The organism is Pontibacter ruber (assembly GCF_023630205.1).
Lineage (GTDB): Bacteria > Bacteroidota > Bacteroidia > Cytophagales > Hymenobacteraceae > Pontibacter > Pontibacter ruber.
Map to the genome: position 1 here is coordinate 1 of NZ_JALPRR010000002.1, position 56,368 is coordinate 56,368.

A 56,368-nucleotide genomic window follows, 5' to 3' on the forward strand; every position below is an offset into this window, starting at 1 on the left:
AAGATATTTAAAATAAACTTTATCCATTTGTCACCTCTGACTATCTGTATCTCAATTACCTGTAACTCAGATTCAGGGGTTAATCTACATAGTTCATAGATGTAACCATGCAGACTGTCCCTGCCAAACCATGAAGTTGAAAATGGTGTTTTCTTAAAGCCTTTTTTCTCCAATAAAGGAATTCCTATTTCAAGAATAATTTGATTTCTAGCTTCGAGTAATTCCTTTGTTGTTGCTTTGTAAAAAAGACCCATTCGTTCTTCTATGTGCCAATTTGAGGCTTTATTTATTGAATTAGCGCTAACTACTGCATAGCAGGAGTACCTTCTCCTACTATCTGCACTATAACTAGAAGCTTTCAACTTCTAAAAGTATGTGAATACTCAAAAGTCTAGCAAGCTGAACGGAAGTGTATAGTGCAACTACAATATAAGTATTCAGATTCAGGGAAACAGGTATTTCCTAAACATGATATTTATACTTCCTCTTTAAACACCTTTACCTCCAACAGGTCAGGGCAGGCTTCCAGCAACTGAGCTATACTTCTGCCCAATACTGGATGTACCATATCAGGAGCCAGCTCGACAAGCGGCATCAGCGTGAAGCGGCGCAAATGCAGTTGCGGGTGGGGGATGGTGAGGCGCTGGGTTTGCTGCACGAGGTTGTCGTAAAACAGGATATCAATGTCGATGACACGGGCACCCCAGTGCTCCTGACGCACACGCCCCAACTCGTGCTCGATCTGGTTTATACTCTGAAGCACCTGTTCGGGGGCGAGTTCTGTTTGTACTTCCAGCACCTGGTTCAGGAAAGAAGGCTGGTCGGTTTTGCCCCAGGCGGCTGTTTCGTAAAGTCTGGAGTTGCGTAAAACAGTACCAACCTGTGCGGCTATACTTTCGCGCGCCTGTTGTAAGTATAACGTACGGTTGCCGAGGTTGCCGCCCAGCAGCAGGTATAGTTTAGGCATGTTTTCTAAAAAAGTCCACAGTAAGGTCAGCGGCTACTCGGGCAGCTTCGGGCAGTTCGTCGTGCTCGTACGGGTGCTTACCGCCAAACGAGTGATCGGTTTCGGGCAGGAGGTGTAGTTCGGCATCCGGTTTCCAGCTTTGCAGGTCATGTGCCATTTGGATGGGCAGCGTCTCGTCCTGCTCGCCATGAAGTATAAGCAGCGGCTGGCGCATTTTCCGGATCATCTGTTTTATCTCCAGGCGGTCTCTGTTCTGGACAAAGTTCTCAAAGATCTGGTAATACAGCGGCATCTGTTGCCCGGTGCGGGCGTTCGGCACCCACTGCACTCCTGTCTGTTTCCACTGCTCCATTACCTCCTCGGGCCAGCGCTGGTCAAAATCGCTTACGGCTGCCCAGGTAGCCACGGCTTTTACACGATCGTCTTCAGCAGCTTTCAGTATAACCGATCCTCCGCCGCGGCTGTGCCCGATCAGGTAGATGCGGGTAAGGTCGAGCTCCTGCTGCTGCACAGGCCCCTGCGCATCGTGCACCAGGTCTATCAACGCTTTCAGGTCGTCGAGCTCCAGGCTGAAATTGTTTTGCCCGAAAGCCTCCATGTCGTGCACGTCGGAGTAATCTTCCAGGGTGGTGCCGTTGTAGGAGAAGTTGAATTTGATGAACACAAAGCCACGCTCGGCAAAGTAACGGGCCAGCAGGTTAAAGTGCCCCCAATCTTTAAAGCCTTTAAACCCGTGGGTATAGATAACGATAGGTTTCGCTTCGCCATCCTGCCTGTAAGTGGCATCGGCAGTGAAAGGGCGGCCGTGCTCGGGATAGACTACAAAATCAACTTTCATACTTTTGAATTGTTTAATTGTTGATTGTTAAATGGTTACTTGCTTAATGTGCTTTGCCTGGTTAACCACTGCCAACGTTATTTCCGGTTGTTTAATTCTTCAACGAGGTAAGGAGCTCAACCTGGAAGCGTATGCTGTCGGATCAACTACGTATAGTTAGCGATCTGACAATTTAGAAATTGTGCAATTTAACAATTCAGGAGGCAGCAATATAACAATTTAGCCATTATACGCGAACGCCCGGTAACAGGCAGCAAATAAACACCGTTTTGCCACTACACGTTTGGAAACCACTCCGGAGCGTAGTAATATTGCGAACTTAACACATGAGCATCAGCCTAACGCAAATACAAGCGCCTATCGCGCAGGAAATGGAGCTGTTCGAGAAGAAGTTCAGGGCTTCCATGAAGTCCAAGGTGCTGCTTCTGGATAAGATCATGAGCTACATCGTAAAGCGCAAAGGCAAACAGATGCGCCCGATGTTCGTGTTCTTCACGGCCAACCTTTTTGGCAAAGGCATCGGCGAGGCCACGTACCGCGGCGCTGCCCTGATCGAGCTGCTGCACACGGCCACCCTCGTGCACGACGACGTAGTGGACGATGCCAATTACCGTCGTGGTTTCTTCTCTGTTAACGCCCTCTGGAAAAACAAAATAGCTGTACTTGTCGGCGATTACCTGCTCTCGAAAGGGTTGCTGCTGAGCCTGCACAACGACGATTACGACCTGTTAAAGATCGTGTCGAATGCCGTGCGTGAGATGAGCGAAGGGGAGTTGCTGCAGATCGAAAAAGCCCGTCGTCTCGACATTACCGAGGAAGTATACTTTGACATCATCCGCCAGAAAACTGCTTCGCTGATCGCATCCTGTTGCGCAGTGGGTGCGGCCTCGGCAGGCGCCTCTAAAGAAGACATTGAAAAGGCTCGCCTGTTCGGTGAGAAGGTGGGTATTGCCTTCCAGATAAAAGATGACCTGTTCGATTACGGTACGGCCGAAATCGGCAAACCTGTCGGCATTGACATTAAGGAAAAGAAAATGACCCTGCCGCTGATCCATGCGCTGAAGCAGGCCGACTGGCTAACCAAACGCCGCGTGATCTACAACGTGAAGAACAACAACGGCGATAACAAGCGTGTGCAGGAAGTGATCAGTTTCGTGAAAAACTCAGGTGGCATCGAGCACACCGTTAAGGTGATGAACAAGTACCACGCAGAGGCCCTGGAAATCCTTCATACTTTCCCGCCATCACCATCCCGCACCTCGCTGGAGCAGCTGATCGCTTATACCATCGAGCGGGAAAAATAGAAGTTCGTTGATCGTTTTTCGTTTATCGTTTTTCGTGATTCGCTTTTTATAGCGTAAGCATTTACTTGTACCATGATGGTTTTTGTATGGGCAGGTCGTGACCTGTCCGTGCGACTTGCGTGAACCATAATGTAAAGCCGCTGGAGAAGTATAAATCCTGTTCATCCTCTCATCCTAAAAATCCTGATTCTGACAAACAAGACGCTCGCAGGACCTTCGGACGCTGTGAGGTCATCGCACCAACCTTATACTTCTGTAAATCTCAACCGGAATTTTGTAACAGGTAGTATAGGTACCATAGGTAGCTTTGTTCGCGCAAAATAACCTATGAAAAAATGAGCCTGAACACCAACGCCTGGAACCGCCTGCGGTATACGTTGTACCTGCCCGTCTATGATCTCGTAGCTGACCGTATCTTCCGGAAGTATAGAAAGCGGTCGGTAGAGTTATTAGCTGCCAAGCCGGATAATGCCATACTTATACTTGGCGCCGGCACCGGCCTCGATTTACCGTACCTGCAAGGCTATACCAACCTCACTGCCATCGACATTACACCGGGTATGATCAGCAAGCTGAAGAAACGTGCCAACGAGTTAAATATACCGGTGCAGGCGCAGGTGATGAACGGGCAGGAGCTCGATTTTCCGGATGCGGCGTTTGATGCGGTTATACTTCATCTTATACTTGCCGTGATACCCGATCCGATGGTCTGTATCAAAGAAGTGGAGCGTGTACTGAAGCCGGGAGGCACAGTAATGGTTTTCGATAAATTTTTGTCGGAAGGGCATCGGCCTTCCATACTTCGACGGCTGCTTAACCAGGTAGCCGGCACCCTGTTTTCTGATATCAACCGCAGCATCGGCGCAATAGTCAGTCATACTTCGCTGCAAATGGAGCTAAACGAGCCGGCAGCCTTAAGAGGAACTTTCAGAATTGTTAGATTGAGGAAGCCGAAGCTATAAATATATCATGGCGCGAGCGTCCTCGCTCGTGACTAACTATAGTTGGGCCTCTGGCCCAGTTGAGTTACAAACTCAACCTCATTGTAAGGCACGAGTTACAAACTCGCGCCAGCATACTCTCTGTTCGTTTTTCGTCTATCGATACTATAGTTTAAAGCACAGAGGAAGTAGCTTGATTTAATTTTCAGAGCAGTATAAATAAACAAAGGCCGCTACTTCTGCAGTAGCGGCCTTTGCCATAGTTGCCGACCAAACAATCAGCAATTAACAAGCAACAATGTTACTTTTCAGCCAGCAACTGATCCATGGTCTTGTTGAAATCAGCTACCCATTCTTCGTAGTACTTGCCGGTACCCGGGCCGGAGAAGCCGGTGTGTATCTTGCGTACTTTGCCTTGCCTGTCGATAAAGATCGTGGTCGGGAAAGACATCACGTGGTTTAGGGCCGGAAGTGCTTTGGCAGCGGCTTCTTTGTCGGAGGTGCCGGCAACCAGCAGGTCGTAATCCACATCCAGGCGCTCCTGCATTTTCTTCAGGCGGTCGGCTGCTTTTTCAAACTCCGGGCTACGCTCAAAACCAAGCCCGATGATCTCCAGTCCGCGGTCTTTGTTTTTCTGGTAATAAGGCGCCAGGAACTTGGTCTCGTCCATACAGTTCGGGCACCAGGAACCGAGCAACTGTACCAGTACTACCTTGCCTTTATACTTCGGATCTGCCAGCGACACCTGCTTGCCTTCCAGGTTCGGGAATGTGAACTCCAGCGATTCGTAACCCTCTTTCAGGTAGGTGAGGGTGTCGGCGCTGGCCAGTTGGGCGTTCTCGTTGCGCTTGGCCGTCCAGCTTTCATAACCCACCATACCGGAGTAGAAGTCGCCTTTCAGGGTGTTCTCATCAGTAGGCGTGGCGGTGAACAGGTAGGCATGGTTGCCATCGAAGGTGGACAGGTTCAGTTCCTTACCATCCACTTGCCCCTCCAGGTAGCGGTAGTCGCCAGTTTCGGTCAGGAAGGTGCCGGTCAGGTAGTTGTCTTTCTGCTGGAACACGCCAACAGCCTTGTAGCTGTTGCCTTCTTTTGGTGTGAACACCACTTCCCACTTGCCATCGTAGTTAAAATCTGCAGGAGCCGGGTTCTCCTTAAAGCGGTTCTTCTTGCCATGTTCCGCTGTGAACGGTACAGAGTATGGAGTTGCCAGGTCGTTGCGTACAAAGCGGCCATTCATCTTATCGCCATCCACTTTGGCAATCAGGTCGGCATCGAAAATGTGCAGCCTGATCTTCAGGGAATCATTTTCCTGCTTGATATCATCCACCAGAATGCGCTCTTCGCCGTTGATGAGGTAGAGTACCGTTTTGCCATTCTCCTCTTTTGCCTCCATTACGAATGGGATTTCCTTGCCTTGCTGCGATTGCAGGCCTACGCGCCAGAAGCCGGGCTTCAGCGACTGCTCGCCGGATGTTGAAGAAGTACAGGAAGTTGTCATAAATGTAGCAGACAGGGTTAAAAACAAAATGAGCCTTGTCAGGGTATTAGAAATAATGTGTTTCATGTGGCAAAAATACATGATATTACGTCAAAAGCCACACTCGATTAGAACAGCATTGGCAGGCGGTAACTTACTGTTATATTCATTACGGCTAATGTTGTTCAAAAACAAGCTTATTTCGTACATTTGTAAACTTCATAATAGAAGCATTAAAAACATAACAATAGCAAAACTATGGCATTTGATTTAGAAATGATCAAGGCAGTTTATGCCGGTATGGCCGAGCGTATTGCTGCTGCCCGAAATGCAGTAGGCAGACCGCTTACCCAGACAGAAAAGATCCTGTATTCGCACCTGTACGATGGTGCTGCAAAGCAGGGTTTTGAGCGTGGCAAGTCTTACGTAGACTTTGCTCCGGACAGGGTGGCTATGCAGGATGCAACGGCACAGATGGCCTTGCTTCAGTTCATGCAGGCTGGTAAAGCACAGGCAGCGGTACCTTCAACCGTACACTGCGACCACCTGATACAGGCACGCGTTGGCGCTGACGAGGACTTAAGAGACGCTTACAGCGAGAACAAGGAAGTATACGATTTCCTTGCTTCTGTTTCAAATAAGTATGGCATCGGCTTCTGGAAGCCAGGTGCTGGTATCATCCACCAGGTAGTCTTGGAAAACTATGCTTTCCCGGGCGGTATGATGATCGGTACAGACTCGCACACACCTAACGCAGGTGGTCTGGGTATGATCGCGATCGGCGTGGGTGGTGCTGACGCCGTGGACGTGATGGCTGGTATGCCTTGGGAGCTGAAGTTCCCGAAAGTGATTGGCGTGAAGCTGACAGGCCGTCTGAACGGCTGGACTTCTCCGAAAGATGTTATCCTGAAAGTTGCCGGTATCCTGACCGTAAAAGGTGGTACAGGTGCTATCGTAGAGTATTTTGGCGAGGGTGCCAACAGCCTGTCTTGTACAGGTAAAGCTACCATCTGTAACATGGGTGCCGAGATCGGCGCGACTACTTCTGTGTTCGCTTACGACCAGAAGATGAAAGAGTATCTGAATATTACAGGCCGTGAGGAAATCGCTGAACTGGCTGATCAGGTGGCAGAGCACCTGCGTGCAGACGACGAAGTATACATGGATCCGGCTGCGTTCTACGATCAGCTGATCGAGATTGACCTTACTACACTGGAGCCACACGTAAACGGACCGTTCACGCCGGATGCGGCATGGCCAATTTCTCAGTTTGCTGCAGTGGTAAGAGAGCACAACTGGCCGGCTAAACTGGAAGTAGGTCTGATCGGATCGTGCACCAACTCTTCTTACGAAGACATCACACGTGCTGCTTCTATTGCAGAGCAGGCCGTTACGAAAAAGCTGGTAGCTCAGGCTGAATTTACCATTACGCCAGGTTCTGAGCTGGTACGTTACACAACTGCCCGCGACGGCTTGTTGGATACATTCGCTCAGATGGGCGGTGTGGTGCTGGCAAACGCCTGCGGTCCGTGCATCGGCCAGTGGGCCCGTCATACCGACGATCCAACTCGTAAGAACTCTATCATCACGTCGTTCAACCGTAACTTTGCCAAGCGTAACGACGGCAACCCGAACACACACGCGTTCGTGGCTTCGCCAGAAATCGTAACTGCTTTCGCAATTGCCGGCGACCTTACGTTCAACCCGCTTACGGATACCCTGACCAACGAAGAAGGCCAGGCTGTAAAACTGGATGAGCCGGTAGGTGTGGAGCTTCCGCCAAGAGGCTTTGCCGTGGAAGATGCTGGTTATGTAGCGCCTGCCGAAGATGGCAGCAGCGTACAGGTTGTGGTTGATCCGCAGTCTGACCGTCTGCAGTTGCTGGAAGGCTTTAAGCCATGGGAAGGCACTGACCTGAAAGGTCTGAAGTTGCTGATCAAAGCACAGGGTAAGTGTACTACTGACCACATCTCGATGGCTGGTCCGTGGTTGAAGTACCGTGGTCACCTGGACAACATTTCCAACAACATGCTGATCGGTGCGATCAACGCGTTTAACGGAGAGGCTAACAACGTGTACAACGACATGACCCGTGGTTATGACACCGTACCAGCAACAGCCCGTACCTACAAAGCTGCCGGCATCGGTACTGTAGTTGTAGGCGACGAGAACTATGGCGAAGGCTCTTCCCGTGAGCACGCTGCCATGGAGCCACGTCACCTGGGTGTTCGTGCCGTACTGGTGAAGTCTTTTGCGCGTATCCACGAAACCAACCTGAAGAAGCAGGGTATGCTGGCGCTTACGTTTGCCAACAAAGCTGATTATGACCTGATCGAGGAGAAAGATTCGATCGATATCCTTGGTCTGGAAAGCTTCGCTCCTGGTCAGCCACTGAAGGTTGTGTTAACGCACAAAGACGGTTCGCAGGATGTGATCGAGGTAAACCATACCTACAACGAAGGTCAGATCGAGTGGTTCAAAGCTGGTTCAGCACTGAACCTGATCCGTTTGCAACAGAAGACAGCTTAAGCATAAGCTGATCCTATTCTAATAAAAAGAGAGGGCTCCGCAGAATCTGCGGAGCCCTCTCTTTTTATGTTTATACTTTCAGGAAAGTATAGATCCACCTCGTGCAAAGTATAACCTGCTGTTTATACTTTGCTCTGGGTTGATGAGCCTTACTTTCTTAAAAGCACGATCTTCCTAGTGATACTTGCTTTGTCGAAGGTAATACGGGCCGTATACACGCCTTCCGGCAGAGCGGAAAGATCGTAGATAGCTTCTGTCTGATGATGCTGACGCAGTACCGGTTGGATGGTTTTGCCCATCATGTCTGTCAATATCATAACAGGGGCTTTCCCATCCTCAGGCAGGCTTACAGTCAACAGGCCGGTTGTAGGGTTCGGGTATACCTGAAAGCTTCCCTCGTTCGGTTCATTCACCGCAGTAGGTGCCGCCTGCAGCACTTCAATGGTCTGGCTGGTGGTATTGGTACAACCATACTTGTCTTTTATCACCAGTTGTACGTTATAGGTGCCGGGCTCCGTGTAGGTATACACCGGCTTCGGTTCGGTAGTGGTTTCTCCGTTGCCAAAGCTCCAGAGCCATTCTCTGATGTTCTTGCCTTGCGTCTGGAAGGTGATGGCGCGGTTGATTACGGGCTTTTCCTGGTCTATTGTGAAGCGGGCTTCTGGAGTTGCAATGGTATAAGCTACCGGCACCAGAGCACTTTCAAACACCGAATCGGCATTGGATACATACAGGGTGGTATTCTGGGTTAGCTCCGGTATACTATAGTTTGGACCTATGCCCAGCAGCGCATTCTTTGCATTGTCGGCATAAAACTTGAAAAGCTTGCCACCTTTCGGGGCTACCATAACGGGTGTGCCGGCACAAAGGGTGTCGTTAACAGCCAGTGGGGCAGGGCCAGACCGGATGAATTGATAACGCTCCTGTGCTGCTACAGCGTGCTTCTTCAGTTCAGTGAGGTTGTCTCCGGCAACAATGGCAAAGGCAATGGTCCTGGTTTCATTAGGTGCCAGCTTGGTTGCCGCAACGCCTACCACATGCGAAACGTCGTTGCCCGAACCATTCATCCCTGCTTTCTGGCGCGCCACTCCACCCGATAATGCTTTATACTTCTCTTCGGCACTGAAGCCGTCTGCAATAGAGAAGGTGTTGCGTCCTCCCGACAGGTTATCGATGGCATAGTACGAAGGCGATTCGGAGGTGAGCAGCTTTATGCCGGCATAAGGCATGGCCTCACCCACGTTGTAAACATAGCCCATCTTGTTAGCACTATCCCAATCGGCGGCGTTGATGTAAGGGTTGCCGATGTTCCAGTCTGCAAAAAGGCCCGCGTGTAGTGTCTTTATTGTGTCCGGGGTGATGTTTTTGACCGTGTATTCCAGCACCACGAAATCTTTGTTCTTATCGCCTGACCAAGCAAAAGAGCGTTGACTTACCTGCACACCAACCTGCTGTTCCGACGGATAGGTATCGTGCATGATGCTCCGTATTTCCTGGTCTGCCTGCCGGGTATTGTAGTGCATCCGGATGGGGCTGGACGTTGCAAAGTCCTCGTCTGTTTGCCAGTAAGCGTTGCGCACGTTGTCTGACACACGCTGCGCGTCTGAAGCAAGCAGCAGACCGCCTTCGAAAAGGAGCGAATTGCTGCCCTTGTAGGTTATGCCAACTCCCTGGTTAAAGTTGAAAGCATTGTAACCGATGTTACCCTTGCCGTTTACCGTCATTTGCAGGTCGCTGGCAGATAGGGTAATGTGGTCCGGGTTTACAGGAATCTGGAAGTACTGATAATCGCTGTAGGTGCCGTCTGTAAAGCCAAGCCGGAAGTTAATGACCATGTTGTGCGGTGCATTGGGCAGCACAACAAACCGGAAGGGACGGCTCCTGTTATCGGCCGTAGCCATGGTAGCCATACTTCCCAGGGTGAGCTCGTCGTCCAGGATCTTGACGTAAGGCGATGTTGTCGAAAGCTTTACCTGCAGGTTGGTGGCAGGGGAGAGGAAGTTGGTGAAAGAGCCCTCCAGTGCCAGCGTATCGTTCAGCTGTGCAATCCGGTTTCCGGCTACCCTGATCAAAGTGTTCCGTACCGATTTTACAGTGGTTTCCATCAGTGCGCGCTTCACGTTCAGGCGGCCTCTGCCCAGCATTTCCAGGTAAGGCTGGTTGCCCGGGAGGTTATAAATATCATCTGAAGTAACGCGTAAGCGCTCTATCACCTGCTGAGCATTCAGGTGCGGGAAACGGGAGCGCACCAGTGCGGCAGCTCCGGCTACGATTGGCGAAGCAGCGGACGTACCGTTAAAGCCACCGTAGGCATTATCGCCGCTGAAGCTGGTTGTATAGATGTTTATGCTGGGTGCGGTCAGGTCTATTTTGTAGCTGTAGGTATAATCCCTGAACTTAACGTCTTTGCCATCCGTGCCACCTACTGAAAGGACATTGTCGTAAGAGGCAGGGTAGATGTTCAGGTTGGCATTGGTGTTGCCGCCAGAGGCCACGATCACGACGTCGCGGTTCAGTACAGCGTAGTTGATGATGTCCTGCTCGTATTGCGAGTACCCTTCGCCACCCCAGGACAGGTTGATGATGCTGCAGCCTTTGTCGGCAGCGTACACGATGGCCTCGTATCCGCGAAAGCTTCCGTTTGCAGTTGAAGGAAATATCTTGAGGGGCAGGAATTTTGTCCGGAAGCCAAGGCTGGACATACCGTTGCCATTGTCGGAAGCGGCGGCGGCGGCGCCAGCTACACCTGTACCATGGCCTACATAATAAGAGTCGTCAAAAGTGTTGTTGTCCTTTTCGGCAAAGTCCCAGCCGCTGAAGTTATCGGTGTAACCATCACCGTCGTTGTCGATGCCATCTACCGGATCGTCGTAGTTGTGCTTTACCTGTGTTTTAAGGTCGGAGTGCGAAAGGCGGAAACCCGTATCAAGTATACCGATCACGATGTTGGAGTCACCTTTTTCCACGGCCCAGCCGCTGTAGGCGCCTATGAGCTTGAGATAGGATTGTGTGGTCCTGGTAGAGTCGGAAGCAGGGTCGTTGGGTTGGTAAAGCGGTTCGCGCTGGTAAAGCGGCTCCACATACTCCACCATACCTGTGGACATGAGTTTTCTCCTGATCTCCTCCAGCGTCTGGCCTTCTGAATACGTCATCTCGTAGATCAGCGACAGGTCAACGCCGCCGCCTTTCCTGGCATTGACAGGAGGGGCAGCTTTCGGAAACTTCTGGAGGACCTGTTTTGCACCTACCTGTTGCAACACAGCCTGCAAACCGGCAGTAGAACCCTGAGCAAGGCGTAGTTCTCCTGCTGGCTGAGATTTCAGTTTATATACTACTGTATGTGGCTTTGTGCGCACGCCAACACCAGCAGCTGGCTTGGGTTGTGCCTGGCCGTACAGAAAAGGAACGAAAAGAAAAGATACTAGAAAAGCCCGGAAAAAGCGTTTTAGCACCAACAGCGCGGTAATCATTTTATCATATAAGCAATAAGTGAGAAAAGGGTGATGTAACGGTACTAATGCTGTCCGGTAGAATGTAACGATTTAAGCATCAAAGATAAGCATGAAAAGAATGCCACCTGACCGGACGTTTCTAAAAAAATACGTAACTTTCCACCAAATGATTCTAATATAGGCGTTTAATTATATAAAAAAAAGACTATGAATTTAGATTTAGTAAATAAACATCAGTCTACATTAAATACAGCCGTAAAAGCGCTGCACGAGCGTACGTTCTTTGCGCACTACCCGGAGAACCCAACGCCGGAGATCTACGGCGAAACGGCCGACAAGGAAGGACGCGAGAAGTATAAAAACCACCTGAACCAGAATTTTACCGAACTGCTGCAGGAGAACCCGGAAGCTTGGGTAGGGCAGGAGGAGTCGCCTTACGAGCAGCAGTCGCTGGGCGTAAAGTATCCATACTTCTCGGTTGATACGCTGGTGTCGCGTGCCGAAGAAGCGTACCATGTATGGCGCAAGGTCAAACCTGCTGACCGTGCCGCCCTGCTGGTAGAAACGCTGGAGCGCGTAAAGAGCCGTTTCTTCGAGATTGCTTACGCTACCATGCATACGACCGGACAGGCGTACATGATGTCGTTCCAGGCATCCGGCCCGCACGCCGCTGACAGAGCACTGGAGGCGATTGCGTCTGGCTACGAGGAAATGAGCCGTTTCCCGGAGGCAACCGAGTGGGAAAAGCCGATGGGCAAGTATAACATCAAGCTGAGCAAGAGCTGGAGAGCGGTACCGAAAGGCGTTGCCCTTGTAATTGGCTGCTCTACCTTCCCGACCTGGAACACCGTGCCGGGCATGTATGCCAGCTTAGTTACAGGTAACCCGGTAATCGTGAAGCCGCACCCGAAAGCGGTATTGCCAATTGCCATTGTGGTAGCCGAAGTACAGAAAGTGCTGGTGGAAGCGGGTCTGCCGCCGTACATCTGCCAGCTGGCCGTGGATGCCGACGACCACCTGATCACAAAAGAACTGGCCGAGCATCCGAAAGTGAAGCTGATCGACTATACCGGCGGTACCGAGTTTGGTAACTACATCGAGAGCCTGAAAGGCAAAACCGTGTTCACGGAGAAAACCGGGGTTAACTCCATCATACTTGATTCGGTAGACGATCTGGACAAGGTGGCTAACAATCTGGCATTCTCGGTGAGTTTATACTCCGGCCAGATGTGCACGGCACCGCAAAACTTCTTTGTGCCGGAAACAGGCATCAAAGTAGGGGGCGAAACCGTGCCTTACGAGGAAGTAGTGCAGAAACTGGCCGATGCGGTATCTGGTTTGGTAAACAACCCGAAAGCAGGGCCGCATGTGCTGGGTGCCATCCAGAACCCGGCTACGCTGGAGCGTGTGAAGGAATCTTCTACCGTAAAAGGCAAAACCGTACTGAGCACCTGCGACTTCAGCAACCCGATGTTTGCCAATGCCCGTACCTGCGCCCCGGTTATCTATGAAGTGGACGCGACGGAAAAAGAAAGCTACAGCCGCGAACTGTTCGGCCCGATCATGCTCATCATCAAAACCCGGAACACCGACCAGTCGATCGAAATCGCCAAAGAGATGGCCATGAACTATGGCGCCATTTCCTGCGGCGCGTATACGACCGATCCGACGGTAAAAGAAAAGATCATGGATGAAATGAGTTTGGCTGGCACGCCGGTGAGCTTTAACCTGACAGGCGGTATTTATGTGAACCAGAACGCGAGCTTCTCCGATTTCCACGTAACAGGTGGTAACCCGGCGGGTAATGCCTCGTTCACCAACCCTGAGTTTGTGATCAAGCGCTTTACGTGGGTAGGCTTTAGAGAGCCTTCGCTGAGCTAAACGGTTGCTGATTAAAGTATAAGTATAAAGCCCCGGCACTTTCAGGTGCCGGGGCTTTTGTTTTTTAGCTGAACAGGTTGGTGATGTCGTTTTTAAGCTTATCCAGGCCTTCGCGCAGGTCGGTCCATTTGCTCTGGGTGTCTTCTTCGTCTCCCAGTTTTTGGGCGATCAGTTCGCGCTTTGCTTCCAGTGCCGCGATGTGCTCGTGGTAAGTATGGTTCGAGTCGGCAGTGGTGGCGTTTACCCGGCCTTTCAGTATCTTGATTTTTCCATCCAACTCATCCAGGCTCTTCTGGATCTCTTCGCGGGTAAGATGGTTTGGTGCCCGCATATGTTCAGGTTTGAGGTGATACGTATCCATAGTGTTTGTATTTAAGCTGTCAACACGAAAGCCTGCCATGGGCTTTCTTCCTCTCTAAATACTTGTTAAAGCTCAAAAAGGATATAGGCAGGCCTGTCTGGGCATCGCTGTACTTGTTTACTTAGGTTATTTAGAAAAAATCTAAATAGATGTTTTGTAATATAAAAATGGTGTTTACTTTTGCGCAGTCTTTAGAATCAATCTAAATAAAAGAAAATGCACCGTCTGCTTACCATTGTAATCACTTTACTATTCATAACACAAGTTGCGTTTGCTCAGAATGTGGGCCGCATCGAAGGGCGTGTTGTGTCTGAAAGAAACGAGCCCCTGATCGGGATCAGCGTAGCCCTGGAAGGTACCAGCCTGGGCACTACCACCGACGAGGAAGGAAAGTATGTTATCCGAACTGTTTCGCCGGGTACTTATACTTTGGTAGCCACCAGCCTTGGCTTTGCCACTATCAAAAACCAGGTCGAGGTAAAGGCTGGCTCTACAGCTACCGTGTATGTGCTGTTGCCTTCTTCTGCCACTGCCCTGAACGAGGTGGAAATTACCGCCAGCCACAGCGGTGAGTTTGTGCAGCCGATCGGTTCTACGGCTACCAAAATGGAGGCGCCGCTGAAGTCTGTGCCGCAGTCGGTACAGATCATTTCGCGCCGTGCCCTGGACCAGATGCAGGTGGTACGCCTGGATGACGCCATGCGCAACGTGAGCGGCGTAACCATGGAAACCGGCTTTGGCGGCCGAACAGACATTTTCCAGGTTCGTGGCTTCAGAACCAGCACCGAAAGTATCTTCAAGAACGGCTTCCGTAACAGCGTACGTACCTTCCGTGAAACAGCCAACATCCAGCAGATCGAGGTGATGAAAGGACCTGCTTCGGTACTGTATGGCGTGAGCGATCCAGGTGGTATGGTGAACATCACCACCAAGAAACCAACGGCTTATACGTTCCAGGACGTGCAGGTAACAGCCAACACCTTCGGCCAGATCCGTCCGGCCATTGACCTGGGTGGCGCCTTCAACAAGAGCAAGACCTTTAAGTATAGATTAAATGCGGTGTACGAGAAAGGCGATACCTACCGCGACTTCGTGAGCACCGAGCGTGTTTTTGTTGCACCAGCCTTCACGTATGATTTCTCTGACAAAACTTCGCTTACGTTAGAGGCCGAGTACCTGGATCATGACCAGGCCTCTGACCGCGGCATTGTGGCCTTCAACAAAGTGATAGCAGATGTACCTGCTAACTTCTCCATAGGCGAGCCGGACAACAGGGGCAAGCACCAGAACCGCTTGGTACAGTATAACCTGCAGCACCGCTTCAACGACATCTTCAGCCTGCGCCATGCGTCTAACTTCAACTACTCTTCCGAAGACCGCACCATCGTGGAGTTGGCTGGCATTCTGAAAGGCAGCGACTCCAAAGTAACGCGCCGTATACAGGACCAGTACAACTTCGAGCGCAACTTTGCCACGCAGACGGAGCTATACGCTACCTTCAATACGGGTACACTGCTCGAACACAAAACAGTAGCAGGTGTAGAAATTGCCCGCTCTATGTTCGACATCTGGTACAACCGTGCAGCCTACGATACGCTGGATGTATACAACCCACAGTACAGCCGCCTGCCAAAGCCTTATAATAAACTTGCCTTCGGGGATGATTACCGCGATAACACCAGCCTGTATGGCTTTTATGTGCAGGACTTCTTCTCGATAAAACAACGGTTTAAAGTTTTGATGGGCGTGCGCTACGATGTATGGGATCTGGAAAGAACCGGCTTGGTGAAAAACAAAGACAAAACCTTCTCTACGGAAGTAACCAAACAGCCAAACCGCGCCCTTAACCCAAGAATAGGCGTGCTGTACGAAGTATATGGTCCGCTCTCTGTCTACGGTAACTGGTCAAGGGGTTTTCAGCCGGAAGTGGGTAGTGTGCTGAATGCAGATGGCGTAACGACCCGCCCACTCGACCCGGTAACATCCAACCTATATGAAGGCGGTGCCAAATTAGGTCTGCTGAAAGACAAAGTGAACATCAAAGCAGCTTATTTCAACATCACGCGCAGCAACGTGCCGCTTACCAACCCGGACAATGCAAATTACCTGATCCAGGTAGGAGAGGTGCGTAGCGAAGGCGTTGAGACCGACATAACCGGTGAAGTGCTGCCCGGCCTTAACGTGATCGCCACGTACAGCTATACCGATGCCCGCATCACAGAAGATACAAACGAGAATAACATTGGCGTAGCCTTCCGGGGCGTGAGCAAGCACAGCGGCAGCCTCTGGACGACCTATGTGCTGCAGAGCGGGGTATTGAAAGGCCTTGGCTTTGGAGGCGGCTTTACCAGCTTCGGCGACCGTCCGGTAGATGCTGCTGACAGCTTCCGGCTGCCTGGCTACACCCGCTACGATGCCACCTTGTTCTACGACTCCAAGCGCTTCCACGCAGCCCTGAACCTGAAAAACCTGGCTGATATCAACTACTACGACGGCTCACAGTCTGCTACCGCCATTATGCCGGGTGCGCCGCGTAGCCTGCAGGGTACAGTTGGTGTAAGATTTTAAAAATAAACCTATAGTTTTGCTCCCTACTGGCGGCACAGTCTCTGGCTGTGTCGCCGGTGTTTGTTAAAGCCTATGCGAAAACTCATTCTGCAATTGCATCTCTGGATTGGCCTGACGGCAGGCGCCATACTTTCGGTAGTTGGTGTAACCGGGTCTGCCTATGTTTTTCAGCCCGAACTGACCCGCCTGCTTTATGCAGACCTATACCGGGCTAAAGATCCGGAGGCAGTTCCGGTAAATCCGGAGGTGGTGATACAGGCTGCGGAAGAAGCTTTTAGAGGCAAAGTAAGCAACGTGCACTTCCCGTTGCGCGAGCTGGAAAATTACATCCTGAAAGTAGAAGGTAAAAAAGAGTGGCTGTTTTATGATGCCTCTACGGGCAATTACCTCGGAGAAATGAAGGAGCGCCGCGGCGTGCTGGATAAGGTGCTGGAAGTGCACCGCGGGCTGGTAGTAGGAGAGATCGGCTCTGTGATTACTGGTATTTGTGCGCTGCTGATGGCCTTGGTTCTGCTTAGCTCCGGATTATACTTGTGGTGGCCACGCAAAAAGAAACAGTTTAAAGACGGGCTGCGCCTGAAACCAAATGCCTCGTTCAAGCGCCGCAGCTACGACCTGCACAATGTGTTTGGTTTTTACTTTAGCGTGCCGTTGTTCCTTGCCGCCATTACCGGAGCATACTTTGCCTTTTCCGTAGAAATGCACGCTGTTGTAGATTCGATCACCGGTGCCAAAGAACTAACACCCAATCCCAAAGCACTGCACTCAGTGTACCAACCCGGCGTACAACCCATGACCCTACAGCAGGCGATGGAACTGATGAACAGCAGCAAGTATAAGGGTTACCACAAGCGCAACCTTACGATGCCAAAAGACAGCGTAGGCCATGTATACTTTTCCCTGACCAATGCCAGCGACATCGATGCCGGTGCAGAACTCCGCCCCATGGTGTACCTCGATCAGTATACAGGAAAACCGTTGTATGCCTATGATCCGGTGGCGGCGCCTGCCGGACGCAGGTTGCTCCGGAACTGGTTTGTGCCTATCCACTTCGGTGAGGTAGGCGGTTATGTAACACGGGTGCTCTGGTTTATACTTGGGCTCTTGCCGGCTACGCTCTGGGTAACGGGACTGCTGATCTGGCGCGGGAAGCGTAAGAAGAAAAACAAAAAAGCTGTTACCGGAAAAGGAGCGATAGCCTGATAGGCCTGCTTTTATGGCTGTGATTTCACCGGTACATTGATGTGGCCTGTTTACCGGATGTTTTTCACCACTTATAGGCGAACTATTTTGATAATATTCTTTAACTCTGCGATATTTGTATCTACTTGTGAAGTTTTTTTGCGTAGAAGCTGTGATTATTGCTGAAAAGGCGAAAATATCTTTACAAGTTTTGCACTGTTTACCGAAATCAGTGCCTACATACATAAATCCCGGTGACTGAGTACATGGAAAACACAACACCTTTGCTTGATCTGGTAATGTTGGTAGATGATGATGCTACAACCAATTACCTTAACAAGCGCCTGCTGACCGAGATGAAGGTCGCAAAGAAAATATTGGTAGTGCAGAACGGACAAGAAGCGTTGGACTACATAACTAAAACATGTGGCGAAGTATCCGACCCGGAAAATAAATGCCCGGACCTGATCTTCCTCGACATTAAAATGCCGGTAATGGATGGGTTCTCTTTTCTGGATGAATACCACAAGCGTGGCTTAGATGCCGGTGATCATGTGATCATACTGATGCTTACTTCTTCGGCAAGTTTTTACGACCTGGAGCGATTGAAGAATTACCGCAAAGTTAAAAAGCATTACTCCAAAGCGCTGACAAGACATGATGTGCAGGAGGTAATGGACCAGTTTTTCAGCAACCGGTAACCTGCCTTCTTTTAGAGCAAAAAAGCCTGCCACTCTTTGTAAACAGTGGCAGGCTTTTTTATTTCTTATCAGGCAAAGGTTAGCATTTCCTTGGCGGGCCAGGTAAACACAAACCGGGAGCCGCGCCCTTCCGACTGCACCCAGCAATCGCCCCCTTTGTTGCGCACGATCTTTCTGACCAGCGAGAGGCCTATGCCGGTGCTATCGGATCGAACAATGTCCTGCCCGAGTGCCTCAAACATTTCGAAGATGCGCTGCTGGTTGTCCCGGGAAATACCCGGGCCATTATCCTGAACTACAAACTGCAGCCAGTCGGCGTGCTGCGTGTACTGAATCTGTATCAGACCCTCAGCCGGGTTGTCGTGGTATTTGATCGCGTTTCCGATCAGGTTACTGAAGACCTGTTGCAGGTAAATACGCTCAGTCTCCAGTACCGGTAGATCATGCTGTATTTCGATGCGCATGCCTTTGGGTATCTGCAGCAAACCGATGATCTCGTACAAAAGCTCCTGCACATCTGTCTTCGTTTTCGGGATATTATGGCGGCCGGCAAGCGAATAGGAGAGTATGCCCAACACGAGTTGGTCCATTTTAAGCGCCTGTTCACGAAGCATCGGAAAGATCTCTTTTGCCTCTTCTATGTTTTCGGATTCCAGGCAGGCTTCCAGCACTACGGCCAGCGCATTGATATTCTGTAACGGTGCCCTAAGGTCATGTGACACCGTATGGGCAAAATCATCCAGGTCTTTGTTGGTGCGTTCCAGCTGCGCATTTTTAAGATCCCGCTCCTTCAACAGCTCCCTGATATCATTGTTAGATTGCTGCAGCTTTTCATTCAGAAGCCTGTTTTCCTGCAGCTTTTGCTGGACGACCTGGTTGCGCTCCCGCAGCTGCTCCAGCAGTTCCAGCAACTGCATGTTCTGGCGCTTTATCTCGGCATAAGGCGATACGTAAGCATCCTGGTCAAATTCATAGGTCCAGGCCTCGGCAACAGATTTTGTTACAGTAGGTGCGTTATGCGGCAGCCGGATGCGGAGGGTTACCCGGGTGCCCTTCTCAAACTCGCTCTCGATGTGAAAGTAATCGACCAGCTTACGGGAATTAAGTATGCCCGTGCCTTTTCCCAGCGCGGTGCCGATGCTGCGGTTTAGGAGCTGGTCTATGTTGCCGATACCTCTGCCACGGTCCGACACGATGGCCTGCAGGAAATGAATTCCGGCTTCTTCCATAACGCCGTACACGATCTGCCCGCTGCCCACATGCTCTACTACGTTGCGGCATATCTCAGATACGGCAGTTGCAAACTTGGTCTGGCTACCCATTGCTATGCCCAAACGCTCTGAAAGCTGCTTTGCCCGTTTATAGGCCAGCACAACATCCAGCTCGTTGTTTATGTTTATCTTGAGAATATTTCTGGACATAGCTCCTTATACCTTATTTCTAACTACCATTACAAGCGTATCATCTGTCTGCCGGCTGAACTCTTTAAAGAGTACGGCTGCTATGGTGGTAGGGTCGTGGTTCAGTATGCCGGGGTATTTGTTCAAATCCCACCTGGAGCGGAGCCCGTCGGAGTGCAGTACAAGCGTACGGGAGTTATTCCACTCTGCTACCTGGTTGTTGAGCGTTGTGGGGATGTTATGCCCGAGAATGCCATTGTACGAAATAATGTTCCGGCAGGTAGTAGCCTGCTTGCCACCTTCGGGGCAGAAAATTTTGCCGGCAATGTTGCCCACGCCGCAGTAGCTGATCTGGTTGCGCGCAACGTTGATGTGAGCGATGGAGCCAACTGCTCCCCGGGTGCGCCGGATTAAAGTATGGATCAGGCGCAGGTTAACAGGAAGATCGCTTTTATAGTTACTCTGGAAGACCTGGGCAGCCAACTGGCTTGCTTCGTTTGCATTTGCACCGTGGCCCAGACCATCCAGGGCAATCAGGTACAGGTTGTTGCCTTCTTCGATTATTGCATAACCGTCGCCGCAGAGCTGCTCACCGGGTTTAGGTACCATAACAACGCCTGTTTCGAAACGACTCTGCCGTTGCGGAGGGTGCACTTGTCCGGCTGCTCTGTGTACCCTGGATAAAATAATAGTGCCACTCCCTGGTTGTGAATAAAGATCGAACTCATCGGACTGGCGTTTGATGGCGCCCAGCCCTTCGCCGGCCGTACCGGTGGTAGAGATTCCATCCTGCATCATGCGGCGCGGCTCACTCATGCCCGGGCCATTGTCGAGGCAGATAATTTCCAGGGCGGATGCTTTTTCTCCGATGGTCTTTACCAGCAACTCGCCTCCCTGCGGCGAATGCTTCACCAGGTTAGAGGCCATTTCGGAAACAATGATATTGATCTTGCCCACCTCTGAAGCGGAAAAGCCCAGACCTTCGGCAAGTCGGGCAATATCACGCTTTAGTATGTTGGCAAAGCTTCTGTCAGGTAGAGTATAGCGCTGGTGGTGATTAACGTCCATGTTTCCAGTGTATGACGGTAACAGTAGTACCCTGGCCCGGCGTGCTGCTGATGTTGAACTCGTTTACAAGGCGCCTGGCACCGGGTAGCCCCAACCCCAGGCTTTTGCCCGTCGAGAATCCATCCTGCATAGCCTGCTGCACGTTCTCAATGCCGGGGCCTTCGTCTACAAATGTTAATCTTACGCCACTTTGCGCATTTTTGCTGATAATTTCGAGGATAACTTTTCCGCCGCTGGCATATTTAAGCATGTTACGTACCAGCTCGCTGGCGGCTGTGATGAGCTTTGTCTGGTTAACAAGGCTCATGCCGATTTTGGTGGCATATTCCCGCACCCGATTCCGGAAAGGCACTACGTCCTGCTCCCGCACGATCTGCATCGTGTCTTTAGTCAGTGTAATCATCCGGGGATTGCTCTTCTTCGTCCTCGCTCTGCGGTGCGTATAGGTCTATTTTCTTTTGTAACAATTCCATGCCTTTCTCCACATCCAGGGCAGTATAAACGCCCTGCAGTGTCAGGCCTAACTCTACAAGCGTAATGGCAACGGCAGGCTGCATGCCTACCACTACGGTTTCGGCATCCATAATGCGCGACATGGAGGCAATGTTGCCCAGAATACGACCCATAAAAGAGTCAACGATGCTTACAGCAGAAATATCGATCAATACACCGCGGGCACCCGTCTTGCTGACCATGTTGATCAGGTCGCTTTCGAGGTTAAGGGCCAGCCTATCGTAGAGGTCCACCTGTATGGTGACCAGCAGAAAGGAGCCCATTTTCAGGATAGGTATTCTTTCCATTCTGTTACTTTAGTGAACGGCTGTTCCCAGCTTTTCTTACCTCTATATTCAGCATACCAAAGGCAAGTTGCAAAGCGCTGGCCAGGGAAGCTTTTGTTTTGATGTTGGACAGGTCAATGCCCAGGTGCACGATCGTCTGTGCGATCTCGGCACGCACACCACTGATGATACATTCGGCACCCATCAGGCGGGTAGCGCTTACAGTTTTGATCAGGTGTTGTGCCACAAGCGAGTCTACAGCCGGTACGCCGGAGATATCAAGTATGGCAATGCTGCTGCCGGTATTCACGATCTCCTGCAACAGGTTTTCCATCACGATCTGGGTACGGGAGCTGTCGAGGGTGCCGATGATAGGAAGTGCCAGGATGCCGTCCCATACGCGGATAACCGGAGTTGAAATCTCGTTGATCTCGTCTGTCTGGCGAAGTATAACTTCTTCGCGACCTTTCAGGTAGGTTTCGAAGGTAGTCAGAGCCAGGTTGTCAAGCAGTTTGTTTACCATCAGAATTTCCCGGTAAAGCACTTCTGGCTGGTTGCGGCGCTCCTGCTCCAGTGTATCTGTCAAAGCCTGTTTCAGGCTCAGCACATACATGTTGGTTTCGCGCGGAGAAAAGCCCTGGCGCGCTCTTGTTACCGAAACATCGCTCAGAATATCGGTGATCTGCTCATACTCAGAGCTGTAAACATTTTCGAAGTTGCCGTTTGAAATGGCTTTCAGCAATGCTTCCAATAGTTCTTCTGATTGCCTGCGCAGTTCTTCATTTGAGATCAGGTCATCGCGCAGCGCCTCATCGGCTAACTGGTTGTTCATCCATGATTCCAGAATCTCTCTTTTCTTTCTTTGCAGAAGCTGTGCTGTGTTGTTGTTATCCATTTGCTTGTTTGAATGGTGTGAGAACGTGCTCTGTAAAATAGCTGAATAAATTGATTGATCCGAAAAAGGATTATTCTTCAGCAGACAATGCTTTAAAGGTACAAAAAAATGTTTTAATCGATGCAGTACGTATTTCAACGCTAAAAGTAGAGAATGGTGCAGGTATAAACAGTATTTGCCGCAGTACCATGTTGAGTTACCTGCATATGCCATACTTTGAGCTTGTGCAACTACTTTAATTTAACAGCCAGGTAAACTGGTCGTATACTTTCAGGTAAAGTAACAGACGGCATACACGTACGATGCTTTGTTACCTGTTACGGTTGATTTATAGATGCTTGTATGGATATGAATAAGATCTCTTTCAGATACCTGTGGCTGCTGACCTTGTGTCTGCTGGCATGTTCTCCTATTACGATCCTGGATACGGAGTCGGAGGATGACTTTCATTTGGCCAACTACAAGACCTTCGACTTTTATGAAGTAGAAACAAGCGGTGATGCCATCGGGCCGGAGTATAAAGAACAGCTTGATTATCTGAAGCAGGAAATAGAAGCGCAACTGAAAACCCGTGGGCTTACCCGCAGCAGCGCTAACCCCGACCTGAAAGTGAACATGGGCATTGTGCTGGCTGAAAAAGTACAAACCCGGGAAACAGATATCAGGACCGACGGACCTCGCTACATGGGGCAGCGGCGCTATACCTGGAAAAGCCAGGAGGTAGAGGTAGGCCGTTACAAGGAAGGAACCCTGTCGGTGCACCTGGTGGATAATAGCAATAACGAAATGGTATGGCAGGGAGCGGCAGAAAGCATCGTGCCGGAAGACCCGGGTAAACAGCAACGCCGCATAGCGGAAGGAGTACAGAAACTGATTGCAAGTATACCGCAGTAGGAAGGGAGGGTATACTTTAGAGCAATTTGTTTCTCTTTTACATAGTGTTCAAAAGTAGCTCTTGCTGTGTGTTCTCACTAGCAAGCAAATTAGAGTATAGTTGTTGAAAGTACTAGCAACGGCGGGATACACTTTACTTATTAACTATTAACCATCTCAGAAGTAAGAATAATGACAACGCCAAAATCAGCAAAGTCATTAAACTAAACATGTACAAACGCTGATAATTATTAAAGACTAATAGAAATATAAACAGAAGTACAGCAACATATCCTAGCTGTACCATTATCTCTTTAACATTATATGTCCTGTTCATTATCATGAAATAAACCTTAGCATAGATAAAGAACGGAAGCCAGAAAGCGCAAATAACAGAGATATAGAGAACAGCTTCTGTGTTTAATAAACAATTTATAGTTAGCCCCAAGACAAATTCAGATTTGATTTATTATTAGTTTTAGTTACACCCTAAAGGCTAAGCTATAAAGCGCCTTAGAGCTTTTTTAGGTGTAGCTAGGCAAGTCTATTTTTTTATGGATGTTACTTCAGCTATCAATTTTTTATTTCCAAGTAACATTGCGACTGGAATGCTAATTATTGAAAAAGCAATAATTAATCCAAGGTACATCAATGATGGCATCAAAACATGTTCATTAAAATTTTGCACCTCCTTTTCTTCACAATAGATATTACTTTCGGGGTTTTTCCTGTTATACAAAATACATATTTCATCACCAACTTGCCCACGGAAGGTATGGAAAGAGCTACCAGTGAATTTTTTGTCATTAACTTTAAAAGTGTAAGTAGCATAATGTGCTCCACGTCCTGTAGCTTTGTCAACAACAAGTCCAGTTGTTTCTCCTACATTGCTAAAAACCTCATTCCTTTTATTGTTATTCGAAGTAACGCTGTAATAAAGAAAGCCACATATTAAAGCGTAAAAGCATATCCATACAACAATCGTACTTTTAAATAGCTTCAAAACCTTAGTCCAATCAATAAATCGCTTAGGTTTTCTGTTAAGACTTCTTCTTGCCTCTCGCCTTTGCCTTCTTATTTGTGACATTTCTTTATTGTTTTGCCAAACAAAAATATAGCAGTAAACATATGCCTATCTGCACAAAGTGCGGTATAGCTTAATAAATATAGTAAAAGAAAGATGAAGTAGAGCAGAACTGCCACGAATTCAACAGCAGAGGTGGGGTAAAAAAGCTTTATACTTAATAAGTATAATTCAGGCTTCTGGAGCGTATTCTTATACTTCTGAACCCTGTAATTCTGGGACGGTAGCCTAAAAATAAAAAGGCCTCCTACGTGAGCAGAAGGCCTTTAATTTCTGTCGGAGTGGCGGGATTCGAACCCACGACCTCCAGCACCCCATGCTGGCGCGATACCAGGCTACGCTACACCCCGGAAATCTATAGCAAAATAAAAGCCTTGCATCAAAAATGCAAGGCTAAAATTAAGTCGGGGTGGCAGGATTCGAACCTACGACCTCCACATCCCAAATGTGGCGCGATACCGGGCTACGCTACACCCCGAACTTTAGAAGCTAAAAGCCTTGCACTTTCACAAGGCTTTTATACTTCTGGTGCACCCGAGAGGATTCGAACCCCTAACCCTCGGAGCCGAAATCCGATATTCTATCCAGTTGAACTACGGGTGCAAGACGTGTGCAAAAATAGGAACTCTGCGGATAAAAGGAAACTTCCTTTGTGAAAATTATCCAGCTTTTGCTTAAAAAAACGTAAGCCGCTGGTAGCTTGATACTTCTTCTCTAAACAATCCTTATACCCCGGCGGTTTTCCAGCGTAAGAAAATAGATTTAAACCAAATCAGGAGAAAAGAGCTATGGAAAAAGTGTATACGGCAGAGGTAACTGCCACAGGCGGCCGCAGAGGCCATGTAAAATCATCGGATGGTGTGTTGGATATGCCTATGTCCGTGCCGGAAGGAGTAGGCGGAAATGGCAAGAGCACCAACCCGGAACAGCTTTTTGCTGCAGGGTATGCTGCCTGTTTCCAGAGTGCGTTGCTCGTAGTGGCCGGCAAACATCACGAGCGCCTGCATCCTGAATCAACAGTTACAGCACATGTAGACCTGCTGAAACTCGACAACGGAGCTTATGGTTTAGGTGTAAAACTCGCTGTAGACCTGAAAGGAGTGGACAAGGAAAAAGCCCGCCAGATGGTGGACGAAGCGCATCAGATCTGCCCGTATTCCATAGGCGTGCAAGGCAATGTGGATGTGCAGCTGGAAGTCTTGTAAAGTTAGAGAGGTGGAGAGTTTGGGAGTTAGAAAATTAGAGGGTTAAAAAGTTAAAAAGTTAAAAGGTAGAAGAGGGCTTGGTAAAAACTGACCTGCTATCTTTTTAAGCTACCATAATTATGGTTGCCCTTGCTGTGTGTTTTCACCAGCAAGTATAAAGGCGGCTGAAGTATAGGTTGTTGGTGAGAACACCAACAACGGCTAAGAAGATTAACTCTCTAACTCTTTAACCCTCTTACTTTCTAACTTCCTTAAGTATAAAAACAAAAGGGGCTGCCAGTTATGGCAGCCCCTTTTGTTTTTATACTTAAGGAGACTAGGCTCCTACTTCAGCAAGTACTTGTTTTACTTTTTCTGCAGCTTCTTTCAGGGCTACAGCAGAGTAAACTTTCAGGCCAGACTCGTCGATGATGCGGGCACCTTCTTCAGCGTTTGTACCTTGCAGACGAACGATGATCGGAACACGGATATCACCGATGTTTTTGTAAGCCTCTACCACACCGTTGGCAACACGGTCGCAACGTACGATACCACCAAAGATGTTGATCAGGATCGCTTTAACGTTCGGGTCTTTCAGGATGATGCGGAAACCAGCCTCTACTGTCTGGGCGTTTGCTCCACCTCCTACGTCAAGGAAGTTAGCAGGCTCGCCGCCAGAAAGTTTGATGATGTCCATGGTAGCCATTGCAAGACCGGCACCGTTTACCATACAGCCAACGTTACCGTCCAGCTTTACATAGTTCAGGTTAGATGCACTTGCTTCTACTTCCAACGGATCTTCTTCCGTTACATCGCGCAGAGCAGCCAGGTCTTTATGACGGAACAGTGCGTTGTCGTCCAGGTCAACTTTCGCGTCTACTGCCAGGATCTTGTTGTCTGACGTTTTCAGCACAGGGTTGATCTCGAACATAGAAGCATCAGACTCAACATAAGCTTTGTAAAGGCTGGTAACGAATTTTACCATCTCCTTGAAAGCTTCGCCTTGTAAGCCAAACGCAAAAGCGATCTTGTTCGCCTGAAAAGGACGCAGACCAACAGCCGGGTCGATCCACTCTTTGATGATCTTCTCAGGGTGCTGCTCAGCCACTTCTTCAATGTCCATACCACCTTCAGTAGATGCCATGATCACGTTACGGCCTTTAGCACGGTCAAGCAAAATGCTCAGGTAGAATTCTTTTGGCTGAGACTCGCCAGGATAGTAAACATCCTGCGCTACCAATACCTTCTGAACCAGTTTACCTTCTGGGCCAGTCTGGTGCGTTACCAGCGTCATGCCTAAGATCTGGTCAGCAAGCTCTCTTACCTGGTCAAGGTTTTTGGCAAGCTTCACGCCACCACCTTTGCCACGGCCACCCGCATGGATCTGTGCCTTGATCACGTGCCAGCCTGTGCCGGTTAGCTCAGTAAGCTTCTTGGCAGCTTCTACAGCCTGCTCCGGCGTTTCAGCCACGATGCCTTCCTGTATGCGTACGCCGTAGCTCTTTAAAATGTCTTTACCCTGATATTCGTGTATGTTCATGCTTTCAGTTTTAATGGACGCACGAAAGTAAACCTTTATCCCTTTAAATTCAAGTAAAGGGTTTTTAAAATATTCCTGCCAACAATGGTACTCCACACCCCTTTGCAGCTCTCCGGAAACGATGTACAGGTTTCTGCAGTACTATAGTTGTCAGGGCCGGAAGAACCGGGGAGCTCAGGCATTGGTATGCAAAATGATTATACCTTTTACAAGCGGGTTGCTGTAGCCGCCTTTGTTGTGCTGCTGGTTGTGGCTGGTTTTTACCTGCTGCTGCAAGTAGCCGATTTTTTCCTGCTGGTGTTTGCCGGCATCTTGCTGGCTGTCCTCTTCTGTGGTCTCACCGATTGGGTTACGCATCATGTTCCGGTTGGCAGGGGATTGGCCTTGCTGCTGGTAGTAGTGCTGGTGTTCGGAACCGTAATCTTTATTTTCTCGCTTATCGCACCTACCGTAGCCGATCAGGCCGACGAAATGCGCAGGACCATACCTAATGCAATCAACAAAGTGAAGGACTGGCTGGGCGGGCACAACTGGGGCCGCAAGCTGGTACAGGAAATCCCCTCCGATACAGAAGACCTGTTGCCAAGGCCGGGTACGTTTCTATCACGGATATCCAGCATTTTCTCGTCTACGCTGGGCGTACTTGCCGATGTTATACTTGTCATCATCACAGCCCTGTTCTTCTCTGTAAATCCAAAACTATACACGCATGGCCTGGTCAAGCTGTTTCCGCCACGAAGCCGCACGCGTATGCTGGAGGTGCTGGAAAAATGCTATGCCACTTTAAAGCTATGGTTGCTGGCCATGTTGCTTTCCATGACCATTATCGGGGTAAGTACTGCGGTAAGTTATACTTTGCTGGGGCTTCCGCTGGCCATTGCCCTCGCGGTACTTTCTTTTTTCCTGGCTTTTATACCTACCATTGGCGCCTACGGTGCGGCAGTGCCTGCTGTGCTGGTAGCCCTGACCCAGGACCCCAAACTGGCGCTGTACGTGGTAGTGGTATACTTTGCCGTGCAGATGGTAGAAACCTACATGATCACGCCTATTATTTTCCAGAAAACGGTGAAACTGCCGCCGGCTTTGCTGCTCTTTTTCCAGGTGTTGTTCAGTATACTTTTGGGTGGCCTTGGCCTGCTCATGGCTGCTCCCATTCTGGCTGTAGGGCTGGTGTTGATCCGGGAATTATACATAAAAGATGTACTGGAAAAAGCCGACGGAGTAGCCGACCAGAGCGAACCTGTAAGTGCAAAAATAAGGGCAAGGAGAGGAGGGTAACTGGAGCCTTTCTGAAAATTTAACCGCAGATTACCTACATATAGCGTTTCTTTCGTAGCTTTGGCAGATAACGAATAAGTAACCATCCCAGATTACCTTTTGCCAGACTGTGCTGCAAGGAATAGACATTCATAAAAAATACGGTTCACTTCAGGTGCTCAAAGGCATCGATCTGTTCATTTCTTCTGGCGAAGTAGTGTCTATTGTAGGGGCATCGGGTGCCGGCAAAAGTACACTACTGCACATACTGGGTACGCTGGATACGGCCGACTCCGGCCAGGTGCTGTTCGATGGTAAGAACATTGCCAAAATGAATGCCACTGATCTGGCCCGTTTCCGCAACCGCCATATCGGGTTTATCTTTCAGTTCCATAACCTGCTACCGGAATTTACGGCGCTGGAAAACGCCAGCCTTCCGGGTTTTCTGGCCGGTCGCCCCGAGAAAGAAGTGATGGAGCAGGCAAAAGAGTTGCTGCACATGCTCAACCTCTCGCACCGGCTTAATCACAAACCGTCCGAGCTGTCGGGTGGCGAGCAGCAGCGTACGGCTGTAGCCCGCGCGCTTATCAATTCTCCCCGTATTATCTTCGCCGACGAACCAAGCGGTAACCTCGACTCTAAAAATGCGCAGGAACTGCACGAGATCTTCTTCAAGTTACGCGATGAGTTTAACCAGACCTTCGTTATTGTAACGCACAACGAGCAGCTTGCCGCTATGGCCGACCGCACGCTTGTAATGAAAGACGGCCTCATTGTTCAGACCACTTCGGTAGAGGAGTAGCGTACTCCTGAGTACTCCCTTTTTCATTCTTAAACCTTTCTTTCTAAAGCGTTGACCTTTAGTCTGTTTTGTACGTATTCTTTAGTCCCTTTTCGTGCCGTCCTCCCTCAGGCAAAGGTAGCTGGCAAAGCACGGGAATAAGTTTAAAAATATTTTATAAAGTACTGATAATCAGGTAATTAAATTTAATATTTTTTTACTTTTTTTGCACTATTTGGTAGACAGGGGTGTTTGATATATGTACTAAAACAATGAAAGCTAAAAGAGATGAGTCAACCAAACAAAGAGACAAACGTGCAGAAGAAAGCGAAGGTAGAAAGCTACGATATCGCTAAATCTGATGAGACGCTACATCTGGCTGTTGATCTGGCGAAATTCATAAAGGAAAATCGATTGTACCAGAATATACAGGGTAAGGAGTATGTGAACGTAGAAGGATGGCAGTATGCCGGCTCTCGTTTGGGTATACTTCCGGTAGTGGATCATGTAGTAAACATCAGTTCAGATGATGAGATCAAGTACCAGGCTAAAGTAAATCTGCTGGACCTGCGTAGTCAGCAGGTGGTAGGTGCCGGTTTTGCCATCTGCTCTAACAAAGAGCAGGGCAAGAAGTACTACCAGGAATTTGCGATTGCATCGATGGCGCAGACACGTGCTATTGGTAAAGCATACCGCAACATTCTGGCCTGGATTATCAGAGCGGCTGGTTACGAGCCAACTCCTGCTGAGGAAATGGACTACACAGGCAACGAGCCTGCTAAATCTGAGCAGCGCCCTGCAGTGCCAACTGAGAAGAAGGCTACAATGAAGGCAGCTCCGGCTGCAACCGCTGCTCCTGCAGCAGAGGCAGCTCCGGCAGAGTCTACCAGCGTGCGTTATGCATCGGCTAAGCAGAAGGAGGAGATCATCCGCCTGCTGAACAACGCGGTGATCACGCGCCAGGAAAAGACAAAGATGTTGCTGAACATTAACCGCCTGGACGAAGAGCGTGCTGCACAAGCGATCGATAAGCTGAAAAAAGTGATCGAAGAGCGTGAAGACGGTCAGTCAGCCGCAGCTTAAGTAAAAGAAATAGATTTACCTGTAGAAAGCCTGCCTCTGTTGAGGTAGGCTTTTTTTGTGCCTTTCCCTTCAGCTTTGCAAAGTATAAGAGGTAAAGGTTTTACTGCAAAGCAAGGGCAGGCGCTGTGCCGTATAAGCTGTGAAAATGTCAAACGGACCAAACTCAAATCTGATATGACACCACTACTGCGCTGGCAATTTATACTTCTCTTCAGAATAATCACTTGGATCATTAGTCCTTGCTTGGGGCAGGAAGTGGAGAAAATACAAACGGAAAGGCCTGGCCAGACTGAATCTTCTTCTGTAATACCGAAAGGGACGCTGCAACTGGAAACGGGATACCAATTTCAGAAAGCCACTGAAGAAGGACTTTCTATTAAAACGAATGCTTATCCAACTGCTTTGGTCCGGCTGGGCCTGCTCAATTGGTTGGAGCTTAGGATCCAGAGCGCGTTAAGAGACTCAATTGTAGAAAACGGTGTTGCCCGAAAGGTGAGGGGGCTTGCTCCCTTAAACGTTGGCGTAAAATTTCATCTCTGGCAGGAGCAGGGGTGGCGCCCGGAAGCAGCGTTGATTGCCAGGGCAGCACTGCCGGTAGGTTCTGAGGCGTACCGGCCTGATAATCCGGAGCCAGAACTAAGGCTTACTTTTTCTAATAAACTTACCGAGAAAATAGAAGCTGCCTATAACCTGACGTTCGGCTGGCCAGGTGAAGATCAGTCCAAGGGCTATACCTTCAGCCTGAGCGGGGAAGTACATGATAAACTGAAAGTGTTCGGAGAGGTGTTCGGAAATAAGGTTACTGGAGAGCAGGCGGAACACCAGGCAGACGCAGGTATACTTTTCCTGTTGCTGCCCAACCTGCAACTGGACCTTGCTGCCGGTACGGGCCTGAGCAAAGCTGCCCCGGATTATTTTATCACGACGGGCATTTCGGTGAGGTTGCCAAGATAGGGGAAGTATGATCTGCCTCTGCCCCTAACAGGAGGAGGTGTTAATATCCACAATCTCTGGCGCGAATCTCCTGATTCGTGACGAAACAATGAGGTTGAGTCTGTGACTCAACTGGCCCGCAGGGACAGGAATGGCAGTAATTATAGCCGGGGCCACCTTTATGTCTGTAGCTATACATCAAAGTATAAACACACCCCTGCCCCCCCTCTCAAGAGGGGAATCTCTGCTTGTTGTCTCTTTACAAGTATAAGTTTCATAGCTGCAGCTATCCCACGGACAGGTCGCGACCTGTCCCTACACTTGGTTCCAGTTGCATAGTCAGCAGCTATCGAACTTGTTTCCAGTCCTTGGGTTGAGCGCCTTCTGGGTTTCCGGTGCCACGCGAGTGGCAGCCGTTAGGCAGGAAAGCTAGACAGCGCGATGCCAAAGGACGAGGCCCCGCGGCCGTGAGCGCACCAAAGCAGACAATGAAAGTATAGGCAAGTAAGACTGAGGAATACAGGCAGCTACGAAGCAAAGGCTTGCTGGTGTAAAGTATAAACCTCAGCTATAAAACTGAAGCAGATAGCTTGCGGTGTTCCAGATAACACAATCAGATTTCTCGCTGCACTCGAAATGACAGTATGAGAAATGAAAAATTCTGACTTCTGTCTTCTATACTTTATCTTCGCTGTCCCAAACCAGAAACTCCCTTGCAAGACATTCATCACATCCTTAAAACCTATTGGGGCTATGAGCAGTTCAGGCCTTTGCAGGAGGATATCATCCTGTCGGTGCTGGCCGGGAAGGATACGCTGGCCCTGTTGCCGACGGGTGGGGGAAAGTCTGTTTGCTTCCAGGTGCCGGCAATGGCGCAAGATGGGCTGTGCCTCGTAATTACCCCGCTGATCGCCTTGATGAAGGACCAGGTGGAGCAATTGAAAAAGCGGGGCATACCGGCTGTGGCGATCTATTCCGGCATGAACCGCCGAGAGATCGACATCGCCCTGGACAACTGCGTGTATGGCAATGTCAAGTTTTTATACTTGTCGCCGGAGCGTTTGCTCACCGAGCTTTTTCAAGAACGGGTGAAGCGCATGAAAGTAAGTTTGTTGGCCGTGGACGAAGCACACTGTATTTCGCAGTGGGGCTACGATTTCAGGCCGCCCTACCTGCAGCTAACAGAACTGCGCGAGGCGTTGCCGAAAGTACCTGTTATTGCCCTGACGGCTACGGCCACCGAACAGGTGCGCCAGGACATCCAGGAGAAGCTTGGCTTTAAGCAGCAGAACGTTTTTGTCAAGAGTTTTGCCCGCGACAACTTATCTTATTCCTGCCTCTACACCGAAGACAAAACCGGTCGCCTGCTGGAGATACTGCAACGCATGCAGGGCCAGAGCATTGTGTATGTGCGCAGTCGCCGGCAGACGGTGGAAATGGCCAGGTTCCTGCAGAGCCGACGCATTTCGGCCGCAGCTTACCACGCCGGTTTAAAGTTTGAGGAGCGTAATGCCGTACAGGCCGCCTGGATACAGGATAAAGTACGCGTGATGGTAGCTACCAACGCTTTTGGTATGGGCATCGACAAGCCGGATGTGCGGCTGGTGGTGCACCTCGACCTGCCCGAAAGTCTGGAGGCTTATTATCAGGAGGCTGGTCGTGCCGGGCGTGATGAGAAGTATGCCTATGCCGTTATACTTTACGGCCCCAGCGATGTAGCGGACCTGCAGCGCAAAGTAGAAGAGGGGCACCCGCCTGTGGAACTCATACGACGTGTATACCAGGCGCTGGCTAATTTTTACCAGCTGGCGGTGGGCAGCGGCACCCTGAGCAGCTTCGACTTCGACCTGAACGAATTTTCGAAGAGCTATAAACTCAAGCCCCTGGAGGTGCACCATGCCATCAAGCGCCTGCAGGAGGAAGGGTATGTGCAACTGAACGAAGCGTATTACCAGCCCTCGCGCCTGTTTATCCTTCTGGATAACATGGCCTTATACGAGTTCCAGGTGCTCAACCCGGAGCACGACGCGCTGCTGCGTATGTCCTTGCGCCTGTACGGAGGGGAGGCTTTTACCAACTTCATCAAGATATCAGAAAAGAAGCTGGCGGAGCAGCTGCGTGTATCGGAGCAGGAGGTGCGACGCAAACTGCAGTACCTGCACAAACTGAAAGTGCTGATCTACGAGCCGCAGCACGATTCGCCGCAACTGGTCTTTACCAAACCACGCCAGGATGCGCTTAGCCTGCCACTGAACCAGAAACGACTGAACCAACTACGGAAGCGGGCTGTAGAACAGGTGAAGGAAATGGCACATTATGTCGAAACATCCGACCGCTGCCGTACCCAACTGTTGCTGGAGTACTTTGGGGAGATCAGCGACAAGAGTTGCCGTATTTGCGATTACTGCCTGGCCCAACGCAAAAAAGAGCGGGCAGAGCAGGAGGGAAAGGAACTGCGCAACAAAGTCATCACCCTTGTAAAAGAGAAATCATACTTGCCGAAAGAACTGGTGCAGCAGTTTGAGCCCAAACACCAGGAAAGTATAACCTCCCTGATTCGGGAGTTGGTGGATCTGGGGAGACTGAAGTACCAGGAGAGTGGGAAGTTAGAGGCGGTGGGGTGATCGTTTACACCTGTGTAGTATAAATTGAAAACACGATGACTCAGACCGAAATAGGGGATATGTTTAAGGATGCCTTCGACACATTTAAAGCCTTTGATGACTTAACTGTGAAAAATAGTGGTGCGGATTTAAGTGAGTTTCCGACTAGTATTTGGCAAATAATCAATCATTTACTCACTTGGCAGGCTTATCAACTAAGCTGTTTGCAGGATACCCCGCCAGAAAAGCCTATCAGCGAAGTGGAGACCTGGAACAGTGAAATAACCCCTCCTAGTGAAGCAGCCTTGCAAGCGGCAGTGACAGCATTTAAGAATCAATTGGAAGCTATTCAAACCGAAGTAAACCGTTTATCAAATACGGGCGAGGAACTAACTGGTAAGCTTAAGCTCATTCAGGAAATAGTAGTTCACCTCTCCTTCCACTTAGGCGAAGTTGTATTAATGCGGAGAATGAAAGGGAGTTATCCTATGCCTTATCAGATGAAAGAGTTTTTACAAGTATAAATCGCTCATGCCATAGTTGACGTTCTCTCACTAACAATTTATACTTCAATAAAAACTGCTCTTTCGGACTTCCAATCCGCAGCTGTGAAAGTTTCGGACAAAGATGTCCGGAACAGCTTTATCTTCTTGCCAGCCATTGTTGATTTAACCATCAACAACTTATACTTCTCCCGCCGTTGTGCTTACTGGTGTGAACACGCAGCAAGGGCAAATAGATTGGCAATCGGCAGGCTCCAGCTATAAAGTATAAAAGTGCTGCCGCTACTGTTGGTGCCTCTCACCAACTGCTTATAAGATCCCTGCTAAAAATTATACTTCACCTTCACTTCCCAGAGCCGCTCTTTTACAAGCTCCAGATCCCTGGAAGACAGGTAATCCAGTTCTACTTTTCTGAACTGGCCACTCTGGAACAGTACCTCAAAAGAGTAATCGCCGATGCGCAGCTCTCTTGCCGCTGGCCACAGAATGGTGGTGGCATTCGCCTCGTTACCGGAATCAAAAGCATAATGCGCTGGTTGCAGCACGAACTTGTCATCATCGATCAGGATGTAACTGCCCACCAGTATCTTCAGAAAATCATTGCCCTCTGCAGACTGGTATAGCTTATAGCTGACAAAAGTGAGGAGCAGGAAAAAGATGGAGCTGGTAATATCAAAATCAGTTACAAGCCAAATAACGGCAAGTATAAAAATAACAGCAGCTACAGCCCGGTAGAAGGTGATCTTCTTGCCGACCTCTGTAACAGGAGGCGGTAGCGGTATACTTAATCTCACAGCATTCATGGCAACATAGCTTTGTTTACAGCAATGTAATAATTCTTGCTTTTTATAGCAATCAAACAAAGCAGGCTTTCGCCAATGAGCAAAAAAGAACCGCCACCTGCCGGAGATCTCCTGCAAATGGCGGTCAAGGTTAGATTAAAGGTAATAGATCAGGTAATTTTATTCTAAAAGCCGCTTAGGCTGAAAGACGGTTCTGGGAGAAGGCCTTGATGATAGAGTTTGAAAAACGCTCCATCTCCTCCAGTTGCGGGCTGCACTGCAGCAGGAAGAAGTCTACTCCCGCCGCTTCAAAGGCATCGATGCGGTCCTGCACTTGGGCAGGTGTGCCTACCAATCCGGAGCGCAGGCCACGGTTGGAAACAGAGTAATCCTGCAGCGAGAGTTGCTGCTCCAGTTGTGTGCCGGCCAGCCACTGCTGGTAGTTCTTGAAACCAGCTGCCGAAGCCTGTACGTTGGTAATACGGTCCAGCTCTTTCTTCACTTCCTGCTCCGAGTCGCGCACAATGCTGTAAGCGGCTACCCCAAACTTCATCGGTGGCAAGCCTTTTTCTTCGCGTCGGCGCTTCATGTCGGCAATGCGCTTGCCGATCTGCTCCGGCGAGTCGCCGTGCATTACGTAACCATCGCATTGCGACGAGATCAGGTTTTTGGCTGCTTCCGATTCGCCGCCGGCATACAGGAACGGCTTGCGTACCGGCTTTGGCTGCAGTACGTTGTCGGCCACGTTGTAGTACTTGCCCTGGTAAGAGAAGTGGTCCTTCTCCCACACATTCGTTACCACATCCAGCCACTCTTTGGTGCGGGCGTAGCGGTCGTCGTGCTGCTCGAACTGAATACCATACTTGGTGGCTTCATCGCGCCACCACGACGACACCACGTTAAGCGACAGCCTGCCATTGCTGATGTGGCTGATGTTGGCTGCCTGCTTGGCCAGCAGAGCCGGGTTGTGGAAGGTAGGGCGCACCGCCACCATGATCTCCAGCTGCTCGGTAACAGCAGCCAGAGCCGCCGCCGTAGACCAGGCATCCAGGGCCGGAGCCTCTTCGCCTTTGATGTCGTTGAGGTACAGTTCGGCAATCAGGCTGAGGCTGTAGCCCCAGTCTTCGCTGCGTTGCGCCAGTTTTTTAACGTAGTCCCAGGAGGTGTCCATGCCCTCTTCCGGAACGTTACGGAGCCAGCCGCCAAAAACAGGTAACCAATATCCGAATTCCATGCTTATACCTCCTGTAGTTTAAGTTGTGCTTTCTCGATTAAGAATTCTGCCAGTCGGGCATGCGGGTTAAAACCAATCACGTTCACGGCATCAGCCACGAAGTTAGAAAGTGCGTTTACGTCGTAGTAGTACAGTTTGCCGTCGCGGTCGTCTACGATGTACTCGATACCGCCCACGTCGATGCCTGACTCCTGCACGATCTGCTCAATGGCGTCGATCACTTCCTGCGGCGGAGTATAGGCTTCTACACGCATGCCGTTCTTAGGCGCGTCGATGGCGCAGGCGTTGCGTACCAGCTCTTTGCCGCTGGTGGTCTGGCAGATATCGGCAGGGCAGAGGTTGAAGCTTTCGCCGGAAGTATACACTTTGATTCCGTACAGGTACTTGCCTCCTAAGGTCTCCACGCGCGTGATGTGACCGTCGCGGGCAGGTATAAATTCCTGCACCAGTGCGGTATGGTCGATACCCAGGTTCAGCTCGTTGGAGGCTACTGCCAGGGCTAATTCTTCCGGCGTATCGAAGCGGACGATGCCGGCGCCGCTACCGCCGATGTTTGCTTTTACGACCACCGGGTAACGAAGACCCTCAGCAGCTGCCAGTGCCTGCGAAGCATGGTTGATCACGCGCGATTTTGGGTAAGGCAGGCCCAGTTTCTCGAGCAGCGTCAGCTGCAGTGCTTTGGACGTTTCGTAGAGGAAAGCCTTGTGTCCGTTCACGACGGTTACGCCTTTTGCCTCCAGTTGCGCCAGGTAATTCAGGGTATAGAAAATGCCCTGCTCGTTGTTGCGTAGGTAAGCCGATGGGCTCATGCGGTTAAAGAGCAGACTGAACGGCTGCTCCTGCTGGGCCAGATCATAGGTATGGGCAGCGGCATTCAGGCGCACATAGGGCACGCCGCGCTCATCCAGCTCGTTGAACAAAGGACGGAACCACTCCTGGTGCTCGTGGAAAATAGCAATTGGTTTTTCAGAAAATGTCGACATGGTTGAGTTTTACAAAGTATGAATAGACACAGGTGTGGATCATCCACCCCGATCTGGTTAAAAATAATAGGTTGAGATTTGGCAAAAGCATAGTTTGCCAGGATGCCCTGCGGAAGTAGAGGGCACAAAGGAGCCAGGCCCGATTTGCAGCGTTGCAAAAAGGGTATAGCTATCCCGGGAACTGCACGGAAAGGAGCAAGCCTTGTGAGCGCACAAAATGCGCAACAAAGCCTACTGCCAATGCAGCGGGGTTAGCAACAACAGCAACAACAACAGGTAGAAAAAGCGAATGAAGTGGTATTGCCGAATGCAGGTGATTGGATTCGGTTAGACGAGGTACTCGTAAAAGTTAAAGCTGCGTTCTTCATTTTGGATAATTTATATTCCCTAAAATGTTTTAGGCAGGAATTAGCACCGGGTGTTACACTGGTTGCTAGAAGTTCACAGAGCCTGTTCTCTCCCTTCTTCTTTATAAATCAAATACTATGGAGGGTAATTGACTTTTCTGCTGCAAAGGTGGCAGCCGTTTTGTTAAGATGCAAATTTTTCTTTAAAAATAATGTAGCTACATTAATAGTTGTCTTTTGCTATACTTTGTAAGTGCTGCAAACAAAAAGAGACGCCTCAATTGGGCGTCTCTGTAAGTATGATCAGAAGATGCGGGTCAGGTCGTTGATGCGGTCTATACTTTTGTCGAACTGCTCTACTTCGCGGAAGCCGTAACGGGCATAGATAAACGGTACGCCGGCTTTTATACTGGCTTCATGGTCGCCGGGAGTATCGCCCACGTAGTAGGGGGCCTGTAACTGGTTTCGCTCTACAACAGCTCTCAGGTTTTCGCCTTTTGGTTTGCCGGTCCGGCCGGAACACTCGTGGTCGCTGAAATAGGTGTGCAGGTTGTGGTACTCAAGGAAAGCTTCGATGTAGCCGTCCTGGCAGTTGCTGACAATGCAGAGCTTATACTTGCCGTGGAGGTACTTGAGGGTATCTTCCAGTCCTTCGTACAGCTCGCCGCCATACTTTTGGATGTGCTCCATTTCCTCTTTGCCGCTCACCTTCATCAACTCCTTTTGCTGCTCTTTGCTAAGGTCCGGGAAAAGCTTGTCGTAAATGAGGTCGTGCTGCATGCCGGCCACAGAACGGATGGTTTCCTGCGTAACTTCCTGTATCTCGAAATTTACCTGTTTTCTGGCTTTTTGCCAGGCTCGAGCTACGGTAGCAGTGGCATCCCACAGGGTGCCGTCCAGGTCAAAGATCAAGCTATCGGTTTTATCTGTCATGTCTGTTTTCTATACTTTATACTTTACAAAATACCCTTACTCGCTGTAAGGCGGAATAAAGGTTACTTCTACGATCTCTCCGTTTTTCACGCGGTACACGGCAATGGCCTCAAATCGCTCGCCGTTCTTAAGCACTTTTTCGTGGTCGATCACCACTTCACCTGACACGATACGCTTTTCGATCTCGCAGTGCAGGTCGGGTGTAGCGGCGAACATGGCGGCATAACGCTTCCGCAGTTCTTCTTTGCCCTGATAGGTAAGCACGCCCGGTGTACGGTATACTTTCACGCTGTCGCTAAAAGCCTTTGCAAACGTGTCGATGTCGCGGTTGTTGTAGCCCTTAAGCTGTAGCTTAACAGGAGCTAGTAAGGTTTTGTTATCGGGTTTGCTCTGGCTGTGTGCGGACATGGCAAGCAGGGAAAAGAGGAAGAGGAGGAGATAAAACTTCTTGTTCATCCTCAAAATTAATCATTTTTGCGGCATACACCCAGCCACAGCTCCGTATAAGCCAAGCTATGATAGAAGAACTGATCATCCGCACCTTGTGCGATACCCTTCCCGCCACGCCGGCCGATGCCTTGTTTTTGTTTGGCCAGACCGCCGATAACCAGCATGCCGTGTTTGCCGTGGCACAGCAGGTGCTGCAAAATAACCAGGCCGGGAAAGTGATGTGCCTAGGCACGGAAGCCATGAGCGGCTACCCGGGCTATGCCAGCTGGAAAGAGGAATTCGCTACCAGAGGAATAGGAGAGGGCGTACTGGAGCCGGTAGCGCCTGTTCCGGCAGATACCGACATACTGCATACGTTTATCGAAGCGCAGTCAGCGATCAGGCATGCACGAGAGCGTGGGTATAAAACTCTGATTGTTACAGCTGCGGCTTTTCAGCAGCCGCGCGCTTTGATGACGGCTGTAACACTTGCCCTGAGGGAGTACCCGAACCTGTACATTTATAGTTTGCCCGGCAGACCCTTGCCATGGCAGGAAGAGGTGACGCACTCGCAAGGAGAGGTAACTGGCACCCGGGCCGAGCTGATAGCCGGGGAGATGGACCGCATGAAACAATATTATGCCAAAGGCGATCTGGCATCGGTAGACGAGGTGCTGGACTACCTGAACCGACGCGACAAAGGACAGTTGTAAGCAAAAGCCATACTTTTCATCAGGGCAGGTATGCTTCCGGGTTAAGTATGGGGAGTTACCAGCGAGTCGCGGACCACCAACCTGTTTACAGTCAGCTGGTCTACGTGCAGCTCTTCTATAGTAAGCCTGCGCAGGCGGGCATCGCCAATGGCCATGCGCCGTAGCACCATACTGCCAATGGCAATAGTGCCTACGGCCAGTGCACCGCAGGCGGCGGCGCCTACTGCAAAAGCACCCATCGACATCGCACCCAGCGCCAAGGCCCTGATCGAGCCTCTGCCGGCCCGGAACTCTCTTATACTTCCAACTATTCCCTGCATCGCTTTCTTCTTTAAAGTGGCTACTCCTGAACCTGTTGTCTTTATAAAACGAGAGCGGTTCTGTGTAGTTAACTAAGGAGCAGCATTACCCGTGAATGGCTTTGTGCAGGAAGGGAGCTTGGAGGAGAAGTCAGGCTTTAGCCCGCGAACCCTTCTACCACGATCATCCGGCTATGGGAAGCCTGCTGCCGGATGGCTTTGGCTGGTGCATACTCTTCAGAGGCATGCCAGGCTTTGGCTTTTTCCATGGTCGGGAACTCCAGTACCACGATGCGCTTTGGCTGCCAGTCGCCTTCCAGTGTTTCTGCTGCCCCGCCGCGCACTATGAACTTTCCATCAAAAGGCACAAGCGAAGCCGGCGTCAGCTTTTTGTAGTCTTCGTAAGTGGCAGGGTCTGTTACGTCAATTTCAACGATGATGTAAGCTGGCATAGGTTTTATACTTTGATGATAAAAGAATAATAGGCAGAAATTGTGATTGTTGCAAGTAATGGCTATAAAACGCTGCAACTACAGCCTTGTTGCATAACCTTTTGTTCCAGCTTCAGTTTAAAATAATCTTGGAAGAGGATAAATCTGGCAAGCCTATGAAAGCATATGTGTTACATGAACCCGGTGCACCTGATAAGCTGCAGCTGGAAGAAGTTGATAAGCCAACCCCACAAAACAACGAGGTGCTGGTAAAAGTAAGGGCCATCAGCATAAACCCTGTCGACACGAAAACCCGTGAAGGCAAGTCGCTTTACAACACGCTGAAAGAAACCCCACCGGTAATTCTGGGTTGGGACATCTCGGGTGTGGTAGAGGCGGTGGGCAGTGAGGTACAGTACTTCAAGCCCGGCGACGAAGTGTTTGGCATGGTGAATTTCCCGGGCCACGGCCGCGCTTATGCCGAGTATGTGGCGGCTCCGGAGGCACACCTGGCACATAAGCCCGCCAACGTGCCACACCACGAAGCTGCTGCTGCTACCCTGGCCGCGCTCACTGCCTGGCAGGTGCTGGTGCACGAGGCCGGCATACAGCCGGGGCAGCGTGTGCTGATACATGCCGCAGCAGGTGGCGTTGGCCATTTTGCCGTACAAATCGCCAAGCATTTTGGGGCCAGTGTGATTGGTACTGCCTCAGCCGAAAACCACGATTTCCTGCGCAACATGGGAGCCGATGAACAGGTTGATTACAACGACTTTCATGTGGAAGATGTGGTGATGGACATGGACATTGTGCTCGATTCGCTGGGAGAGGAAAACACCCGCCGCTCGCTGAAAACGCTGAAGAACGGCGGCAAGATCATTTCCATACTTGGGGGCGCCAAAGAAGAAGTGCAGGCGCTGGCTAAAGAGCGGAACATTGATGCCAGAAATTACCTGGTGCACTCAAGCGGCGAAGACCAGTCTAAAATTGCCGACCTGCTGAGCCAAGGCCGTCTGCAGGCGCACGTATCGCATGTATACGATTTTGAAGACATGGCCCGGGCACACGAGCAGATTGAAACGCACAAAACGCGCGGCAAAGTAGTGGTGCACGTAAGCTGATAACCAAGTATAAACCAAGTATACTTTACACTGGATAAAACATGACACAACCCAAAAACCTGGAAGTATGGCTGCGCGGTCCGCTGCCCGACATGCCACCCCTGTTGCAACCCGTAGCCCACGCCCTGCTGCAGGCCCGCGAAGAAGTAGAGAATTTTATGCAGGATATTTCGGAAGACCTGCTCTGGGAGCGACCAGCCGGGGTAGCCTCGGTAGGGTATCACCTGCAGCACCTGGTAGGCGTACTCGACCGGCTGTTTACTTATGCCCGGGGCGAAGCGCTGAGTGAAGCGCAACTGGCTTTCCTGTATGCAGAAGGCAAACCAACCGGCGCTTCCGATCAGGTGCAGGACCTGCTGCAGCAGTATCATCAGCAGGTGGATAAGGCTTTGGAGCAGTTGCGCCAGACCGATGAGCAGAAGTTAACCGAAGTACGCCGGGTAGGGCGGGCGCAGGTAGAATCTACTGTAATGGGTTTGCTTTTTCATGCGGCCGAGCACAGCATGCGCCACGTGGGGCAGCTACTGGTAACAGCGCGCGTGCTGCGCGAAAAGAGCCATGCGTAGGAAAATGATTTAGTGTATTTTAAGTAAGCTCTTCCGGACTTCCAAGTCCGGAAGCTTTCTGCAGGGGACTTCCCAGTCCCCGTACATGGACCTTCCTTAATGCGGACTAGGAAGTCCGCTGGCAGGTAAAAGTTCCGGACAAAGACGTCCTGAACGGCAATAGGCATGTGATTTTCTGAATCTCCGGGTGCAACTTACCTATGTACCTGGAGATTTATTTTTAGCAGCAGGAAATTACCTGTTATCCTTCCAGATCAGTTTCTCGTTTGTTCTTTTTTCAAAAAAGTCGGTGCATTTGCCGTCGCCACTTCCTGTTATACCGCCATCCGGGTGGCAGATCAGGTTGCAGTCTGCATCATACAACTCGCTATACATATCGCAACAGTAAGACGGTATGTAGTAAACAGTTTTTCCGTTGTACTGATACTGCCACACAGCCGCAGGAGGGTTTCTTACATCCTGCTGTTTTATTTCTCTTATTTTATCTTCTATGCAGGAGGCTACGCCTGGCGGTAGATCCAACTTTTCGCAGGAAGTAAGCGACAGGCTGGCCAGCAGGAATGCGAACGGAATGAGAATAATTCTATACATACTTTATCATCTGAGGCAAATCAACAGTAACATCCGGGTAAACTTAATCTTTTTTCTCTTCCACACGCGTTACCTCCACATAAATTGGCCCGCCATCAACAGGGTACCCAGCGATGGTTTTCCCTGTGACCCTGACTTGCTGGTGTAAGTAATTGTCAAGGTTGATAGTTGAGCTCCTCAATGCAAATGCTACGGAATCTTCCCCTTGTACCAGCAGATGGGTGCCATACATAAATGAGCTTACCTCATTCTTAACTACTCTGCCGGAAGCATTTACAGGTTCCTGAGGGCTTACCTCTTCCGAGCATGAAAAGCAAAGTATAGACGCAAAGAAAATCAGCAGGTAAAATTTCATAGGCACTTTGTTAAGGGGGTTCTGAGTTAATGACCCAGAACTTTGCTAAATAGTTGCATACAGCTTAATGCTGGTCTTGAGTTAACAGCAAGCTGTATGGAGCAACAGCAATGATAACATAGGAAGGCCATGCGCTGGAAGTTAATCAGTTCTTTCTGGCTTTAAGAAAGGTCTGAGTGAAATCGTGCACAAACTGTTCTGTATACTGCCCTGTCGTGTCCAGTTCCGGATCCAGGATGGTGATCTCCAAGCCCGTAGCTTTGGGGCTGGAGAGCAGCAAGTATAACAGCTCGTTAAACTCAGAGTAGCTCAGTCCGCCGGGCGTTCTGCTGTCTACGGCCGGCATTACCGCATCGTCCAATACGTCTACATCCACATGAATCCAGAAGCCATCCAGTTGCCGGGCCTCTACCATGGCAAGGAAGGAACTGACACAGTTGGCGATACCTGTTTCCCGGAGCGCCGACAGCGGAACATAGGTTGCCTGAGAATTCCGGATGATGTTTTCATAATCATCGTCGTACTCCCGGTTGCCCACGCACCATACATGCGCTTCCTGTATGTAGGGGAGCTGCCCGTTGATGTTGGTAAGCTTTTCAGGACCACGACCGGCCACCATAGCCGCGGCCATACCTCCGGCGCCTCCTGTCTGGGAGAAATCCGGCTCCACAAAATCAGTATGGCCATCGAGATAAAACAGTGCATAATTGCCTTTTTGCTTCAGGGCAAGAGCGCTCCCTATCTGAATGCTGCAGTCGCCTCCCAGCACCAGCGGAAAAGTATCTTCTGCCAGTACTTTGCCTAGTACTTCAGCCTGTTCTTTGGCATAGGCAACCAGCGCATCAGCATTCAGCACTGTTGTTTCAGAGTCAGGGTCCGGGCTGTAGTTGGGAGGGCTTACCGTTATGGTACTTACTGGTGCAATCAGTTCATGGAAGTTATACTTGCGTAACCAGGCTGGTAACTTCTTAACGCCCGGCTCGTGCCCCGGCGATGGCTCTTTCAAACCAAGGTTGGAAGGAAATTCGATGATCGTAACGTTCGCCATTGACGGGTTAGTTTAAAGGCTGTCATAGTTAGGAACGAAGGCCAGGAGGGTACAGAGCGAATCTTACTCCACTACTTTATACATTAAAGTTGAGTTGCCACGAAACGCCATACTTGTCGGTAAGCCAGCCAAACTTTTTACTGAATCCATAGTCTCCAAGCGGCATCAGAGCAGCACCTCCTTCAGAGAGTTGCTGGAAGAGCGCGTCTATTTCTGCGTCACTGTCGCAGTTGACATAGATGGACATAGCTGGCGTAAAAGAAAACTTGTGATCCATAGGATTTTCGCTGATCATATACTCCTGCCCCGCAAGTGTAAACAGCGCATGTTTAATATCTCCTTCTCTGCCTCCAGGCTCACCCGACTTAAAACATTCGATATGTTTAACTTCAGAGTCTGTGAACAGCGAAGTATAGAACTGTATGGCTTCAGCAGCCTTTCCGCACTGGTTGCCAACAAACATCAGGAAAGTGGTAGTTTTTTGCATAGCAAGGATTAGTTATGGAGTTGAAGTCAGGTTTAAAATCTTACATTAAAGATAAATGATGTTTAGCCGAAATATATAATTTACTCAACATTAAGTTTATTCCTTCTTTAGTGACTGCAAATCATCTTCCCGGCAAGGTATTCCATCAAAAAATTATCTGTGGATCTAATCCTGCTGTTATAAGAATGAGTTTATAGGCATTTAAGAAATCACTTAAATTCCTTTTATCGGTCTGGTAGGTCGGTGTATTTACATGATATGTAACAGACGAGCCGGGTGTTCCATAGGAAATCGAACAGGACGTTCCATCTAAAAGTGAAGGGTGTGGGCCGCCGATGATGTTTGTTTGTTTAATCCTCTTTAGAGCGTTAACAATTTTTTGAAACTACCCTTTTGTTATAGTTATTTCCTTGTCTGTCGATTTAGCAGGAGCTTTTATCTTTAGAGATTCAGGTTCAATTTTTAGCCTTATAGATACAGCTTCTACTTTTAAACTATAGGTGCTGTCCGTATCGCTAGATATACTAACTTTTACATAAGCATTATCCGGTCTGATTGCGGTGCTATACTCCAGGCACATACATTTCATTTCCTGGCTGAAAGCGGTAAAGGATATGAGAAAAGGGAAGGTTATAAGCAAGAATGCTTTCATATTGAATTGGCTAATCATTGGCTTAAACAGATTGGCTACAATGTGGCGAAGCTACTATTTAGGGGTGTTGTGGGCTTTCATCTTTTGATGCAACCAGATCAGTTAGTCCATCCTTGTCAAATAGTATCTTGCCGATCTTAAGCTGTGCTTCGGTTACTTATTCAGCATACCTTCCCATTTTTATCGGGCGTTCTGTTACCAATTGTCAGATGTAGCTGACTGTGCGAAACTTATACTTTCAGCATGCCACGGAACGCTCTGGCGCTATAGTATGATTGTGCTCCGTTGTGATAAACGAACACGTGGTTGTAGCGGCGATCACAATAGAGGGCGCCACCGAGTTTTCTGATCTCGACAGGTGTTTTTATCCAGCTTGAGGTTTTTATGTCGAACTCTCCAAGTTTTTGCAGTTCACGGTACTGTTCTTCTGTTAAAAGCTCGATGCCCATAGCAGCCGCCATATCTACAGCGTTATTTTCTGGCCTGTGCTCTTTCCTCGATTCCAGCCCTTCGCGGTCGTAACAAACACTTCGGCGGCCTTTCGGGCTCTCTGCTGAACAGTCACAAAAAATGAATTCGCCTGTTTCTTCATCATACCCAACAATATCTGGCTCACCGCCTGTTCTTTCCATTTCAGAGAGCGACCATAGTTTTTCAGTAGTAGCTTCCAGCTTTGCCTGTACCCTAGACCACTGTATACCTCCATGACGTTTCATGTTTTTTTCAAAACGGGCTTTTAGTGTGCTGCGTAGTTCTTCGCGCTGCTCTGGTGACAACTCCTTTTGGTCTCTCTTTGTCATAGGTTTGGTTAGGATGTCTTGCAAGGGATTTTGTGCTATGTTAGGCTAAGTGGTTGTTGTGGTCGATGGCTTTTCTTTATTACACATAATGACAAAATCCTGCCACTTAGTTAATATATCTCATAATCATGTTTAATGGGCATTTCTCTTACTAAACTGTCTCTGGTATTCTTCTGAACCGCAATAGCAGCAAAAAGGCTTAGTATAAATGACATGGCATAAAATCCTTTTTCACTAAGCAGCAAATCGGCATTCCAGAGCCCCACTGTCAGCAACACAACCGCCAGAATGGTAGAAAACCAACTAAGTCCATAATAGATATTAGTAACAGGAATACCATCCAGTTGGTCCCGCACACTTTTCTGGAGAGAGATAGCTGAGAACAGACCATACATAAGTATGGTAAAATAATAACCCTTCTCGTTCAGCAACATTTCGGCATTCCAAAGCCCAATTATATATGCTGCAATGCCAGTAAGTAAAGTCGCCCAAGAGGCCGCAATAAATGCATTTGATGGTTTCTGATTCATTTTTTTATTTTGTTAAGTTATGAATCAAAGGTATCCCAGCCTGCAATACTTTCTTTTGACAATTGTCAAAAAAGGAAGAACATTAAGCCTGACTTCGTATCCTGCTCAGCGTTTCCTGACTAATACCAAGGTAAGATGCAATTTGCCCGAGAGAGATTCTTTGAAGAATATGGGGTGAGGTTTCCATTAGCTGTTCATACCGCTCCCGAGCCGTTTTGAATTGCATAGCCATCAAACGCTCTTCCAATCTAATATAGTACTGTTCATTTATAATCCGTACCAAGCGCTCAAGGTCATTATGAATATCAAACAACTGGTTCAGAGCTTCGAAACTAATACCCCACAAAGTGGAGTCTTCTAGAATTTGTATGTTTTCTACACATGGTTTTCGGGAAATAAAGCTGTAGAAAGAAGTGATGAAGTTGTTTTCGAAGCCAAACCAATAAGTAACTTCCTTCCCATCGAGATTATAATAGCCACGCAAACAGCCTTTTTCTAGAAAGTACAAATTATTGCACACCATTCCTTCTCGTAGTAAAAAAGAATTCCTTGAAATCTCTACCTGCTTCAAAGCTTTCGAAAGGGTCTCCCACGCTCCTAAAGAAATAGGATGATATTGCGATATGCAATTAAACAAAGCATTCATTTTAAAGCTCTCTTACTTTAGGTATGATTTAGAATTTTTTTGTAAGGAAATAGAGGGCTTCATTTTTGTTAGGAAGCCTAACGGTTTGAAGCTACAAGCAGTTGGCGATTTCGGAGACGAAAACTAACTGGTACTATTGAACTTGATACGAAGCAGGAAACTTTGTTTATTCACTGAACCGCCAATTTATTGTAGCTACTGTTGGCGGTAGTGGTTTTCAATTAACTGTCAGAATTCTTCCTCTGTCATTCCGTTGTTTACTACCGCACCTACAGTATTTCCTGTTGCTACTGCTATAGCCACCGAGCGCATAGGGCTTGCATTGTCGCCACAAGCAAAAATATTGGTTACACTTGTTTTCTGAAACATATCTACTTTAAGTAATCCCTGTTCTGTTAACTCACAACCCAAAGTTTCGGGAATTTTGCAATGTTGTTCAAAGTGTGGTCGTGAATAGATTGCTTCAAGGTCAAAGGTTGTATTGTCTTTAAATACAATTTGTTGAATATTTCCGTTTATGTGTTTTAGATACTCAATTTCTTTAGCAATTATTGAAATTTTGTATTTGTTGATTTTATCGGTTTGCTCTAGTGTTAGTGTAGATTTCCCATTGGTAAAAATGGTCAAATCTTTTGTCCAGTTACGAATGAGTTGAGCATAATGAAATGCAAAATCTCCGTTTGCTAAAATTCCGGTTTTTTCTCCTTTTACTTCATAACCGTGACAATATGGGCAATGTATAATAGATATGCCCCAGCACTCCGAAAAACCTTTGATGTCAGGCATTATATCTTTTACGCCTGTGGCGAAAATGAGCTTCTTTGCTGTAAATGCTTCACCTTTTTTTGTAGTTATCTCAAATCCGTTTGAGGTTTTCTTTCCACTGTCGGCAATATCCTCTAAGAATTTTAGGGTATCGTATTTCAAAACCTGTGCTTTGGCTTTTTCTGCAATTGCTTTTGGTTTTTCTCCGTCCTGCGTAATGAAGTTGTGCGAATGTGGTGTTTGCCGGTTACAAGGTAATCCACTATCAATGATTAAAACCTTTCGCAAAGCCCGCCCCAAAGCCATTGCAGCAGAAAGTCCTGAATAACTTCCACCAATAATAATTACGTCAAAATTTTTATTATCTGTCATTAGATTGATTTTTGAAAATGCGGTTAAGGGAAAAGGCATCGCCAATGCTGTAAGAGAAAGTCCAACTTGTTTTATTAGTTCTCTCCTTGTCATATTATGCAAATGCGTTCGGCAAAGGTAAAATAATTTTTCATTAATGCGACAAGGTTGCATTAATATATTGCAAGTTTGTCGCATTAATATTTTTGACTATTTTTGTACTATGATGAAACGTAGAAATACTGCAACACAAGAGGCTGTTTTGGCTGTATTAACAAGCAAAAGAAGGGCAATGAGTCAAGATGCAATTGTCAAACAGATGGATGTTAGGGCTGACAGAGCTACTATTTACCGGATATTGAACCGTTTTTGCGAAGATGAGATTGTCCATAAGATAGTTGCAGATGATGGTAAACAGTACTTTGCTGTCTGCATAAAATGTGATGAAAAAACAATATCTAATAATCATTTTCATTTTCGTTGCACAAAATGCGAAACTATTGAGTGCTTGCCAACAATAGTGGAATTCTCAGCTCCTCAAAATTATAAAGTCCAGCAAATGAATTGTGTTCTTGTTGGAGTTTGTAAGGATTGTGATTAATTGCAATTTGTATGGATAAAACTTTACAGAAATCTTTATAGATCTTTTTCTGTCAACCCGAAGTTTGAAGTTTGCAGGTCTTTTACCATTACCGTCAACTACTGTTTTACCATTACCGTCAACGGGATTGTGTAGACTATGTGCGAGGCTCTTAAGCCGAAGCATTGAGTCTACACGGGGTTGGCATTAATTATTTTTACTCTTCCCAAAGTTGTTCTATTTGACTTACTCGCCATTCATTGTCTTTTAAAGCAAGTCTTATTCTGACACCTGTACTTATCAATCGGAGGTCAGCAACGGCTCTATCACGCTTTTTGTTAATCAGAACTCCTAAAACCTCAGGGCTAGTTCTGTATTCCTTCCAATCCATGGAAATAGGCATATTAACAAATTGGTCTAAGAAGCTAATCTTTTCGTAGCTATCAGACATAAGAAACAGCTCCATTGCTCTTTTAAACGGTTTTATGTCATATAGTGCACTGGCTTTCCCCAACTCAGGATGTGGTATAAAGGGACTTAAGGTGTTTAGTTCAAGGTTGTAAAATGAATCAAGGTTATAAACCGAATCTACAATCTTATACTTTATCTCTGTAGGCAAAATTGCATATCTATATTTGGAGTAATGAGGTCGAGGAAGCCAACCGTATTTTTCTAAATTGAATGGATGATAGATTTGTGTATAAATTCCGTTTAGAGCTTTTGTTATAGAGTCTTCGTTTTGTGTTGAGAGGCTTTTTGAAGATTCTTTCCAACTTTCAAAAAACTTGCTCAAAAGCACAGTATCTTTTTTCTGATAAGCTTCTTCTAATTGGAAGTAGTAAGTGGAATCAATAGCTTCCTTGATAGCCTTTGATGCCACAACGATGGGCTTTGTTTCATTTCTCTTCTGTTCGCAAGAAGTAAGTATGGCGAGAAGTAAAAAAATGAACATTAGATTTCTCATTATAATTTATGCCAACGGTACTCGTGCAGCAGAAGCCCGAAGCGTAGCAAGGGTTAAAGCTGCACCTTGTTAGGGGTTTTAATTCTTCCTTTTAAGTTCTGCTATCTCTTCTTCTGCGTTTTGCTTTGGTAGAGACATCCTAAAGCATTGATGATATTCCAGTTTCTTTTCCTGTTCATTTGTGAAGGCGAAAACCAAGTATGAATTTCCTATTGTAAAGTCTCCACCACAGATTGTTGCTTCTGTCAGTAGAGTAACCTTTTTCTTTTTTTCTCCTTTATAAACTTCTTCTGTTAAAAACTCGGTGATATAGTACTGCTCTTCACCCTGCTTTCGTTTTACCTTTGGCTCATAATTCTTGACAGACAACACCTTACCTAAGAATACAGAAGCAGACTTAGATAATGATTCTTCTAATGATGCTTCTTCACCTTCACAGTCGCAGGCTAATGAAGGAGATGCGAAGGCGAGCATGCACATTAGCAGCAGGAAAATTCCTTTTTTCATAATTCGTTATTACCCCTAACGGACTTGCCTATAATGTGGCGTAGCTACATTATAGGCAAGTCCGTTAGGGGAAGACATTTTACTTTCAACATTGATTTATTTGCTCAAGAGCCAAATTAATAGCCTCACTGACTTCTGTGTTTGTTTCAACATTCTTTCTTTCAAGTAAAACTGGAACAAGGTGTTTGTTCCTGAGGAAATAGGCTACAGCGGCTGCTCTATTTCTTACTTTACTTGATTTACTCGACAGTACCTTTTCAAGCACTTCAACTTGTTCATCTTCTGTGAAGGCAGCACCCAACATTGTCAAAGCTCTGTCAACTGTTTTAGGATTCCCCCTTTCAATTAAATCGTAAATCTTCTTTTTAGCTTCATTAAAATGGTAAGATAGCCGCTCTAATTTTGTTGCTGCCTGTTCCCAAACTCCAGAAGCTCCATTGACAACTGCTTCCTCCAGACTTGCCAGTTGCTCAGGACTGATAGCTTTAGTTTGAATTATCTGTAAATAGTCAGTAGCTAACTCTTTTAATGTTGATAGTTCTTTTTCTAAATCTCTCCGAGAATAGTTTCTGTTATCTAAAACCCTCTTCTCTATATTCTTATGTTCTGTTTCTAAGTCCCAGGAGAATAATGTTGGCTTGTTAGCTTCTTTTAAAGAATAGGCTTGGCTCATTTCTTTATGATTCTGTTTCCCCCTAACGGACTTGGCTTTGCGGTGGCGTAGCTACCGTAAAGCTGTTGTTGTATGATGTAGTTTTATGTAGGCTAAATAAATAGCATATCCACTTATAATCGAATAAGGTGCTAATGCTATGAACATCAGTACAACTTGAATTGCGTCATTGTATTGAAGTTCTAATGGAATGAGCAAATCTGCCCCTTTATAGATTAAGTAGATATATCCATAGGCAAGTAAATTCAAGCCTGTCCAGATGAATCTACTGGACCTGCGGAAGATAATCCAGAGAATAACTTCATTTAATGGAAGAAGTAGAACAGGTAGAAGCCAAAGGAACTGGTCAAAATTTTCATCTCCTTGATATGAGTGAGTAATATAGCCCCATACAAATGAGTTTATCAGCCACAACCCAGCATATTTGGTTTCTTTAAGCCAACCTAATACAACAGTTTGAGATATTCCGACAATGACTCCAACAAATACTACGTAGGCATATCCACCCACCATAGAAAAATAGAAGCTGAGAAGAGTAAGGATAGTCCATCCGATGTACCATACTTGCTGAAACAGTAGACTCAAGGTTCTCTTAACTTCCATTCTTTTGATTAATATACCATGCAACGGTTTTGCTAAACGACGGCTGAGGCAGTCAGCCGATGCTGGCGTTTAGGTCTTGTTAGGTGGCGTTATTTTTACTTATTCCTCCATTCTTCCAGACAGAAAAATAAATCAGATCTATTATCCATGAAGTAAAAGGAGATTGGCAGAACTTGATTTTTATACTTTATTCCCAAAGGTGATATATTCTTTATTTCTTCTTTTTTAACCTTTTTAACTGTTCCTAAAACATTGGTAAAAACTAATTCACTTTCATAGAAGTCAATTGTTCTAAATTTATTTTTATTGAAAAGGTATAGCCAAGAAAGCAGAAATAAGCTAACAACAATAATGAAAAGCAAAGTATGAAGTTCAATTATACCTTTTTGATAATTGCCTATTGCTCCTATACTTAACCAGAATGACATCCCTATTACCAAAGGATAAAATAAGTATGTTCCAAAGTAATATTTCGGGTTAAAACTTTTCATTCTTCTTTTTTAATACCACCTAACTACTGTATAAACGACAACATACGCTTATCTGCATTATGTATAAAGTAATCTACTCCCTAGCCGCTCGCTCGCTAAACTGCACGGGAGGTTTTCGGTGTTTGGTGCCTTGCTCGTAGGAGTAAGTATACTTTATCAGGGTAGGCTCATCGAACATACGGCCCAGGAACTGGAGGCCGGCAGGTAAGTTGTCGTAAGTATAACCCATCGGCACAGTAAAAGCAGGTTGCCCAGTATGCGGGGCTATGATCTGGCTGTTGTCGCCTTTGTAGCCTTTGAAGTCGCCAACTTTAGCAGGCGGGTTGTTCCAGGTGGGGTAGACGATGGCGCCCAGCTGGTGCTTGTCCATGGCCTGCTCGATGGCCTGCCGGAAAGCAATTCTTCTGGGGTCGGTGAAAGGATCGGAGCAGGTGTGGTTCGGGTTGTGCTGGTTGTCCTGGTGCTCCAGGAAGTATTTCAGGTTCTCTTCTATGTAAGGCGAGTATTTGCCCGAAGCCACGATCTCCTGCAGGTTCTTCACCGGCACGTTTGGTCCTGCAGAGGCCAAATATGCATTGATATCTTCCTGAAACACATCGCACCACTGGTCTTTGCGCAGGCTGTCGAAGCCGGCTATCTCAATCGGATCCACGATCACGGCTCCCAGTCTTTTCAGGTCGGCAAGGGCCTGCTCGAACAGCGCCTTTACCTGCGGGTCCGGATCTTTATCGCTTAAAGTACGAAGCACGCCGATGCGGGCGCCTTTCAGGCCGTCTTTGTTCAGGAACCGGGTGTAGTTCTGCGGTACTTTGCCTTGGCTATACTTGGTGATCGGGTCGGCAGGATCGTAACCGGCTATTACTTCGAGTATCTTGGTTGCATCTTCTACGGTGCGTGCCATGGGGCCACCTACGTCGTTGCGCAGGTAAAGCGGTACGATGCCGTGGCGGCTGGTAAGGCCGAGGGTAGAACGGAAACCTACCAGTGCGTTGTGCGAAGAAGGTCCGCGAATGGAGTTGCCGGTGTCGGAGCCGAGGCCTACGGTACCCATGTTGGCGGCTACCGCTGCGGCCGTTCCGCCACTGGAGCCGGCCGGCACGTGCTGCAGGTTATAAGGGTTCAGGGTTTCGCCGGCAATGGAGCTTATACTTACCATCGGGCTGAAGGCCCATTCGGCCATGTTAGACTTTGCCAAAACAACGGCCCCAGCTTCTTTCAAAACCCGTACCTGGTAGGCATCCTCATTGGGTATATACCCTTTCATGGCCAGCGAACCTGCTGCAGTTTGCAGACCAATGGTGTTGAAGTTGTCTTTTACGATAAGGGGTATACAGTGCAGCTTGCGTAGCTTTTTCGTTTTCCTGTACTCCTCGTCCAGCGCTTTGGCAGTGGCAAGAGCCTCCTGGTTGGTAACCACAATGGCATTGAGCCTGGTGGGCTGGTCATACTTTTCGATGCGCTGCAGGTAAGTAGTTACCAGTTGCTCGCAGGTGCAGGTGCCTTCGCGGAAGGCCTGGTGTATGCCAGCAATGGTGGCTTCTTCTACCTCAAACTTTTCGGCTGCTTTCGTGCTTTTTTCTGCTGTAGGAGTGCAGCGGGTAAAGGTTAGCAGGCAGAGCACCAGGAAAACGAAGGCAACAGGTGTAGATGTTTTCTGCATAGGCTTTTATAGTTATTCTCCTTCGTAAAATTCGATCAGGGCGCCAAAGTAGGCTTCGTTCCAGCCTTCTACTATGTCGTCGTAGGCCTCATCGGGGATGTTGGTGTGGCGCAGCTCTGCCGAGGTACCCTGCTTGTGCGGGTGCAGCTTGATGGTAACGATGGATTCTTCCTCCTGATCGCCAAAATACCACTGTTGCACGATCTTCTTGCCTTCTTCAAACTCCAGATTTTTGCCAACAATATTGCCCTCGAAAAGCGAAAACTCCGAGCCCGGTTCTGTTGACATTTCTGCTGGGTCGCCGGTCCAGGCTTGCAGGGTAAGCGGGTTGGTGAGGGCTGCATACACCAGCTCGGGTTCGGCCGGGATGGTATAATATTTCTTATAGTCTTTCATGTTGTGCTATACTTTGCTTATTCAGAATAAAACGTACGAATGTAAAGGTCTTCTACCTGTTGGCGTGCCCAAGGCGTTTTGCGCAGGAACTTCAGGCTCGAATTTATACTTGGGTTCTTGGTAAAGCTGTTGATCCGGATCTTGTACCCCAGTTCGTCCCAGCCATAATAATCTACCAGCTGCACCAGTATGCGCTCCAGGGTCTTGCCGTGCAGGGGGTTGTTCTTTTGTTCTGCCATCGTATACTTTGTTGTCGTTCAGGTGGCGCCGCTTATACTTTCAATGTCTACGAAAAGCAGCGCGTTGTCTGACCAAAGGTAGCGAGATTCTCAGGAGAAAGATATGAAAAATCCCCTGCTGCAGCACAGCAACAGGGGATTTTATACATTATCGTTTCAGTTATACTTAGTAGTTGTCGCGCTCGATGGCAGCCACACCCGGAAGCGTTTTGCCTTCCATGTACTCCAGCAGCGCACCACCGCCTGTCGATACATAAGAAACCTTGTCAGAATAGCCAAATTTGTTTACAGCTGCAGCCGAGTCGCCACCTCCAATCAGGGAGTACGCGCCACGACGGGTTGCTTCTACCACGGCATCGGCAATGGCCTCGGTGCCAACCGAGAAGTTCGACATCTCGAACACACCCATCGGGCCGTTCCAAAGTATGGTTTTGGAGTTGCGGATCACAGCTGCATACTGGTCACGTGCTTCCGGACCGATGTCAAGGCCCATCCAAAGCGGCTTGATGTGGTGGCTCAGGCACACGTCCACGTTAGCGTCGTTGCTGAACTCATCGGCAATCACAGAATCAACCGGGATCATCAGGTTCACACCCTTTTCTTTTGCCATCGCGATCAAGCGACGAGCCAGTTCTACTTTATCTTCTTCTACCAGCGACGAGCCGATCTGGCCGCCATCCGCCTTCACGAACGTATAAGACATACCGCCACCTATCAGCAGGTTGTCTACTTTGTCCATCAGGCGCTCAATGATCAGGATCTTGTCAGAAATTTTGGCACCACCCATGATGGCGGTATAAGGACGCTCCGCATTATCCAGCACACGAGTAGCATTGTCCAGTTCAGCCTGCATCACATAGCCCATCATCTTGTCGTTCGGGAAGTAACGCGCAATAACGGCGGTTGAAGCGTGCTCGCGGTGTGCTGTACCGAAGGCATCGTTCACATACACATCGCCCAGACGTGCCAGTTGCTCGGCAAAAGCAGGGTCGCCTTTTTCTTCTTCTTTGTAAAAGCGCACGTTCTCCAGCAGCAGGATCTCGCCCGGCTGCAGTTGCTGTGCCATTTGCACGGCTTCTTCGCCAATGCAGTCTTTAGCAAAGCGAACATTGGCTTTAAACTCTTCGGTTAGGTGGGGTACCAGGTGCACCAACGAGTATTTCTCCTCCGGCCCCGACTTCGGGCGGCCCAGGTGCGACATCAGGATAACAGACCCTCCGTCGTTCAGGATCTTCTGGATGGTAGGAACAGCCGCGCGGATGCGGGTGTCGTCGGTGATATGGTATTGGGCGTCCAGCGGAACGTTGAAATCCACACGCACCAGCGCTCTTTTGCCGGCAAAGTTGTACTCGTCTATGGTTCTCATGAAGTATGCTTAAAGATTTGTTTTCGTTTATCGTTAATCGAGTAGTTCAGGTTATGGACCAGACGCAAATCCGCTTCGGTCAGACAAATATAGTAAAATGGCTATAATGTGTAAGTTTTACGTTTTTTTAGGGTTGTTTGTTAATAGGAGGGAAGGGAATAAAAATTATTGATAGATGCTCTGTTCATAAATTCTTCTGTCATTTCCAGCAGAGCGAGAAATCTTATACTTATAGCTGAAGTTTATACTTGACGCTAACAAGCCTTTGCTTCGAAGCTACTTGTTTCCTCAGTCTTACAAACTGCTCCTTTCATAGCTAGTTTGGTGCGCTCACGGCCGCGGGGCCTCGTCCTCGGGTTGAGCGCTGGGAGCTTTTCCTTTGCTCCTGCGTCGCAATGTTGCTCGCGCAACACCGGAAAAACTCGCATAGGCGCCCAACCCAAGGACTGCTGTTGACACTGCTTAGCTGGCGGCTATGCAACTGGATCCCATTGTAGGGACAGGTCGCAACCTGTCCGTGCTAAAGCTGAGGCAATGAAACTCATACTTCAATGTATAGCAGTAGCCAAACTCCCCTCCTTAGACAAGGAGGGGTAAGGGGTGGTTGGATCACAGCAACTATGAAACTTATACTTGCAA

General features: G+C 48.5%; 58 protein-coding genes, 3 tRNA genes and 1 riboswitch. Of the genes, 20 read left to right on the forward strand and 41 right to left on the reverse strand.

What is annotated here, in order from left to right:
• From MJ611_RS06765 to MJ611_RS06775, 3 genes are all read right to left on the reverse strand, one after another.
• Positions 1-362: hypothetical protein (locus MJ611_RS06765; RefSeq protein WP_250428812.1), on the reverse strand; the 362-nt coding region annotated here is incomplete at its 3' end.
• 113 nt (positions 363-475) lie between these two features.
• A complete protein-coding gene (folK, locus tag MJ611_RS06770; protein WP_250428814.1) occupies positions 476-967 on the reverse strand; it encodes a 2-amino-4-hydroxy-6-hydroxymethyldihydropteridine diphosphokinase in 492 nt (163 codons plus the stop codon).
• Entirely contained in the window at positions 960-1,805 is an 846-nt protein-coding gene (locus MJ611_RS06775; RefSeq protein WP_250428816.1) for an alpha/beta hydrolase family protein, read from the reverse strand. Before MJ611_RS06775 ends, folK begins: the two co-directional genes overlap by 8 nt.
• A gap of 326 nt (positions 1,806-2,131) precedes the next feature.
• On the opposite strand from MJ611_RS06775, the gene MJ611_RS06780 reads away from it, so the two are divergent.
• Positions 2,132-3,109 (forward strand): polyprenyl synthetase family protein, encoded by a 978-nt coding sequence (locus MJ611_RS06780; protein ID WP_250428817.1) that lies wholly within the window; start codon positions 2,132-2,134, stop codon positions 3,107-3,109.
• 335 nt (positions 3,110-3,444) lie between these two features.
• Complete coding sequence (locus MJ611_RS06785) at positions 3,445-4,071, forward strand: class I SAM-dependent methyltransferase (protein ID WP_250428820.1); 627 nt, start codon at positions 3,445-3,447, stop codon at positions 4,069-4,071.
• 280 nt (positions 4,072-4,351) lie between these two features.
• Here MJ611_RS06785 and MJ611_RS06790 read toward each other — a convergent pair whose 3' ends face one another.
• Entirely contained in the window at positions 4,352-5,617 is a 1,266-nt protein-coding gene (locus MJ611_RS06790; protein ID WP_250428821.1) for a peroxiredoxin family protein, read from the reverse strand.
• A 171-nt stretch (positions 5,618-5,788) separates the two neighbouring features.
• Here MJ611_RS06790 and MJ611_RS06795 point away from each other — a divergent pair, with 171 nt between their 5' ends.
• Positions 5,789-8,059, forward strand: coding sequence for an aconitate hydratase (locus MJ611_RS06795; RefSeq protein ID WP_250428823.1), 2,271 nt, complete (start codon positions 5,789-5,791; stop codon positions 8,057-8,059).
• A gap of 149 nt (positions 8,060-8,208) precedes the next feature.
• On the opposite strand, the gene MJ611_RS06800 is transcribed toward MJ611_RS06795, so the two are convergent.
• On the reverse strand, positions 8,209-11,529 hold the full coding sequence (locus tag MJ611_RS06800) for a S8 family serine peptidase (RefSeq protein ID WP_250428825.1): 3,321 nt from the start codon (positions 11,527-11,529) through the stop codon (positions 8,209-8,211).
• Positions 11,530-11,718: 189 nt separating this feature from the next.
• On the opposite strand from MJ611_RS06800, the gene paaN reads away from it, so the two are divergent.
• Positions 11,719-13,392 (forward strand): phenylacetic acid degradation protein PaaN, encoded by a 1,674-nt coding sequence (paaN, locus tag MJ611_RS06805; RefSeq protein WP_250428826.1) that lies wholly within the window; start codon positions 11,719-11,721, stop codon positions 13,390-13,392.
• A 64-nt stretch (positions 13,393-13,456) separates the two neighbouring features.
• Here the strand turns inward: paaN and MJ611_RS06810 are convergent, their stop codons facing one another.
• Entirely contained in the window at positions 13,457-13,753 is a 297-nt protein-coding gene (locus MJ611_RS06810) for a sll1863 family stress response protein (RefSeq protein WP_250428827.1), read from the reverse strand.
• A 216-nt stretch (positions 13,754-13,969) separates the two neighbouring features.
• On the opposite strand from MJ611_RS06810, the gene MJ611_RS06815 reads away from it, so the two are divergent.
• The 3 genes from MJ611_RS06815 to MJ611_RS06825 all read left to right on the forward strand — a co-directional run bounded on the left by MJ611_RS06815 (position 13,970) and on the right by MJ611_RS06825 (position 18,204).
• Positions 13,970-16,321, forward strand: a complete 2,352-nt coding sequence (locus MJ611_RS06815) for a TonB-dependent receptor (RefSeq protein ID WP_250428828.1) — start codon at positions 13,970-13,972, stop codon at positions 16,319-16,321.
• 72 nt (positions 16,322-16,393) lie between these two features.
• Positions 16,394-17,524: a PepSY-associated TM helix domain-containing protein gene (locus tag MJ611_RS06820; protein WP_250428829.1), complete on the forward strand. Its 1,131-nt coding sequence runs from the start codon at positions 16,394-16,396 to the stop codon at positions 17,522-17,524.
• Positions 17,525-17,769: 245 nt separating this feature from the next.
• Positions 17,770-18,204, forward strand: a complete 435-nt coding sequence (locus MJ611_RS06825) for a response regulator (protein ID WP_250428830.1) — start codon at positions 17,770-17,772, stop codon at positions 18,202-18,204.
• A 68-nt stretch (positions 18,205-18,272) separates the two neighbouring features.
• Here the strand turns inward: MJ611_RS06825 and MJ611_RS06830 are convergent, their stop codons facing one another.
• Genes MJ611_RS06830 through MJ611_RS06850 form a run of 5 tightly spaced genes read right to left on the reverse strand, consistent with a single transcriptional unit; the run spans position 18,273 to position 22,346 of the window.
• The gene (locus MJ611_RS06830) at positions 18,273-19,625 is read right to left on the reverse strand and encodes an ATP-binding protein (protein WP_250428831.1); all 1,353 of its coding nucleotides are present in this window, start codon (positions 19,623-19,625) and stop codon (positions 18,273-18,275) included.
• Positions 19,626-19,631: 6 nt separating this feature from the next.
• Complete coding sequence (locus MJ611_RS06835; protein WP_250428832.1) at positions 19,632-20,672, reverse strand: ATP-binding SpoIIE family protein phosphatase; 1,041 nt, start codon at positions 20,670-20,672, stop codon at positions 19,632-19,634.
• Positions 20,662-21,075 carry an anti-sigma regulatory factor gene (locus MJ611_RS06840; RefSeq protein WP_250428833.1) on the reverse strand — a complete coding sequence of 138 codons (414 nt, stop codon included), beginning with the start codon at positions 21,073-21,075 and terminating at the stop codon, positions 20,662-20,664. Before MJ611_RS06840 ends, MJ611_RS06835 begins: the two co-directional genes overlap by 11 nt.
• Positions 21,059-21,472, reverse strand: a complete 414-nt coding sequence (locus tag MJ611_RS06845) for an STAS domain-containing protein (protein ID WP_250428835.1) — start codon at positions 21,470-21,472, stop codon at positions 21,059-21,061. Before MJ611_RS06845 ends, MJ611_RS06840 begins: the two co-directional genes overlap by 17 nt.
• A 4-nt stretch (positions 21,473-21,476) precedes the next feature.
• On the reverse strand, positions 21,477-22,346 hold the full coding sequence (locus tag MJ611_RS06850; RefSeq protein ID WP_250428837.1) for an STAS domain-containing protein: 870 nt from the start codon (positions 22,344-22,346) through the stop codon (positions 21,477-21,479).
• Positions 22,347-22,396: 50 nt separating this feature from the next.
• Between MJ611_RS06850 and MJ611_RS06855 the strand changes: the two genes are divergently transcribed.
• Positions 22,397-22,585, forward strand: a complete 189-nt coding sequence (locus MJ611_RS06855) for a hypothetical protein (protein WP_250428839.1) — start codon at positions 22,397-22,399, stop codon at positions 22,583-22,585.
• A gap of 109 nt (positions 22,586-22,694) precedes the next feature.
• Positions 22,695-23,240, forward strand: coding sequence for a DUF4136 domain-containing protein (locus MJ611_RS06860; protein ID WP_250428841.1), 546 nt, complete (start codon positions 22,695-22,697; stop codon positions 23,238-23,240).
• A 523-nt stretch (positions 23,241-23,763) separates the two neighbouring features.
• On the opposite strand, the gene MJ611_RS06865 is transcribed toward MJ611_RS06860, so the two are convergent.
• The 4 genes from MJ611_RS06865 to MJ611_RS06880 form a co-directional block, all read right to left on the reverse strand.
• Positions 23,764-24,306, reverse strand: a complete 543-nt coding sequence (locus tag MJ611_RS06865; protein ID WP_250428843.1) for a hypothetical protein — start codon at positions 24,304-24,306, stop codon at positions 23,764-23,766.
• A 273-nt stretch (positions 24,307-24,579) separates the two neighbouring features.
• Positions 24,580-24,653 (reverse strand) — tRNA-Pro (locus MJ611_RS06870).
• Positions 24,654-24,707: 54 nt separating this feature from the next.
• A tRNA-Pro gene (locus MJ611_RS06875) sits at positions 24,708-24,781 on the reverse strand.
• Between the two features lie 48 nt (positions 24,782-24,829).
• Positions 24,830-24,906: transfer RNA gene (locus MJ611_RS06880), tRNA-Arg, on the reverse strand.
• Between the two features lie 185 nt (positions 24,907-25,091).
• Between MJ611_RS06880 and MJ611_RS06885 the strand changes: the two genes are divergently transcribed.
• On the forward strand, positions 25,092-25,508 hold the full coding sequence (locus MJ611_RS06885; protein WP_250428844.1) for an organic hydroperoxide resistance protein: 417 nt from the start codon (positions 25,092-25,094) through the stop codon (positions 25,506-25,508).
• Between the two features lie 316 nt (positions 25,509-25,824).
• Here MJ611_RS06885 and sucC read toward each other — a convergent pair whose 3' ends face one another.
• Complete coding sequence (sucC, locus tag MJ611_RS06890) at positions 25,825-27,027, reverse strand: ADP-forming succinate--CoA ligase subunit beta (protein WP_250428846.1); 1,203 nt, start codon at positions 27,025-27,027, stop codon at positions 25,825-25,827.
• 186 nt (positions 27,028-27,213) lie between these two features.
• Between sucC and MJ611_RS06895 the strand changes: the two genes are divergently transcribed.
• The 6 genes from MJ611_RS06895 (at position 27,214) to MJ611_RS06920 (ending at position 34,208) form a co-directional block, all read left to right on the forward strand.
• Entirely contained in the window at positions 27,214-28,305 is a 1,092-nt protein-coding gene (locus tag MJ611_RS06895) for an AI-2E family transporter (RefSeq protein WP_250428847.1), read from the forward strand.
• 109 nt (positions 28,306-28,414) lie between these two features.
• Positions 28,415-29,086, forward strand: a complete 672-nt coding sequence (locus MJ611_RS06900; RefSeq protein ID WP_250428849.1) for an ABC transporter ATP-binding protein — start codon at positions 28,415-28,417, stop codon at positions 29,084-29,086.
• Positions 29,087-29,353: 267 nt separating this feature from the next.
• Entirely contained in the window at positions 29,354-30,148 is a 795-nt protein-coding gene (locus MJ611_RS06905; RefSeq protein WP_250428850.1) for a hypothetical protein, read from the forward strand.
• 174 nt (positions 30,149-30,322) lie between these two features.
• Positions 30,323-31,102: a transporter gene (locus MJ611_RS06910; RefSeq protein WP_250428851.1), complete on the forward strand. Its 780-nt coding sequence runs from the start codon at positions 30,323-30,325 to the stop codon at positions 31,100-31,102.
• 692 nt (positions 31,103-31,794) lie between these two features.
• Positions 31,795-33,705 (forward strand): RecQ family ATP-dependent DNA helicase, encoded by a 1,911-nt coding sequence (locus tag MJ611_RS06915; RefSeq protein ID WP_250428853.1) that lies wholly within the window; start codon positions 31,795-31,797, stop codon positions 33,703-33,705.
• 35 nt (positions 33,706-33,740) lie between these two features.
• Positions 33,741-34,208, forward strand: coding sequence for a hypothetical protein (locus MJ611_RS06920; RefSeq protein ID WP_250428855.1), 468 nt, complete (start codon positions 33,741-33,743; stop codon positions 34,206-34,208).
• Between the two features lie 302 nt (positions 34,209-34,510).
• Here MJ611_RS06920 and MJ611_RS06925 read toward each other — a convergent pair whose 3' ends face one another.
• The 5 genes from MJ611_RS06925 to MJ611_RS06945 all read right to left on the reverse strand — a co-directional run bounded on the left by MJ611_RS06925 (position 34,511) and on the right by MJ611_RS06945 (position 38,874).
• Positions 34,511-34,990 (reverse strand): hypothetical protein, encoded by a 480-nt coding sequence (locus MJ611_RS06925; RefSeq protein WP_250428857.1) that lies wholly within the window; start codon positions 34,988-34,990, stop codon positions 34,511-34,513.
• A gap of 175 nt (positions 34,991-35,165) precedes the next feature.
• Positions 35,166-36,203 carry an LLM class flavin-dependent oxidoreductase gene (locus MJ611_RS06930; RefSeq protein WP_250428858.1) on the reverse strand — a complete coding sequence of 346 codons (1,038 nt, stop codon included), beginning with the start codon at positions 36,201-36,203 and terminating at the stop codon, positions 35,166-35,168.
• Between the two features lie 2 nt (positions 36,204-36,205).
• On the reverse strand, positions 36,206-37,186 hold the full coding sequence (locus MJ611_RS06935) for an ATP-grasp domain-containing protein (protein ID WP_250428859.1): 981 nt from the start codon (positions 37,184-37,186) through the stop codon (positions 36,206-36,208).
• A gap of 375 nt (positions 37,187-37,561) precedes the next feature.
• Positions 37,562-37,664: riboswitch (SAM riboswitch) on the reverse strand.
• Between the two features lie 172 nt (positions 37,665-37,836).
• Positions 37,837-38,466: an HAD family hydrolase gene (locus MJ611_RS06940; RefSeq protein ID WP_250428860.1), complete on the reverse strand. Its 630-nt coding sequence runs from the start codon at positions 38,464-38,466 to the stop codon at positions 37,837-37,839.
• Between the two features lie 36 nt (positions 38,467-38,502).
• Positions 38,503-38,874: a nuclear transport factor 2 family protein gene (locus MJ611_RS06945; RefSeq protein ID WP_250428861.1), complete on the reverse strand. Its 372-nt coding sequence runs from the start codon at positions 38,872-38,874 to the stop codon at positions 38,503-38,505.
• A gap of 107 nt (positions 38,875-38,981) precedes the next feature.
• Between MJ611_RS06945 and MJ611_RS06950 the strand changes: the two genes are divergently transcribed.
• Complete coding sequence (locus tag MJ611_RS06950) at positions 38,982-39,608, forward strand: YdcF family protein (protein WP_250428863.1); 627 nt, start codon at positions 38,982-38,984, stop codon at positions 39,606-39,608.
• A 41-nt stretch (positions 39,609-39,649) separates the two neighbouring features.
• Here MJ611_RS06950 and MJ611_RS06955 read toward each other — a convergent pair whose 3' ends face one another.
• Both MJ611_RS06955 and MJ611_RS06960 read right to left on the reverse strand, forming a co-directional pair.
• Positions 39,650-39,928: a hypothetical protein gene (locus MJ611_RS06955; RefSeq protein WP_250428865.1), complete on the reverse strand. Its 279-nt coding sequence runs from the start codon at positions 39,926-39,928 to the stop codon at positions 39,650-39,652.
• 137 nt (positions 39,929-40,065) lie between these two features.
• A complete protein-coding gene (locus MJ611_RS06960) occupies positions 40,066-40,359 on the reverse strand; it encodes a DUF1330 domain-containing protein (protein ID WP_250428867.1) in 294 nt (97 codons plus the stop codon).
• A gap of 155 nt (positions 40,360-40,514) precedes the next feature.
• Here MJ611_RS06960 and MJ611_RS06965 point away from each other — a divergent pair, with 155 nt between their 5' ends.
• Together MJ611_RS06965 and MJ611_RS06970 are read left to right on the forward strand one after the other, a co-directional pair.
• The gene (locus tag MJ611_RS06965) at positions 40,515-41,459 is read left to right on the forward strand and encodes an NADP-dependent oxidoreductase (protein WP_250428869.1); all 945 of its coding nucleotides are present in this window, start codon (positions 40,515-40,517) and stop codon (positions 41,457-41,459) included.
• Between the two features lie 41 nt (positions 41,460-41,500).
• Positions 41,501-42,025, forward strand: a complete 525-nt coding sequence (locus MJ611_RS06970) for a DinB family protein (protein WP_250428871.1) — start codon at positions 41,501-41,503, stop codon at positions 42,023-42,025.
• A gap of 234 nt (positions 42,026-42,259) precedes the next feature.
• Here MJ611_RS06970 and MJ611_RS06975 read toward each other — a convergent pair whose 3' ends face one another.
• The 9 genes from MJ611_RS06975 to MJ611_RS07015 form a co-directional block, all read right to left on the reverse strand.
• Positions 42,260-42,616: a DUF6970 domain-containing protein gene (locus MJ611_RS06975; protein WP_250428873.1), complete on the reverse strand. Its 357-nt coding sequence runs from the start codon at positions 42,614-42,616 to the stop codon at positions 42,260-42,262.
• Between the two features lie 43 nt (positions 42,617-42,659).
• Entirely contained in the window at positions 42,660-42,971 is a 312-nt protein-coding gene (locus MJ611_RS06980; RefSeq protein WP_250428874.1) for a hypothetical protein, read from the reverse strand.
• Positions 42,972-43,116: 145 nt separating this feature from the next.
• A complete protein-coding gene (locus tag MJ611_RS06985; RefSeq protein WP_250428875.1) occupies positions 43,117-44,019 on the reverse strand; it encodes an arginase family protein in 903 nt (300 codons plus the stop codon).
• A gap of 76 nt (positions 44,020-44,095) precedes the next feature.
• On the reverse strand, positions 44,096-44,506 hold the full coding sequence (locus MJ611_RS06990; RefSeq protein WP_250428876.1) for a VOC family protein: 411 nt from the start codon (positions 44,504-44,506) through the stop codon (positions 44,096-44,098).
• Positions 44,507-44,891: 385 nt separating this feature from the next.
• The gene (locus tag MJ611_RS06995; RefSeq protein WP_250428878.1) at positions 44,892-45,158 is read right to left on the reverse strand and encodes a hypothetical protein; all 267 of its coding nucleotides are present in this window, start codon (positions 45,156-45,158) and stop codon (positions 44,892-44,894) included.
• A 230-nt stretch (positions 45,159-45,388) separates the two neighbouring features.
• Entirely contained in the window at positions 45,389-45,958 is a 570-nt protein-coding gene (locus MJ611_RS07000) for a DUF4256 domain-containing protein (protein ID WP_250428880.1), read from the reverse strand.
• A 110-nt stretch (positions 45,959-46,068) separates the two neighbouring features.
• Positions 46,069-46,488: an inner membrane protein YiaA gene (gene yiaA, locus MJ611_RS07005; RefSeq protein WP_250428882.1), complete on the reverse strand. Its 420-nt coding sequence runs from the start codon at positions 46,486-46,488 to the stop codon at positions 46,069-46,071.
• 82 nt (positions 46,489-46,570) lie between these two features.
• Positions 46,571-47,059 (reverse strand): Crp/Fnr family transcriptional regulator, encoded by a 489-nt coding sequence (locus tag MJ611_RS07010; protein WP_250428883.1) that lies wholly within the window; start codon positions 47,057-47,059, stop codon positions 46,571-46,573.
• A 303-nt stretch (positions 47,060-47,362) separates the two neighbouring features.
• Positions 47,363-48,271 (reverse strand): NAD(P)/FAD-dependent oxidoreductase, encoded by a 909-nt coding sequence (locus MJ611_RS07015; protein ID WP_250430035.1) that lies wholly within the window; start codon positions 48,269-48,271, stop codon positions 47,363-47,365.
• Between the two features lie 202 nt (positions 48,272-48,473).
• Here MJ611_RS07015 and MJ611_RS07020 point away from each other — a divergent pair, with 202 nt between their 5' ends.
• Positions 48,474-48,851 (forward strand): Fur family transcriptional regulator, encoded by a 378-nt coding sequence (locus MJ611_RS07020; protein WP_250428885.1) that lies wholly within the window; start codon positions 48,474-48,476, stop codon positions 48,849-48,851.
• 196 nt (positions 48,852-49,047) lie between these two features.
• Here the strand turns inward: MJ611_RS07020 and MJ611_RS07025 are convergent, their stop codons facing one another.
• From MJ611_RS07025 to MJ611_RS07065, 9 genes are all read right to left on the reverse strand, one after another.
• Positions 49,048-49,710, reverse strand: coding sequence for a hypothetical protein (locus MJ611_RS07025; protein WP_250428887.1), 663 nt, complete (start codon positions 49,708-49,710; stop codon positions 49,048-49,050).
• 162 nt (positions 49,711-49,872) lie between these two features.
• A complete protein-coding gene (locus MJ611_RS07030; protein WP_250428889.1) occupies positions 49,873-50,301 on the reverse strand; it encodes a hypothetical protein in 429 nt (142 codons plus the stop codon).
• A gap of 85 nt (positions 50,302-50,386) precedes the next feature.
• Positions 50,387-50,974: a hypothetical protein gene (locus MJ611_RS07035; RefSeq protein WP_250428891.1), complete on the reverse strand. Its 588-nt coding sequence runs from the start codon at positions 50,972-50,974 to the stop codon at positions 50,387-50,389.
• Positions 50,975-51,025: 51 nt separating this feature from the next.
• The gene (locus MJ611_RS07040; RefSeq protein ID WP_250428892.1) at positions 51,026-51,577 is read right to left on the reverse strand and encodes a hypothetical protein; all 552 of its coding nucleotides are present in this window, start codon (positions 51,575-51,577) and stop codon (positions 51,026-51,028) included.
• Positions 51,578-51,672: 95 nt separating this feature from the next.
• Positions 51,673-52,068, reverse strand: coding sequence for a hypothetical protein (locus tag MJ611_RS07045; RefSeq protein WP_250428894.1), 396 nt, complete (start codon positions 52,066-52,068; stop codon positions 51,673-51,675).
• 73 nt (positions 52,069-52,141) lie between these two features.
• The gene (locus MJ611_RS07050; protein ID WP_250428896.1) at positions 52,142-53,728 is read right to left on the reverse strand and encodes an amidase family protein; all 1,587 of its coding nucleotides are present in this window, start codon (positions 53,726-53,728) and stop codon (positions 52,142-52,144) included.
• 12 nt (positions 53,729-53,740) lie between these two features.
• A complete protein-coding gene (locus tag MJ611_RS07055; RefSeq protein ID WP_250428898.1) occupies positions 53,741-54,124 on the reverse strand; it encodes an SRPBCC domain-containing protein in 384 nt (127 codons plus the stop codon).
• 17 nt (positions 54,125-54,141) lie between these two features.
• On the reverse strand, positions 54,142-54,363 hold the full coding sequence (locus MJ611_RS07060) for a VF530 family protein (protein ID WP_250428899.1): 222 nt from the start codon (positions 54,361-54,363) through the stop codon (positions 54,142-54,144).
• A 166-nt stretch (positions 54,364-54,529) separates the two neighbouring features.
• On the reverse strand, positions 54,530-55,729 hold the full coding sequence (locus MJ611_RS07065; RefSeq protein WP_250428901.1) for a phosphoglycerate kinase: 1,200 nt from the start codon (positions 55,727-55,729) through the stop codon (positions 54,530-54,532).
• Positions 55,730-56,368 lie beyond the last annotated feature (639 nt).

Excerpts from the sequence above, each read along its gene's own strand:
- paaN (WP_250428826.1), top strand. The coding sequence starts at position 11,719 with ATGAATTTAGATTTAGTAAATAAACATCAGTCTACATTAAATACAGCC.
- MJ611_RS06840 (WP_250428833.1), bottom strand. The coding sequence starts at position 21,075 with ATGATTACACTGACTAAAGACACGATGCAGATCGTGCGGGAGCAGGAC.
- MJ611_RS06800 (WP_250428825.1), bottom strand. The coding sequence starts at position 11,529 with ATGATTACCGCGCTGTTGGTGCTAAAACGCTTTTTCCGGGCTTTTCTA.
- MJ611_RS06885 (WP_250428844.1), top strand. The coding sequence starts at position 25,092 with ATGGAAAAAGTGTATACGGCAGAGGTAACTGCCACAGGCGGCCGCAGA.
- MJ611_RS06955 (WP_250428865.1), bottom strand. The coding sequence starts at position 39,928 with ATGCAGGGAATAGTTGGAAGTATAAGAGAGTTCCGGGCCGGCAGAGGC.
- MJ611_RS06775 (WP_250428816.1), bottom strand. The coding sequence starts at position 1,805 with ATGAAAGTTGATTTTGTAGTCTATCCCGAGCACGGCCGCCCTTTCACT.
- MJ611_RS06815 (WP_250428828.1), top strand. The coding sequence starts at position 13,970 with ATGCACCGTCTGCTTACCATTGTAATCACTTTACTATTCATAACACAA.
- MJ611_RS07040 (WP_250428892.1), bottom strand. The coding sequence starts at position 51,577 with ATGGAAGTTAAGAGAACCTTGAGTCTACTGTTTCAGCAAGTATGGTAC.
- MJ611_RS06785 (WP_250428820.1), top strand. The coding sequence starts at position 3,445 with ATGAGCCTGAACACCAACGCCTGGAACCGCCTGCGGTATACGTTGTAC.
- MJ611_RS06975 (WP_250428873.1), bottom strand. The coding sequence starts at position 42,616 with ATGTATAGAATTATTCTCATTCCGTTCGCATTCCTGCTGGCCAGCCTG.
- sucC (WP_250428846.1), bottom strand. The coding sequence starts at position 27,027 with ATGAACATACACGAATATCAGGGTAAAGACATTTTAAAGAGCTACGGC.
- yiaA (WP_250428882.1), bottom strand. The coding sequence starts at position 46,488 with ATGAATCAGAAACCATCAAATGCATTTATTGCGGCCTCTTGGGCGACT.
- MJ611_RS06850 (WP_250428837.1), bottom strand. The coding sequence starts at position 22,346 with ATGGATAACAACAACACAGCACAGCTTCTGCAAAGAAAGAAAAGAGAG.
- MJ611_RS07055 (WP_250428898.1), bottom strand. The coding sequence starts at position 54,124 with ATGAAAGACTATAAGAAATATTATACCATCCCGGCCGAACCCGAGCTG.
- MJ611_RS07020 (WP_250428885.1), top strand. The coding sequence starts at position 48,474 with ATGATGAAACGTAGAAATACTGCAACACAAGAGGCTGTTTTGGCTGTA.
- MJ611_RS07030 (WP_250428889.1), bottom strand. The coding sequence starts at position 50,301 with ATGAAAAAAGGAATTTTCCTGCTGCTAATGTGCATGCTCGCCTTCGCA.
- MJ611_RS06930 (WP_250428858.1), bottom strand. The coding sequence starts at position 36,203 with ATGGAATTCGGATATTGGTTACCTGTTTTTGGCGGCTGGCTCCGTAAC.
- MJ611_RS06940 (WP_250428860.1), bottom strand. The coding sequence starts at position 38,466 with ATGACAGATAAAACCGATAGCTTGATCTTTGACCTGGACGGCACCCTG.
- MJ611_RS06970 (WP_250428871.1), top strand. The coding sequence starts at position 41,501 with ATGACACAACCCAAAAACCTGGAAGTATGGCTGCGCGGTCCGCTGCCC.
- MJ611_RS06865 (WP_250428843.1), bottom strand. The coding sequence starts at position 24,306 with ATGTCACAAATAAGAAGGCAAAGGCGAGAGGCAAGAAGAAGTCTTAAC.
- MJ611_RS06925 (WP_250428857.1), bottom strand. The coding sequence starts at position 34,990 with ATGAATGCTGTGAGATTAAGTATACCGCTACCGCCTCCTGTTACAGAG.
- MJ611_RS07065 (WP_250428901.1), bottom strand. The coding sequence starts at position 55,729 with ATGAGAACCATAGACGAGTACAACTTTGCCGGCAAAAGAGCGCTGGTG.
- MJ611_RS06985 (WP_250428875.1), bottom strand. The coding sequence starts at position 44,019 with ATGGCGAACGTTACGATCATCGAATTTCCTTCCAACCTTGGTTTGAAA.
- MJ611_RS07015 (WP_250430035.1), bottom strand. The coding sequence starts at position 48,271 with ATGACAGATAATAAAAATTTTGACGTAATTATTATTGGTGGAAGTTAT.
- MJ611_RS06945 (WP_250428861.1), bottom strand. The coding sequence starts at position 38,874 with ATGTCCGCACACAGCCAGAGCAAACCCGATAACAAAACCTTACTAGCT.
- MJ611_RS07050 (WP_250428896.1), bottom strand. The coding sequence starts at position 53,728 with ATGCAGAAAACATCTACACCTGTTGCCTTCGTTTTCCTGGTGCTCTGC.
- MJ611_RS06980 (WP_250428874.1), bottom strand. The coding sequence starts at position 42,971 with ATGAAATTTTACCTGCTGATTTTCTTTGCGTCTATACTTTGCTTTTCA.
- MJ611_RS06835 (WP_250428832.1), bottom strand. The coding sequence starts at position 20,672 with ATGGACGTTAATCACCACCAGCGCTATACTCTACCTGACAGAAGCTTT.
- MJ611_RS06905 (WP_250428850.1), top strand. The coding sequence starts at position 29,354 with ATGAGTCAACCAAACAAAGAGACAAACGTGCAGAAGAAAGCGAAGGTA.
- MJ611_RS07045 (WP_250428894.1), bottom strand. The coding sequence starts at position 52,068 with ATGAAAAGTTTTAACCCGAAATATTACTTTGGAACATACTTATTTTAT.
- MJ611_RS06995 (WP_250428878.1), bottom strand. The coding sequence starts at position 45,158 with ATGAAAGCATTCTTGCTTATAACCTTCCCTTTTCTCATATCCTTTACC.
- MJ611_RS06910 (WP_250428851.1), top strand. The coding sequence starts at position 30,323 with ATGACACCACTACTGCGCTGGCAATTTATACTTCTCTTCAGAATAATC.
- MJ611_RS06895 (WP_250428847.1), top strand. The coding sequence starts at position 27,214 with ATGCAAAATGATTATACCTTTTACAAGCGGGTTGCTGTAGCCGCCTTT.
- MJ611_RS06810 (WP_250428827.1), bottom strand. The coding sequence starts at position 13,753 with ATGGATACGTATCACCTCAAACCTGAACATATGCGGGCACCAAACCAT.
- MJ611_RS06920 (WP_250428855.1), top strand. The coding sequence starts at position 33,741 with ATGACTCAGACCGAAATAGGGGATATGTTTAAGGATGCCTTCGACACA.
- MJ611_RS06825 (WP_250428830.1), top strand. The coding sequence starts at position 17,770 with ATGGAAAACACAACACCTTTGCTTGATCTGGTAATGTTGGTAGATGAT.
- MJ611_RS06820 (WP_250428829.1), top strand. The coding sequence starts at position 16,394 with ATGCGAAAACTCATTCTGCAATTGCATCTCTGGATTGGCCTGACGGCA.
- MJ611_RS06965 (WP_250428869.1), top strand. The coding sequence starts at position 40,515 with ATGAAAGCATATGTGTTACATGAACCCGGTGCACCTGATAAGCTGCAG.
- MJ611_RS06950 (WP_250428863.1), top strand. The coding sequence starts at position 38,982 with ATGATAGAAGAACTGATCATCCGCACCTTGTGCGATACCCTTCCCGCC.
- MJ611_RS06960 (WP_250428867.1), bottom strand. The coding sequence starts at position 40,359 with ATGCCAGCTTACATCATCGTTGAAATTGACGTAACAGACCCTGCCACT.
- MJ611_RS06790 (WP_250428821.1), bottom strand. The coding sequence starts at position 5,617 with ATGAAACACATTATTTCTAATACCCTGACAAGGCTCATTTTGTTTTTA.
- MJ611_RS06860 (WP_250428841.1), top strand. The coding sequence starts at position 22,695 with ATGAATAAGATCTCTTTCAGATACCTGTGGCTGCTGACCTTGTGTCTG.
- MJ611_RS06990 (WP_250428876.1), bottom strand. The coding sequence starts at position 44,506 with ATGCAAAAAACTACCACTTTCCTGATGTTTGTTGGCAACCAGTGCGGA.
- MJ611_RS07060 (WP_250428899.1), bottom strand. The coding sequence starts at position 54,363 with ATGGCAGAACAAAAGAACAACCCCCTGCACGGCAAGACCCTGGAGCGC.
- folK (WP_250428814.1), bottom strand. The coding sequence starts at position 967 with ATGCCTAAACTATACCTGCTGCTGGGCGGCAACCTCGGCAACCGTACG.
- MJ611_RS07000 (WP_250428880.1), bottom strand. The coding sequence starts at position 45,958 with ATGACAAAGAGAGACCAAAAGGAGTTGTCACCAGAGCAGCGCGAAGAA.
- MJ611_RS06780 (WP_250428817.1), top strand. The coding sequence starts at position 2,132 with ATGAGCATCAGCCTAACGCAAATACAAGCGCCTATCGCGCAGGAAATG.
- MJ611_RS07035 (WP_250428891.1), bottom strand. The coding sequence starts at position 50,974 with ATGAGCCAAGCCTATTCTTTAAAAGAAGCTAACAAGCCAACATTATTC.
- MJ611_RS06795 (WP_250428823.1), top strand. The coding sequence starts at position 5,789 with ATGGCATTTGATTTAGAAATGATCAAGGCAGTTTATGCCGGTATGGCC.
- MJ611_RS06935 (WP_250428859.1), bottom strand. The coding sequence starts at position 37,186 with ATGTCGACATTTTCTGAAAAACCAATTGCTATTTTCCACGAGCACCAG.
- MJ611_RS06845 (WP_250428835.1), bottom strand. The coding sequence starts at position 21,472 with ATGGAAAGAATACCTATCCTGAAAATGGGCTCCTTTCTGCTGGTCACC.
- MJ611_RS06830 (WP_250428831.1), bottom strand. The coding sequence starts at position 19,625 with ATGTCCAGAAATATTCTCAAGATAAACATAAACAACGAGCTGGATGTT.